Here is a 57,671-nt window from a genome sequence, read left to right on the forward strand (position 1 = left end):
ATGCCAGATGCCCCACCAAGCCGTAATAATAGCCATTCCGCCAAGGCCATCAAAATATGTAAATATCAAAACTAGTCCCAAACCTGAATTTTGAATGCCAGTTTCTATGGTCATCGTTTTTATATCTGGCAGTGGCAATCTGAAAATTTTGCCAGTAAAAAAGCCTGAGCCTAACGCTACAATATTATGAGCCAGCACCCAAAGGAAAATCTGGGAAATGTACTCGGTGAAGAGATCGAAATTTCCTGCAAAAGCAATGACCACAAAAGCTGCAAAAATCAGAATGCTGAGGGGCTTAAGGATTTTGGAGGCTTTCTCGGCAAAATTAGAAGCGTATTTGTGAGTGAAAATTCCTAAAATTAAAGGGACACCCAGGATCAAGGCTACTGTGATGAAAGTATCGGAATAGTCTAAGCTGATTTCCTTTAGTAATAGCTTGGTGGGAGCATAAAAACTTGCCCACAACGCGAAATTCAATGGCGTGCTGATGATAGAAAGCATGCTGGAAAAGCCTGTCAAACTTACTGAAAGAGCCGTGTTTCCTTTAGCAAGGCTGGTAAGGAAATTGGAGACATTCCCCCCGGGGCAAGCTGCCACGAGGAACATTCCTAAAGCAACTGATGGCGGCGGTTTCATGATCAGGACTAGGCACCAGGTGAGAAATGGCAAGAGAATAAATTGTGAGAATACGCCCAAAAAGAATCCCTTTGGGTTTTTAGCCAAGTATTTAAAATCCTCAAATCTCAGGTCCAACGCTACGCCGTACATGATCAGTGCGAGAGCTAAATTCAGTAATAGTAAATCACTGGGTGAAAAATTCAGCTGGATCGAGTCCAGTTCCGTGTTTGGGTTCATTTAATTGGAAATAGCTTTGCTGAGTTTCTTTCTGAATAATTTCTCCATAGCGAGGATATCTTCTCCGTTTGCAGCCTTGTATCGTTTGCTCACGGAGTTTTGGTTGATGTGAAGGATTTCTCCAATCTGCGCCTGTGTGCGATCTGGATTCGATAGCATTTCTGACATTAATTCACCCGATGATATGGACCAGCTATCCATTTGAATTCCAGCTAGTTTCAGGTAAAGGTTCATCTCGTCATTCCATTCTGCCCAAGGAGAGTTGATTGCAAGGGTGATCATTTCGCCTTTCAGTTGCTCAAATTTTTCTCCTGATCTTACGAACACCTCTCCGTTGCTTTCTGAAATTCTCTCTGCGTCGTGCGTTTTTGCACCTATTCCTATTGCCATACGCACGTCTACAGGAGAGCTTCTTTTATTTTCCTCAGGATAGGGAAGACTTTTTATAAGCGCTTTGATTTGAAGTGCTGCGAGTAAACTTTCGACAGGATCTGAGATTTCCAATTGAAAACTATCACCTCTAAAAATTTCCCATTGCTTTGGAGTCTGTCCCAGTTTTTTAGCAATTCTTTAAAAGGCTTGAGCCAGATATCCTGACTTTTGAGCTCTCGGGAATTGATTATATCACCTGTAATAATTGCTATCATAATTTCAAATATCACCATTTACGGTGATAATCTAAAATATCACCATAAGCAGTGATACTACTACCGTAAATTACATGCGAATGCAAAAGAAAGGAATAGCCAATCCAGTCTAAAACACCTGTCTATCATCTGGCTATCATTAGAATTTAAAATTTTAAAAGTAACTTAAACTAAACCGGAAGTAATAAAGCAATCGTTTGCACAAGTAATTCAGGTGTACAAATAATTACTATTGATTGCTAGAAAGAGAATGTTTAGATTAAAAATTCATAGCTGAAATACTGTATTCTTTTGGAATTAAGGAATAATCAGTCAGGATTCTAAGAAAAAACAATAACCCTATAACCATAACTTGAAATGGAAAAACGAAGAGAGTTCATTAAGAAAAGTCTCTTGGGCACTGCCGGCATAGCCATGGCTGGAATGAGTATGAGTGCCAAATCCTATGCTTCTATCATTGGAGCAAATGAGCGAATCAACATCGCCGTGGTCGGAATCCGCGGACAAGGAAGCAATCACATCAACCAGTGGTGCGCATTAAAAGACAACCGAAATGTAAGGCTGAAGACTCTTTGTGATGCTGACGAACAATATTTCTCAGAGAAATCGAGGGTTGTCATAGACAAAACAGGCATTACCCCGACGACAGAATGGGATGTAAGGAAGGTCTTAGAAGATAAGGAATTAGATGCCCTTTCTATGGCTATTCCTAATCACTGGCATGCGCTGGCTACCATATGGGCTTGCCAAGCTGGAAAACATGTTTACATAGAAAAGCCCGCCAGTCACAACGTCTGGGAAGGTAGAAAAATGGTAGAGGCTGCCCGCAAATATGATCGCAGAGTGCAGGTAGGTTTCCAAAACAGATCAATTGCCAATGTGATGGAAGCGATGGAATTCCTCCACGGAGGAGGAATAGGAGATGTATATATGGCTCGGGGAACTTGCTTCAAGCCACGGGATTCTTTTGGTAAAGTGCCAGATAGTGCTCCTCCAGCATCCTTACACTACGATTATTGGAGAGGTCCGGCAGAGATGATTCCATACAATGAAAAGAAAGTACACTACAACTGGCATTGGCACTGGGCAACTGGAAATGGCGATACCGGTAATCAGGGGCCGCATCAATTTGACGTAGCTCGCTGGGGGATGAACAAGAATGAACATCCTGTTTCTGTATATTCAGCAGGTGGAATTTACGGGATTGATCCAACCGAATGCTCTCAGGAAACTCCAAATACGCAAACTTCAACATTCAAATATGCAGACGGAACTATGCTCGAATTTGAAACGAGAGGAAGATATACTAATGGTGAATCTAGTTTAGACATACATATTGGAAATATTTTTTATGGCACCAAAGGATATTTAGAACTGGATGGTGGGACTTGGAAAGCATTTCGTGAGAAAGAAGCAGAGCCTTTTGCCCAGTCCAAAAAAGAAGCTGCGCCAGCTCCAAGCAATCAAGTCTTGGCAGCACCGGGAGGAGCCGAGCATTATGCCAACTTCCTTGATGCAATCAGAGCTGGGAACAACGAGACGCTACATTGCGACATAGAGGAAGGTTTTAAGTCCTCAGTACTTCCATTGATTGCTAATGTGTCTTATCTAACTGGCCGAGAATTACGATTTGACGGAGCTACTGAAAAATTTGTCAAGGATAAAGAGGCAGATAAAATGCTCACCCGCGATTATCGTGATCCTTACACTGTTCCCAGCAAGGTATAATCTCAACTTTCTACAACTATAATCCTTACAAACACATAAGAGTCAATGAGTAATTCTAGAAGAGATTTTATACAGAAAAGTGCAGCCGCAACTTTGAGCTTGGCTGCTTTGCAAATTCCTTTTGATGCATTTTCCATGGCAAAATCAGGCATGAAATTCGGCATGGTAACTTACCAATGGGGTAGGGATTGGGATTTGCCAACACTAATAGCAAACTGTGAAAAAGCTGGAGTGCTAGGAGTGGAGCTTCGTACCGAGCATGCTCATGGAGTGGAAACAAGCTTGACTGCAGCCGAGCGCGCTGATGTCAAAAAGCGGTTTGAAGATAGTAAAGTGACTTGTTTGGGATACGGAAGCAATTTCGAATACCATAGTCCTGATCCAGCAGTGGTTCGCAAAAACATTGAGGGTACCAAGGAGTACATCAAACTTTGCAAAGACATTGGAGCTACTGGAATTAAGGTAAAGCCGAATAATCTTCCTGCTGATGTTCCTAAGGAAAAAACAATTGCTCAGATCGCTGACTCCTTCAATGAAATTGGGAATTTTGCGGCTGAGCATGGACAGCTGGTTCGAGTAGAAGTTCATGGAAATTTGACACAAGAGCTTCCGAATATGAAAGCAATCTTTGATCAAGTAACAGAACCTGCGGTTAAGATTTGCTGGAATTGCAACGCCGAGGATCTTCTTCCCCCTGGCCTTGAAGCTAATTTCAATTCTGTCAAAAAGTGGTTTGGGGACACCGTTCATGTCCGGGAGTTCAACGAAGGAGATTATCCCTATCCTGAGCTTTTCAAACTGTTCAACGACATCAAGTACGATGGTTGGATCCTATTGGAAGCCCGTACTGAGCCAGCTGATAGAGTAGCTGCTCTTAAAGAACAATTGGCATTATTTAATAAATTAAAAAAATCTAAATGATCAGATAAATTGCTTTTATATGCTCATAAATTATAGTCTAAAACTTTAAATCTAGAATTTACAAACAATGTGCAATCAAAATAAACTCTTTAAATACTCTGCTGTAATTGCCTTATCAGCACTATCTTTTGCATGTGGCGGTGCCGAGGAAAAAGCCGAAGAATCAGACTCCGAACCAATGGAAGACAGAATACAACTGGTTCAAGATGAAGCAGCTAAGAAAGTAGATGTCATCATTGATGGGAAGTTTTTTACTTCTTATATGTACCCAGATTCTCTGGAGAAGCCGGTTTTGTATCCAATCAATACAGCAAACGGTACCGCTATCACCAGAGGCTGGCCAATCACTCCAAGACCAGGAGAACGAGTGGATCATCCGCACCACTTAGGCTTATGGTTTAATTATGGGGATGTGAATGGATTGGATTTCTGGAATAATTCTGCGGCCATAACTGACAAAACTAAGTATGGTCATATTGTTCATAAGTCCATCAATTCAGTCAAAAGTGGAAATGAAGAAGGCGTTCTGGAAGTGAGCCTAGATTGGATGAATGATCAAGGAGAAGTTCTTTTGACTGAGAATACCACATTTATTTTCAGAGGTAAAGACGATCAGAGAACCATTGATCGAATTGCCACACTTACAGCTCCAAATGGAGAAGTGAAGCTGACTGATAATAAGGAAGGAATGCTTGGTCTTCGTACAGCTAGACAACTAGAGCATCCATCCAATAAGCCAGAGATTTTTACCGATGCTTCCGGAAAAGCTACCGATGTCCCTACTATGAATAATGAAGGGATCACGGGCATGTACCTTAGTAGCGAAGGCATCACAGGTGATGACGTATGGGGCACCCGTGGCGATTGGGTAAGCCTAAGCGGTAAGATTGGAGATGAAAATATTTCTGTTGCTATCTTAGATTTTCCGTCTAACCCAGGGTATCCAACCTATTGGCATGCAAGAGGATATGGTTTGTTTGCCGCCAATCCATTAGGGCAAAAAGCTTTAAGTGACGGCAAGGATGAACTGAACTTCAAACTAGCTCAAGGAGAATCCGCTACTTTCAAATATAGAATCATCATCTATTCCAATGAGAACGTAATGGATGGGCAAGTCAACCGAGACTACATCGAATGGGCTAAGTAATTAGACCAGTTCTTTTTCAAAAAAATAGGCTGATCCATAATTTGGGTCAGCCTTTCTTTTTATAAGGAAACCTTTTGATCTAGTCTAATATGGTGATTTCATAGCTTTTAGAGTCACTTTGATGAGGTTCCAATTTTAAGATCCCATCTTTCTCTTCGATTTTTTGGTTGGAGTTGATGCTATCTCCTATACCGAGCCAAGGTTCAATACACACGAAAGGAGCTCCGGGTTTCGCCCAGATTCCTAAGTAGTTGAAATCATCGAATTTAACAGACAGTATTGATCCTCTGCTTTTGTGGCTAAGACTAACTTTTCGAGATTTGAGATTTTTGAAAATCAAGGCATCATTATCGAATAGATTCTTGTTCAGTGGAAGTTTGTCTGTGTTATTCAACACTAATTTTTGATCCAGTCCAATCAATCCGTTTTCTTCAACCAACCAAGTTGAATCTGTTTCTTTCTGATCAAATTCCACAAAATAGTCTTCATATTCTTCTCCATCCTTCAGAGGACAGTTAAAACCTGGATGAGCTCCAATAGAGTAAAACATGGCCTCTTCTCCCAGATTTGAGATGATATGCTCAACTTTTAGAGTCTTGTTTTCTAGTGTGAAAAGTATGTCTAATTGGAATTTGAAGGGATAATTCCGCATCGTTTCTTGATTCCAAGAAAAGCGAAACCGAAGGGTTGTATCCGTTTTCCCAATTAGTTTGGGTTTTGTGGAATTGCGAACCAAGCCATGCTTTGGCATTTCATATTTCTTGCCAAGGATCATAGTATTCCCATCTTTTAGCGCTCCAATTATTGGAAAAAGCACTGGTGCTTGGCCTTTCCAAATGTTGGGGTTTCCCTGCCAGATGTACTCAGCATTTGTATGATTTGATTTGATAGAGCTGAGCTCTATTCCTATCTCATTTACCTCTATGGATAATTCCGAGGATACTAATTTGTGGCGCATAAAATGAAATAACACTGTGCGATTTAGTTTTCCAAATCAATTTTTTAAAAGTCCATGAACTCTGGTTTAAAAATAACAGCTGCATGATCTCTCATGTAATACAGTAATAGAAGCCAGTCTTTTCAATTTCAGAACTGTTTATTCCATGGCATGGCTTGTGAGCTCTGTATATGAAATAGCTTGCTGACGTACGCAAACAAGCTGTTTAATGGAATTTAATTCTGTACGAATCGAAATTTATGTGTATTTATTCCTCAGAACGTGAAGAATGCGTACAATTTTAGTTTTCTAGTGTCTAAACCTTCCACTGCTAATTGCTCTCAAATTATGTCAGATAAAACCCATAAACTCATTTTATTTCTAGGCCTATTTTCTTTTGGATTATGTAGTTGCGATGCATTAGAGGAAATCATACCCGATAAAACAAATGCTGGTGTAATCAGTGCTATGTTGAATGGAGAGGCTTTTAAAGTAGAAGGAGGCAAGGGCATACTGGCTTCTGAATTTCTGAAAGCAGAATTGGATTCCTCCAGTACTGATTTTTTACTGACCATCTATGGAATTCAGATAGAAGATGACAAGAAAGCCTTAGCAATGGGTATTCAACTGGCTGGTGAAGCTATAGTGGATGTTCAGCCAGGAGATGTCTTCACTGATTGGATTTTGGTTGATGATGTGTCCAGCACCTTTAAAGGAGCCAAAGGAGCTGTAGAAAAAAGAATTTCTGCGAATTCCGATGAAAACGTATTCAAAGCCAGCTCTTACAATACGGATGAAATGACTTTGACCATTTCAGAAATTGATCTTGAAGCGCAAGAAATCTCAGGAACCTTCAACTTTTCAGCTTTGGATACCGAAAATGATACCCTGATCCATGTGACCGAAGGCATATTTGAGCAGGTAAAATGGAAAGCATTATAACTATAAAACACTACCCTTTAATCTATTTATGAACTTAATCACAACTATTATGAACAGAAAAAACAGTTTTAAAACCATCCTATTAGCTGCTTCTGCAGGGATATTAGCGGTTGCTTGTACAGAAAAAGATGAAATGCCTAATTATCCGAAGAGCGAAGTAAAGATATTGGCAACTATTGATACCGGGGAAGGAGACACAGGTGCACGTACCAATAACTTAATTTATGGAAACTTTGAGATTTCGGATATTAAGGTTTCTATCGATAATCTCAAATTGATTCTTCGCGGAACCAATGATAACAGCAAGAAACCAAGCATTGTACAGGTAAGGGAGAATTCTCCACAAGTAATTACTTTACTCGAAGATGGAAATATTTATGAGCCATTAATTGCTACGGCAATGGCTTATGACGGGGTGTACGGCAAACTAAACTTTGACCTAGTTCAAGCCGAAAATGTACCTGAAGATGATGATATCCACGGGCTGTCTCTTTTTGTAAGAGCCCAGTGGTTTGACACGCCTGCTCAACTTTATATTGATTTAGAGGATGAGGTCAGTATTCAGTTCAACAAGGGTATTGAAGTAGCTGGATCGATTTACTTGTATTTGACTTTGTACCTAGACACACTTCTTGAAGGTATAGATCCTAATCTTGTATCTGATGGAAATGGTGATGGATTGGTAGAAGTAGGGCCAAATGACGAAGATGGAAACGGTGAAGCGTATGATGCCATTATCGCCAATTTGGAAAATTCGCTTTATTTGAAAAATGGGGAATTCAAGGAAGATAAGGCAAAGAATTGAAAGCTAATCGCCCTATAATTTTAAATTTCTAGCAATTGTACCATCAGCTGATTTTGGATTTTAGTCCAGAATTAGCTGATGTTTTTTGTTAGATTAAGAGCTAAACTATGGAAGTTTTTTAAAGTTGATTTTTGGTTCAAGACCAGTTAGTTTTCTACGGTGTATACTATTTAATTTCTCATTTTTATCGAAAAAACCTCCATTTTTTAGATAAAACTGTCCCGATTTTTCTCCTCCCGCATAGTCCATTCTATAGCCTCGCTTAGCGATATCATCACCTGTAAATTTTGCTTCAGTTAATTCTATCCAATTCCCATTCTCATCAGCAGCCCATTGGTTTCCATAATTGGCTGTGCGTTCAAGGTGACCAGATTCTGGCACAAAATTCTCCAGAAATGAATGAGGTCTCTTATTCCAAGTATCTGTTTTAGGCCTTAAAAAACAAGCAATTAGCATCCATTTTCCTTCTTCAGGATCCATGAAATAGGCAGTGTAAATCGTGTTTCCTTTACCATCAGGCTCCACAGAGTTAAGAAAGCGATAAGTTTTTCCCGCCTTCCAGTTATACCTGAGAAAGCTCTGACCACCGGAACCTTCATTTCCAAATTCACCAGTATAGACATCTTCCCCTTTTTTCAGAAGAATGATTTTTTCCTCATCAGGAATTTCGCCTGGATTATCAGTTTTGAAAGGACTCCAAACCGAAAACAGAATTCTTCGCTCAGTCTCAGAGTTGACTTGAATTCCAAAATATCCCTCAGCAAAGCCATTGGCCATAAAGTAGGAGCCAATCGGATCGGAACCTACAGGAACTGTTACTTCATTGTAGAACCATTTGAAGTCTTTATTCTCAGGTAAAGTATAGGACAGGTGAACAGAAGGTCCTCTTCGTCCCCAATAAAAGCGATTGGAATCATTGTCTTTGACAAACGCTAATTCAAGTTCTCCTTCGTAGGAGATTAGGAGACTTTTAAGTTGAGCAAAGTGATTCCCTGATTTTTTGATACCTTTTAGTTTGATCTCGTTATAACCCTCAGTTAGTTTAAATTCACCTACTTCTATGCTTCCGGATTGTCCTTTTTTTATAGAGATATCTTGAGTATTATTCAGTGATATACTTATTTCAGAATCAGCTTCCTGTGTAGCTATATCTAAGGAAATTAGCACTGCTTTCTCTTCAGAAGATTTCACATAAACGCTGAATTCACTCGCTGCATTTGACCAAGTCAATATTCCAGCTTCTCCAATTTTTTCTTGGTCACTTCCAGCTGTTTGAAAGGTGTTTCCACCTAGAGGGACAGTTATTGAATTTTTATTTTCCTGTATTGGGGATTTTGCTGCAGATGAAATTACAAGGCATAGAGTTAAAGCAAAATATAGGACAGTCCGCAAGGTGTATTTCATTGAAGTTTGAGAGGATTTTTATAAAGATATATTTCCAAAATGAAATAGGGTAATTAGCAATAACTTTATGCCGAAGTTCTTAAAATTACATTCGAGTAAATAATATGAAATGAGCGTTTCATTTACCCAAGACGGAGTGAAATTAACTGATGAAGTGATCAATGCACTTTATCCTATCAAAATGCAGAACCTTTCCAGTACACATTGGACTCCAGTTGAAATAGCTAAAAAAGCCATAAAGTTTTTAACTGAAGGTGTGCGGGATGTAGTCCTGGACTTGGGGTCTGGGTCTGGAAAATTTTGCCTAGTAGCTGCGTTATCGTCCAGTGCGGATATAGTGGGAGTGGAGCAAAGGGAAAATTTGGTTCTGCTTTCTAGAAAAATCTCGAAAAACCTAGGGCTGCAAAACCTAAATTTCCTTCATGATGATTTAATTGATGTTGATTTTAAAGACTATGATTCCTTCTATTTTTTCAATGCTTTTGAAGAGTTTATTAATCCCAAAGATAAACTAGACACACAGCAGGGTTTGGATGAATTAGCTCATCAAAAGTATATTCAATTGCTACGGGAAAAGTTTGATCAGACTCCAGCCGAAACTAGAATTGTGACTTATTGTGGAGCCTGTGAGGAGATTCCGGAGAGCTACAGGTTAGTAAAATCCGAGAATAAAGGGAAATTAAAATATTGGGAGAAGAGAACTTACAAGAAACTGTTTTAAGTAGTCTCCTGTTTACAAGACGTAACTCTTTTTTTAAGCACAAAATAACAACATTATGAAGTACAATTCTGTCGGGAATACCGGCTTATTGGTATCCGAACTTTGCTTTGGAACCATGACTTTTGGAGGTCAGCAAGAGGATATGTGGGCTAAAATCGGTAAACTACAGCAAAAGGAAGTAAATGAAATGCTTACTGCCGTAGTCGAATCCGGAATCAATTTTATCGATACTGCAAACGTGTATTCCTTTGGTCAGTCTGAACAACTTTTGGGTCAGGGATTATTGGATATTGATGTGCCTAGAGATGAAGTGGTAGTCGCTACTAAACTTCTGGCAAAGATGAAGGACAAACCAAATAGTGCCGGACTCTCTAGATACAACATTTTCAATTCAGTAGAAGCTAGCTTAAAAAGGCTTCAAATGGATTACGTCGATATTCTATATGTTCACGGAGTTGATCCGCTGACCTCACTAGAAGAAATCGTTCGCTCTCTCAATGACATTGTGGAATCCGGCAAAGTTCGATACATCGCAATTTGCAACTGGCCAGCTTGGATGGTTGCCAAAGCTCAGGCGATTGCACATTACCAGGGATTGCACAAATTCATGGGTCTTCAGTATTATTACTCTGCTGTGAGCCGGGATATTGAGCATGAATTAGTTCCGATGGCAGTCGACCATAACATCGCTATTTTCCCATGGAGCCCATTAGCAGGAGGGTTTTTGACAGGCAAGTTTACCAGGGAAGGTGCTGATGCTGATTCTAGAAGGGCGAGTTTTGATTTCCCTCCAATAGACAAAGAAAAAGCGTATGATTTGGTGGATATAATGTCAGATTTAGCCAAAATTCATGATGCAAGTATCGCTCAAGTTGCCTTAGCTTGGGTTAGACAGCAGCAGGGAGTTACCAGCACAATCATCGGAGCAAAAACGCTGGCTCAGTTAAAGGATAATGTAGATTCCACGCAACTGCTTTTGACTGAAGATGATCTGAGGAAAATTGATAAAATCAGTCCACTTCCAATGCAGTATCCTGGCTGGATGGTGGAAAGACAGTCTAATTATAGAAAGTAAGTATTCGACTAGTCGAGAATAATTTTTTTCAAAAACTGAAATAATCTAGAGACAGAAGAGTGGATTGGTAGTCCATTTTTCTGTCTCTTTTTTTCTGATTATAGGATATTTCCAGCGTGAAATATTGATAGCATCAGTATAGTATAAAACTTTAAAATTTCTTGCTATCTTATTGAGGCTAAATCCTATGTAAGTTTTTATAGCTAGGAAAGCGTTGATTCAATCAACCATTTTTAAAATAGTACATGATGAAGAAATACCTTTTAAAAAGTAGGCTAACACTCATTCTTTTTGCCTTGTCATTAGCTAGCTGCGTCAACCTCAAGTCTGTTGGTGATTTTACAGCTTCCTCTATAGAAAGCATCAAGAATTTTGAACAAATAGACTATTCCTTTTTGCAGCATTGCCTGGATAGGTGTGCTGAAGAAGCTATTAGATTGTACGAAATAAAAAGAGCCCAAGAGTGTACCTGTGCTCTCTATGAAGAAGCTGACAGTGTCGCTCAGGTGTTTTACAATACAATAGGGGGGTATTTCGAAGGGCTTGGGCAGCTTTCACAAAATGAACTCACAACCTACAGTAGCGAAGCTTTAATAGGAGCTCTCACTTCCCAAGAAGTAGGTCCTCTTCAAATCGATGCGCGAACTGCTTCCGCTTTTTCAAGTCTTTCGAATACACTTCTGAGAGCCTCTACTGATTTTTACCGGAGAAAGAAGCTGGCAAAATATATAGAAGAAGCAAATGAGCCCATTCAGATTTTGCTGGAAAAGTTTGAAGTGATCGTCAGTACCAATCTCAAAGGTGAATTGAGATTCAAGCGAGAGCGATTGTATGCCTATTACATGGATATGAAAATGAGTAGAACTGTGATTTCAGAATACGAAAAAGGGCAAGCAACAGCAGATTATTATCAAGCTTTAGGGGAAATTAAGCGGAAAGAAATGGAGCTTGAGGTATTTGGAAAAAGTCTGAAGGAAATAGCAAAAGGGCACCAGGTATTATATGACAATAGAAATGAACTATCAGTCAAAAGTCTCCAAAACTTAGCAAAAGGATACTCTAGTAACATTAAAGTTCTAATCTCCGAATTCAATAAACTTAACCACTGATACTATGGCCAATTTGACTTCCGATCAAGCAACCCAATTGTCTGATAATTTTTACAATTTGGCAAAGGCAATTGGTGACTTCAGGTATGAAAACTGGGATAAGCTTTCCTTTGAAGAAAATAAGGAGCTAAGCGAAACTCAAAATATGTTGCTTCAGACAGGTGAGGATATTTTGGCTTTTTCTACCACTCTGATTATGGATGAAACCATTGATTCTTTAGCCAAAATAAATTCAATTGCTGGTGAGATTCAGGATTCAATCAAGAAGCTCAACAATATTCAAAAGGGCCTGAATGTAGCTGCAGCAATTCTGCTTCTGGGGGTTGCAATTGTTAATCGTGATACCAAAGGAATTGGTGACTCAATCAAAGGAGTATATGAAACTTGGCAAGCTCCAATCCTTTAGCTGAAAGATTACTTTTTAGGAGAAATTAATTGCTCTTCATTTTCGATCACTTCTTCGTTATAGACAAGTGTCCATTCCAATGATTTGGTGAGGATGAAAATGTTGAGCAGTTCGCTCATCAAGCGATCTTGGGCATCAGACTTAAGAGTGGATTCATCGATTTTCTTGCGAAACTGAGCCGTTATGCTGGTTTTGATCTTGTTGTAATCCTTGCCTTCAAATTGATTAAGGTAATCCTGGGTTACATCGTAGTATTCGAACTCAGGATACACATTGACCACTGGCTCGGGGATTCTAACTATGGTAACGGTTTTGTTTTCTATATCAATTTCAGTTTCCATCTGACGCAAATCATATTCTACCGTAGCCTTCGCCTTAGCGATGATCAATGCCTTTTTATCTGCGCTGACTAGGTTTAGAAAAAGTTTCTGGGAGTTTTTGTAAGTGAAAACCTGAGAATAATAGGCTTCTGTTACGATTAATTTACCCACTTGTTGTATCTGCTGCTGTATCATGGAAGAATTAGCTTGCAGTTCGGCTTCTTCGTTTTTATTGTTAACAAAAAGCCAGATACCACCAAGGAGTAACAGTGCCGCTAAAAATCCAATTACAAATTTGATCATAAGAATTTATCTGAAGGATTGGCTTAAAAGTACGGGAATTGATTAGAAAGGATATACTTAAGTAGTATTAACTCTAATTCCAATATGAAAAACCAGAGTAGTCAAAAAAAAGCGATGAGATCGTCCCATCGCTTAATTTTCTAACTCTTATAGATCTTTTAATTTCCATCTAATAGTTCACCTTGCATAAAGTGTCAATGACTTCATCGCCCATGGTGACTCACCTTTTTCCATGCTTTCAATTTTCAGGAACCTTGAAGTTCCATCTGCTTTCCACTGAACCGTATTTTCTCCCTGATTTCCTTTTGCCTCTGCTACTTTCGTCCAAGCTTTACCATCAGGCGAAGTAGATACCGAATATGCAATTGGAAACTCTTTATTTCCAGCGTCAAACTGAACTTCAGTAATATGCTTTGCGGAAGGAAGTTCAACCTGGAACCACATGCCAGGTTCTTGGCCACCATCTGTTTTCCAACCTTTGTAAGTGAATGCATAAGAGGGATCTTTCGTTGAGCCAACTCCCTGCAAGGCAGTGCTGCTCGCCGATATTTTCCAGTTATCCTGTAGCGGAAGTGCTTTAGGGATTTCTGAGACAAGTTCATCAAACTCGTAGGTTCCCTCTTTTTCAGCTGTTTCTTTTCTTAGTTGAGCTACATATTCAGGACTTACGAAGCTTCCTGAATTTCCAAAGTCGTTTCGGATATATGAAACTACAGAAGCAATATATTCATCGTCATTGCTATCCATCGCGATCATTACTCCCTCGTATTCCTTTCCATCAAGTGCTCCGTTCAATCCATGCAGCAAGGTTTTAACTGCATATTCTGGATGCCCCATTAGTCTTTGAGAACCGGAGAAAGCTGGAGCAATCAGCTCACCGCCACCAGTAGGAGTACCCAAGCCTTTTGCACCGTGGCAAGTGGAGCAATAGCTATCGAAGATGGTTTTTCCTTTGGTGAAAAGCGCTAGTTGTTGAGGTTCAAACTGCGTGGCAGCCAGCTCCTTTTCCTTTGCCAAACGCTCCAATAACTGAGTCCCAACAAGCTGCATTCCCTGAGATTGATTTTCTGCCAAAGTGGATTTAATCAATTCTTCATTCTGATCAATTTTAAGAACATAGGCACTTAACAAAGCTTGCAAAGCAACATCCTGTGAGGAGTCTTTGATCATTTCCTGGTAATCGGCTGCCAAACTCTTCTCGCCATATTTGTAAAGACTTTCGCTTGCACGAAGCGCCTGAATTCTAATTTGAGGACTTTCATCCTTCATCAGCTTTTTAATCATTGGAAGTTTAAGAGCATTCAATCCTTCAAGAGTCCATAGAGCGTGAATTCTAGCCAACTCATTGTCAGAGGTATTTACTAGTTTTTCCAATTCAGCCACCACTGATTTATCCTGATTCAGGATGATGAGCTGCTGAGCTTTATCTCTCCACCATCCATTTGGATTGCTGAGGTGACGCACAAGTTCTGCTGAAGTCTCATCCAGCATCTTTGGCTTCTCCTTATTTCTTTCCATTCCCTCGTATGTCAGTCTCCAGATTCGCCCATTTCCAGCAATGTCATCCATTTGATATTGTTGGATTTTGGTTCGTAGGTAGCTTCCTTCTTGAGTCCAGTTTCCCTGCTGAATAATACCGCGATACATATCCACGATATACATAGTTCCGTCAGGAGCTGTGGCGATATCTACAGGCCTAAACAGAGGGTCTGTAGATTGTATAAACTCAGATTGAGCTTCTCGGTAGGGATTTTGGATGTACGACAATCCATCTGTTTTCTCTGTATTTACTTGGCGAACTATACGGCCCACTGGCTCACCATAGAAATATTTGTTTTGAATATCTGCCGGAAGTCTGTCTCCGCGGAATACGTCATTTCCAGCAGCACCGGTGACATTATTTAGTGATCCGTCAGCTTTAGCTTCCCGCATTCCAGGTTGGAAATCAGCTAATTTCACCAAGCTAAATGGCTCTCTGAAACCGTCTTTGTACTGGCCTTTGACTCCAAAATTACCATAGACTAGCGGGAACTGAAATCCTTGTGGCACTCCACCAGCGCCATCCTGGAACCAAGTCTGTCCATAATTATCCTGAGTTACTCCCCATTGGCCCCATGGGTTTCCTGCAGGTTCTTGAATGACTCCGTCAGGTGTCCAGCGGATTCTTCTGGAATTATAGGTGCTATACATCCAGTTGTCCAAGGTCCAAGTCAGGAAGCTAGTCTGATGCTCTACATTACCGGATCTTCCCAACCCAGAAGCAAAAAGCTCCTTTTTGTCCGCCTTTCCGTCACCATCAGTATCGGTGTATTTATAGACATTGTCCTCATTTGACTCCATGGATAGAATGGTGTTTTTGCCAAAAGGAACCACATATCGAGGAAATACAAGGCTATCCAAGAAGATGACACTTGTTTCATAAACGCCATCATTGTCTTTGTCTTCCCATCTGGAAATCCTTGAAGTAGGCATGAGTTCGCCTGTGGCGTCGATATCCTGCATGTAAGTTCTAAGCTCGAGGACATACATACGCCCATTTCCGTCAAACTGAATTGCCGCAGGTTCACGGATCTGAGGTTCAGAAAGAATTGGCTCTAGCTTGTATCCTGGCTGAAGAATAAATGATTTCAATTCTTCATTCGCCGAAACGGGTATCAAAGGTGCCTGAGGACTGAGGTCTATGCCTTTCCAAACGGGCGATTCCATATCCGCATCTTCAGGGATGCTTATGGCAGGGTAGGGCTGTTCCAATCTCTTAGGATCCATGGAATCCGCCGGTGATACATCAAAAGGTGATTTTTCCGGTGTACAACTGGAGAAAATAGCCAGAGTTACAGTACAGGAAAGTATGAGTTTATTTGAAATTCTCATTAAGAAATGTGACTAGGTTTATCATTGATTTCCTTCATTTTATGGAGGAATTGCAAAATATGAGATTCTATGCGAAAAGGGGATACCAAAGAAATAATTGTGTTAAAAATTATCTTTTGAGTACTTAATATACCAAGCAAGCAACTGGCTCATACTAGATTTTAGCAGTTGATTTTTTAAAGAAAATAGAAGTAATAGCTAGTCTAAATTCAAGATTTATAGGAGGATATGTTTCATCTAGATTTTATTGTAGCTGTTAAAAGTTGTATATTCTAATCTTAGTTAACTTCTATAAACCTAAAATAACGACCATGGATAAGTTAGAAAAACTAGAAATGATGGATAAGATCCTGAGAGAATTTGATGATTTGAAGAATAGTCAGACCTCTGTTTTGAAGAAAATATCGAAGATTGAAGCCGATAACATCAATCTCGGTGTTAGCCTCCTGGAGAAAAAATTACCAGATATGTGGTCAAATGTAGATAGCAACCTTGCTTTGGTCACTTCACTAGAAGAAGAATTCCAAGAGCTTCGGGATAAATTTTACACTGACAATAATATCAAGGCTTTACAAGATGAAGCAAACAAAGCTTGAGTCCAACTTATTGTAAAGTTAGAATCCTTGCATAAAGCAGGGATTTTTCATTTTTATCCAGATAGGTTAAAGTAAGGATAATTATTCTGGCTATTCCAATTTGCAAACCCTATAAATCCTAGTTCTGTAAAACCTTCACAGTGACGAGCAATTGCCCGAAATGCCGCTGTGTATGTTCTGCAGCATGAAAAAGTAATCCTCCAACAGTAGAAGGGAGTTGAGCTCTTCCTACACCACGGAATTCAGTCAAGGTATCGGCATTGATTTTTGCTACAAATTCTAAAAATGACCGAATCTGCAAATCAAAAAAACTCAAGAGTTCCTCAGTTGTCAGGTTGTGGTCCAGTTCACCTTCCTTTTTCAAGTAATCAAATTGATTCTTGCTAAGAGATTCCTCTTTAACATAAGTTACCATGCGATCTAAAACTCCAGCAATATGCTGCAAATGAAAAGCTGGACTCGCCATTCCTGCAGGTCTTTCCCAAAGTAAATCTGATGGAAAATCTTTCATCAAGTCATGCATTTCCTCCTGAGCTTGCAGGACTGCATGCACTACAGGTTGCAAAAGGAGTGGGTAGCCATCAATTGGTCCTCTAAGCCATACTTCGGGTTTCTGCGTCATGGAAGTAAGTTAATAGTGAAGGGTAAGTGCTTACAAAGTTAATTTTTTGGTAGCGATGATTTAGAAGTAGAATCAAAAAACCATAGAATAGTCTTAAATTTTGCCATTTATCAAATTTTTATATAAAAATAGTGAGCATATAATCTTATTGTATCTGCTATACGTATTAAATTCCGAAGAATATTTCACTAACCTCTATGACTATGAAAAAATTCGCTTTACTCCCAGTTGCCGCTATTGTAGGCTTATTATTTTTCCAGGCTGCACAAAAGCCAGAACCTGAAAAGCATCCTGATCTCAATTTATTTGACGCAAAAATGCCTGCCAATGTGAAAGCTGTGGTAGAGCAGAAGTGTTATGGATGTCACAATGCTGAATCTAAAAATGAGAAAGGCAAGAAGAAATTGGATTGGGATTTTTTCGAAGCAGAAAAGAAATCCAAGCAACTGGCCACCATGTCCAAAATCAATGAAGTACTGACTGAAGGCGATATGCCCCCAGCTAAGTTTTTGGAGAATAAGCCTGAAGGAAAACTCTCGGACGAAGAGATGGCAATCTTGAAAGAATGGAGTGCAGGAAAAAAGAAAAAAGCAGAGTAAATGAAGGCTTGGCAATACACAGGGCTAGCAATAGCCCTGATTTTTCTTGGAATTCAATTCGTTCCCATCGATCTTCCGGAAGTGTCCCAGGATAATCCTGGTGATTTACTGGGTTCGGGTATTGTAGATGGAGAGGTGGCAGATTTACTACAAACTGCCTGTTACAATTGCCATAGCAATGAAACTCAATACCCTTGGTATTCTCAGGTTGCACCTGTTTCTTGGTTGGTAGCTAAGGATGTAAAGATGGCTAGGGAAGAGGTTAACTTTTCTACTTGGGATAAATACGAGCTGATGGATCAGCTGGCAATTTTGGATGATATTTATTCGAATGTGGAAGAGAAGCACATGCCTTTGCCGATTTACATCACCATGCATGCTGAGGCAGATTTGAATGATGCACAGCGACAAAAAATAGTCGAATGGGCGGAGGCTGCCATGGATATCATTGCAGAGGAATATTGAAGTTTTATTCTTTATCGCAGAAATAAGGGATAATGCTAAATGCTAAAGTCAGAATTCTGAACTTGCTGAAATTGGATTTTGAAAACAAGTCCAATTTGAGATAGGAATGGAATTTAAGCTATTCCTATTAGAAATTATACCTCGCAGTTAACAGCATAATGCGTGTTTCCTGCTTGGAATAGTAATCCTGAGAAAAGCTATTTGTCAGGGAATTCCCCGAATACCTTCTGGAGTCAAACACATCCCTCACAGCCAAGGTCACACTTCCCTTATTATTCAAAAATGATTTTTGGAGACTAGTATCCAAGTAATAGACTGCCAGGCTTTTTCCCTGAGCCTGTATCTCAGGAGATTCGTAACTGGCGGCTAGCTGGAAGTTAAATCCAAATGGAAGTTTAAAATCCTGATTCAATTTAGCATTCCAAGTAAAGCCCTTATTTGTGAATTCCTCGCTGATATTGGAAGCATCTACCACGATTCTTGTAAAAGTCAAACCACCATTCAATGAATACCAGTCAGTCAGCTCTGCCGTACCGATAAACTCCACTCCATAAAGCTGGGCAAAGTTTAAATTGTCAGGCTGAGAATAGGAGATACCATCCTCTATGATCGTGATAAAGTCAATTTGATTGTTAATTTTTCTGTAAAATAGATTTGTGGTCAAACTCGTTTTCTCAAAGTTAGCCAAGTGACCAAACTCAAATGAATTAATCATTTCTGGGATCAAATTGGGATTTCCCCTTCTCACATTCAAGCTATCTGTGATATTAGGAAAAGGATTCAATCTCCAAGCTCTTGGTCTATCAATTCTCCTGCTATAGGTGAATTTTATGCCGTGGATGTCATTTAATTTATACAATCCCTGTACGCTGGGAAAGAGATTGAAATACCGCTGTTGATTCTCTTCCTCAGAGTTATATAAGTAGGTATCTACTTGAGTATATTCTCCACGAAGGCCAAGGCCATATTCAAACTTTGGTTTGACACCAGAATAAATCAGGTATCCCGCATGAATTTGATCCTGATATAAAAAGCGATTGCTCACCGCCGGATCTCTCACAAAATCCTGACTGCCCTCATCAAAGCGTTGATAGATGAAATCATTGTCAAACTCCCGTATGTTGGATTTTAATCCTGTTTCGAACTTCCCATTTTCCAAGGGTTGTATGTAGTCAGCCTGCAGAACCGTGATATTTCTCACTTCATCGGTAAAAGCCCGCTCTCTTCCTGTTAGATTCTCCGAATCCAGAATCAAGGTATTATTGAAGATTTCAATATTCTGAGTCTTAAACTGGTTTCTAAACGAATGACTGGCAGTTGCTCTGAAGAGATGTCCTTTTTCTTTGAAGTTGTGTTCAAAAATCAAGGCATTGTCCAAGCCATCATCACTTTCACTTTCATTATTTCTCCGGATATAGTCGAAATCTTGCCCTAAACGTCTCTGCTGAGCATAAAGCGTATTGATATTTAAAGTCTCATTGGCTTGAAAAACTCCCTCATAACTCAGGGTGTTATTTCCAAAATAGAAGTCCGCCCCAAAGTTCAGATTATTGCCAATATCTGAGTCAGAACTTTTAGTGGTTTGATCCAGCATTTCATTGTCTTCGAAAATTAGACGGGAAGAATTTCGTTCTCCGATAGATTTCCAATTTCTATAATTGTAGCCAGCGTAGACGTTGAATTTTAGATTTCTGTGATTGATTCTACCTCCTAAATTGGTTCTACCTCTTGTTCCATAAGTAGCTTCTGCACCGCCATGAGTTCCTAGTTCTATGCCTTTTTTCAAAACGATATCGATCACACCTCCTTCTGCCTCGGCGTCGTAGCGTGCATTGGGATTGTTGATGATTTTGATCTCTTCCACCACCGAAGCTGGCAATTGATCTAAATTCTGAGTAAGGGAAGAATTACGTCCATTGATCAGAATATTGGTGTTTGAACTTCCCCGAAGTGATATGCCTCCATCATCGCCTACAGAAACTGAAGGTGTATTTCGAAGGATATCCAGGAGGGTTCCTCCAGCATTTGCCAGGTTGTTTTCAGGAGTGATGATCAGACCTTCCAGGGTGGATCGAACTGGGAGCTTGGAAGTTTCTACTACCACTTCGTCCAGGTTTTTGCTATCACTTTCAAAAGTCAATGGACCCAGATTAGTAGCTCCATTCACAGCTATATCAGAAACAATCAGGTCTTTATAGCCTATGAAAAAGGCTTTGAGTAAATAATTGCCTTCAGGGATTGATATATTGAATTCACCGGACTCATTGGTATCAGAATAGGCTTCAGGGGTTTTGTCTTGCGCTGTAGCAAACAACGCCACTTGGGCATAACCCACAGGTTCCTTGGTTTTAGAATCAATCAATTTTCCAGACACCTGAGCCTGCTGCGCAACTGAGATTAGGGGAATAAAAAATAATGGAATTAAAACAAGGAAAAGCGTTCTAAAGTATCGCTTTTCAAGAAAGTTACTATTCATCGAAATTGGCTTCAAAAATTAGGTTGAGACTTTATACTATCATAACAGACTTTAGCTCAAGATGTTTCTGTCAATTGATAATTGCTATTTATCTTAAAAGGACGTATACAAAATCCCACAGGTTAAATTGAATTTGGAGCCTGTTTTTTTAATATAGATCTCAGCTTTTATGCTACCTGACCTTGGGTACTTTTTGCACCCTTAGGCAGTATCTCCCCATTTTTGGCAAATTCTTTCTGGTGAAAATGATGCAATCTGAAATGGTTGCGCAGCTTAAGTTCACAGGTTTTATATAAAAATTAGCTTGAAAAGGCCTTCTGAGTAGGCAAAAGGAATCTGAATAGATTCTAATTAGCCTTTTTAAACCATTATCGGATTGAATTTTGTGACTTAAATGGTATCAATATGAAACACTAATCCAATTTTATGGTTGAAGTGATTTCTGATATATAAGTAACCCAAAAGCACTCATGATGAATAACTTATTATTAAAATATATTTCTACAGTATACAGTTTACTTTTAGTATTACTTCTAATTCCAAGCCTTTCATATTCTCAAGTGCCAAAAGGTGTTCCCAAACCTACCGGTCCAATTGACTTATCCGAGACCAGCAACGTTGTCATATTTATTGCTATTCCTGCTCTTATTCTTATCATATTCCTAATTTTTAGAAAAAGAATAAAGAAAGTAAAAGAGGATAAAAAAGAGAGACTTAGAAAAGGCGAATAAGCTTTAACACCGTCTAAAGTTGTAGTAAAACCTCCATCTAAAGCTGGAGGTAATTGATTGGTATCGAAATCCTACGATAGTTTGAATTCCCTATCACTAGGAATGCGGCTTTAGCCCATTCCTGTTGATGATTAATCCCAGATCCCCGGCTTTAGCCAATATCAACGAGATGGAATTATTCGGCTAAAGCCGGAAAACAATTTTAGGTATTTGTTTGAAACCTCCAGCTAAAGCAGGAGGTAATTGATTGGTATCGAAATTCTACAATGGTTTGAATTCCCTATCACTAGGAATGTGGCTTCAGCCCATTCCTGTTGATGATTAATCCCTGAACCCCAGCTTTAGCCAGAACAGTACGAATTTGCCTTCAGCTCATTCTATTGCTTATTTTTCAATAATTTTAAAGCAAACTCTGCCAGAATGAAAAAAATAGCGATACCCATTTTCTTATTTATCACCGGGATCCAACTTGGATTTGCCCAGCAGGAACTTATCCATGCCACCCCGTCCAAATTAGGATTTGATGAAGATTTCATCAACCGCAACGTGGATTCAATCATGAAAATGGGTATGGACAGTTTGGCCTTTCCCGGTGCACAACTCTTGATAGCAAAAAACGATACGATCATTTTTCACAAAACATACGGCTATCATACCTACGACAATCAGACGCCAGTCGCATTGAACGATTTATACGATTTGGCATCGGTGACCAAAATTGCCGGGCCTTTACCCGCATTAATGAAGTTGGTCGATGAGGGAAAGCTTGATCTGGACAAACCTTTCAGTACCTATTGGGAACCTTGGAGAAAGCAAAAAGACAAAAAAGACATTACGCTTCGGGAGATACTGGCACATCAGGCAGGTTTAGTACCTTACATTGTATTTTTGAATGAGGTGGTACGGAAAAATGGCAAGATCAAAAAACGATTTGTGCGTCAGTCGCCTGATAAGCGATTTCTGGGTCGGGTAGATGATAGTCTATACATCAACAATCGTTTTGAGCGGAAAATGAACCGAATCATCAACCGATCCGAAGTCTCTTATGAAAAGAAATACCTGTATTCAGGACTTACATTTTTGATTTTCCCCAGGTTGATCGAGCAGCTCACAGGAACGGACTATCAAACCTATTTGGATGAGAATTTCTACAAGCCCATAGGTGCACATACCTTGGGATATTTACCTACAGGCAAAAACTTCATAAATGCCATTGTTCCTACCGAAGTGGATTCACTTTTTAGGAAAAGCTTGGTAAAAGGATGGGTTCATGACGAAAATGCAGCACTCAAAGGAGGGGTTTCCGGCAATGCAGGCTTGTTTGCCACAGCCGATGACCTAGCCAAACTGATGCTCTTGTATCAGAATTATGGTAGGGTAGAGGGGCAGCAGCTCATTTCTGCCGAAATCGTAAAAGAGTTTACCGAAGTACAATATCCAGAAAACGATAACCGCCGTGGGCTAGGTTTTGATAAACCTCTTCTGAACAATGCCGAGCTTGCCTTGGGCGAAGCTTATCCTTCCCCGTTGGTAAGTCCAGAAAGTTTCGGACACTCTGGTTTTACAGGAACATTTGTCTGGGCTGACCCTGTGAAAAAGATCACGTATATCTTTCTATCCAACCGGGTATATCCATCCAGAGCGCATCAAAACCTATACAGGTTACATATTCGGGAAGCTTTACAGGATGTTTTTTACAGGGCGGAGGGGAGGAATTGATAGTTATCGAAATTCTACGATGCTACTAATTCTCAATCAATAGGAATGTGGCTTTAGCCCATTCCTATTGAGTAATATTCCCCAACCCGGCTTTAGCCAAAATCAAGGGTAACCAATTATTCGGCTAAAGCCATAAAACGATTGCAGATTTTTTAACTCCATCTGAAGCTGGAGGGAATTGTTAGATATCGAAATTTTACGAGGATAGAAATTTCCTATCAATAGGAATGTGGCTTTAGCCCATTCCTAATTGTAGATAACATTCCCAAGCGGGGCTTTAGCCGAATCCTTTAAAAATATGTTTTTCTAGTCTGCTGTCTAAAAGAATTCAACAGCAATTCCCCAGCGGTCATTTCCCCGCCTTCATTTTCTAGCATTACATGGATGTTCAAAGTTTGGAGGGGTGCCTTGGTATTTTCCTCTTCCAGAATACGGACTATTTCTCCTGACACACTCAATCCTTCTTCTGTAAGTACAGTGGCAGGATGCCCAATTAGCTCAGAAGTATTCCAGTTCACAATTTCCAGATCCTCCAGTTTCACCATATTGATAGGAGGAAAAGAAAATCCTGTACCCAAGGCCAAAATATCTGCCCAGGGCGTATCAAAATAATCATAATCCTTTACCTCTAATAGTAAATACAACTGCCTTGGATCCTCATCTGGATATGGAGTGTGAAACTTGACCAAATGACCTCGCTTTGGCATGATAGGGTTTTCTTCAATTGCTTTCATGATGTTTATGTTTTACTTTTCAAAAAGGACGTTGTTTTATTTGATCCAATACTGCAGGCCTTAGGTCTTCTATTAACTGAAACTTTTCATTGGTTAAATACCCCACCACCAAGTTCTCTGTATCGAATCTTTGGGTTGGGTAAAACAAGGAAATAGCTTTCAAAGCTGCTTCAGAGTGAGTAGTGGCACCCCATGTCAACTTCACTTCCCTGAATACAAGTTTTTGGTTTTGAAATTCATGGACTGTTACGGGATCATGAAAGTGATTTAAAACAGAGTTAATCCTATCCTCAGTCCCTAAAGACACCATCACGTACTGCGTTACCGGAGCAAAATCCGCATAGTTCTGATTAATCCATTCCATTAGCTTCAATGCAGAATCCATCGCCTCTTTTGGTTTTTCAAACCATTCCGGCCAATCCAGGCTGTCAAAATCATATCGACCCAGTATTCCATTCATCTGGTTAAGACATAAAAAGTAGGGATCGGATGGGTATTCATCGAGGTGTTTCATGATAGAAATCAAAAACTCGTCGTCAAACCCTAAGAACTCCACATAGCCATTGGCTTCATCCAGATCACTGAGCTTCCAGTTTTCTGGCAACAATTCAGGTAAATGTTTTTTGTACATGATATCTTTAGTAAAATGCTGCTGTGATTAGTATAACTAAATATACTAAAAAATTTAAATGTTTACAATAGTAAACAAAATATATGGACATAAAAGAGATATTTGGAGAAAAAGTAAAGCTACTAAGAAAAGGTAAAGAGCTGTCACAAGAGGAGTTAGCTCTTAAATCTGGCCTCAACCGCCCTTACATCTCGGGCATCGAGCAAGGTAAACGCAATGTATCGCTCGAGGTAATGGAGAAGCTCGCTGAAGCATTGGAAATTCACATTAAAGAACTGTTTGAATAACGCCCCTACATAAGACCCAAAACAGCAGTCCCCCAGTTCTCTGAGGAAAATGGCTTCTACACCACCAAAGCCCGATCCTTCAACATGTCCAAAATCAGAGGCAAAAACACCAAACCCGAAAAACTCCTAAAGAAAGCCCTGTGGCATGCAGGCATACGATACAAATCACCCAAGATACCACTCCCCGGAAAACCCGACATCAGCCTGAAGAAATACAAACTCGTCATCTTCGTGGACGGCACCTTCTGGCATGGGTACAACTGGGAACACAGAAAGGAAACCATCAAGTCCAACCGGGAATTCTGGATCGCCAAGATCGAGCGCAATATGGAGAGAGACAGAGAAATCAATGCCTACTACAAATCAAAAGGCTGGACGGTGTTGAGGTTTTGGGATTTTGAAGTGAAAGGAGAGTTGGGCGTTAGTATCAAGAAGGTAGTGGATGTCATTGATCAAGAGAGTTTCTGAAACCTCAGAAACAGATTAAATCTTATCAGGCAACCCTTACTTCCTCCATAAAAGAATCTAAAAACTCTTGCGATACCCCAGCAATCTTCCTCCGTTGGCAAAGACTGTAAAGTTCCTCGACAGCCGAATAGGGGAAAAACTTCACATTAAGCTCGTGAAACTGTGGCTTGTTGGCTTCCTGAACCACCTTCTTCCGGTCATCATCTGAAGCTACTATCACATATCTTGTGGGGAAGGGAGGAAAGTGGTTTTTAAAGTTCAGCATTCGCGTAAGACCACTTGTCACTCCCGTGGAATGTTCCACTTCCATGACAGCAGGCATTAACTTTCCATTCTTAAACCAAATACAATCAATCAGCAGAGCGGCTTTTATCGCATCTACATGAGCCTTGATTAATAGCTCATCCTCTAATTTGGCAATTACCCCTTCATATTCTCCCAACCTCTTATTCTGATACATGATGCCTTTATCATTCTGGGCGATCCATGTCCTGAAACCTAGTTGTAAACCAATATAATATAAAGCTATCTGGATTTGAGCATGCCTTCTTTGCATATCTATATCCAGCTCCAGATTCTGGTTTGAATCAGGGAGAACCAATGAATCATAAAAGACCTCCATCGCCGGGATTTCCGATATTACCATGTCTGTCGATGTTTTTGTAGCAACTCCATTTATATGGGGTGACTCAGGTTTCCATATCAGGTGTTTATGACCTTCCTTGATTTTAGTCTTTGAATTGATACTCTCTATTCTTCCCGGATAGCAATAATAAAATTGTGGGGTGTGCACCAACAGTGCCTCCAGTACAGATCTGGTATTATAGCTAGCCCCTAAAATACGATCCACATTAATGGGCTGATTTGGCTGAATTGCATTTGCAAGCCTCCAAAGCATTTGTTGTGAAATACTTACCAGAGGCTTTCCTTCTATTGACTCCCCCTTGCTAGGGTCCCAACGTCGTATTCGAATAGGACCCTCCGGCAATTCCACATGATCAATTTTTATTAGCCCCTTGTTCTTCGGGTTCAAGTACTGATAACTGTGTTGCTTCGGCAATTGATTTATAAAGGCTGCCAGATTCTGAGCTGTCAATTTCTCCATCAAGGTATGGTTTATAGGTTGGGTCTATGGTTCCCAAAAAGTTTAATATCGTCAAAGCTAATCCTTTGGCTGCCAGAAATGGAACTCCATTGCCTATAGCCTTAAAGGAATTACTTAATGTGATATGATCCGGGATGACAAATTCTTTAGGAAGTGACTGAAGTGAGAGTGCTTCTGCTACTGAGATTCTTCTAGGCAAAAATGGGTGTAAATGCACTTCATTGTTACCGTATGCTGCAGTAGGAGAGTATCTCCAACGATGAAGTCGCTTATAAGATTTCTTTTTATCGTCACCCTCTGAGATTGTCTGAAATTTCACTAAGCCGGCACGAGGTTGAAAGTATTTGGAACTATTGGGATGATTCTCTACATCATTTTTTTTAAACCAGTGATTTACTGAAAGTTCCTTTAGAAGTCCATAAGGAGCTGGTCTAAGACCATTTGACAGAAACGGTTCAATTTGTGGCCATTCTAAATTGAATATTGTTTTAGCATCATATTTTCTTGCGATGTCCCAATCAAAGTTCCATAGAAATTGGGTCTGATTATGTGCGTAGTCTTTTCTTTTTAGGAAATCCTTATGAAAACCAATCAGGATTATTCTATCCCTGTCTTGCGGGGCACCATACTCAATAGCATTGATCAACCGCTCAGTAAGGGAATATCCGTTTTTTTGAAGTTTGGATTTCAGGGATTCATAAAACGCGCGGTGTTTCTTCGTTCTCCAAAGTCCTTTGACATTTTCAAACAGAAAGAAATCAGGCTTGGTTTTACAGATAAGTTCAATATAGGTACCTGAAAGTTTACCATTTTCTCCTTCCTTACCTTTGTTTTTACCACCTACAGAGAAATCAGGGCAAGGAGGTCCTCCGATAAATCCAGTTACATCAAAGGATTGCTTGGTTTTATCCAGATCTTTGGATAGCACCCTTAGCCTAGAGTCTTCTAGAAAACCCGATATGTCTTGTACATGGTGTCCAAGAATAGGTTTCTTTATTCCCAAGTTCTCTCTGCTACCTTTATAGATTTCCATAAAGGGTGCATGGTATTCATTTACAAATACTGTTTCAAAACCTGAAGTTTTTTCAAAGCCAAGATCCAAGAAACCTGCACCAGCAAAAAATGAAAATATCCCAATTTTCTCCTCTATATTCTTTTTCATATTCACTTTATAAAACTACCATTTTTCATCTTACACAAAAACCCTTCACTAAACTATTCATAGCTCCTAGTTTGATTTCTGTATACTTTTTCTAAATATCTTGATATAGCTCTTTCAGACTTTTACACGCCTCATGCAATTCCCTAATTTGATCACGGAGCTGATTACTGCTAAAAGTTTCTGTATAACGCTCAATTCCAGTCTTTGAAGATCTAAACCGATGCCTGATATAACAGTCATCATCTGACATACTCCTCAAAATGATAGAATGTGCTAAGGAATTTCTTACCTCACGAAACCAATCGATTCTATCTATTAAATTAAGGAGCAGTTTAGAGTTTTCGTATCCAGATTCTGCGACTTTTTGTCGATATTCTACCAACTTATTTCCTGTTCTGATATTACCCATAAATTCAAACTTGGCTTGAGTCAACCCAAGTTTATGGAGTACATCATCAAGTAAGAATTCAGCTTGGCTAAAACCCAGAATTGCTTCACCAATGAGATGTTCGATTACCCCCATACCTTATTTGGTTTATTGAATTGGATGAATATCGAATATCATTTTTAAAGCTTTGCAAATATTCAGGATTTCTGACAACAAATGTCGGAGATAAGGATGGGGGAGTCTGTCCCCAACTAAGGATATTCTAATTTTGATAATTCATGAATCCCACAAGCTACAACAACCAATTCCTTTCCTCCGACCAACCCACCACCTGTCCACAATGCGGACTCAGGACAGAGATAATCGCTGACCTAAGCCATACCAGTAGCCAAACTCAAATTCATCAATGCCCGAATGCAACCTGTAGTTTTGAATTTGTGGTGACAGATGATGTTGAATAGAAGGTTTAATTTTCTTTATCTCTGATGATTATAATTTTTCCTTCTAAGACTAGATAGCTTTTCATTTATAACTAATGCTTGTTTCTAGGGCGGGGAGGTGGTCGTGGCAGCGGGCCAGGCGGTGGGTTTGTGCGGCGGAAGCTTTGCCACGACTAGGCTTTTTAGTCCTTTTGGGCCAAGCCAAAAGGACAGAAGAAATTCTGATCACTTTCACGATTTCACAGCGACACAAATTCTAAATACCCATCCAAAGCCACTTCAGTATCAAAATGAATACTCGTATCCTCACCAGTTTCAAAAAATAAGATCAGCGCTAGAATATCCACAAATACCCTGAAAGAATACCCTTCATAGTTATAAATGTAAAATGGCTTTGTTGTGGAGCCATCTGACATGTAGACGGTTTCAATCGTTCTAGACGATCTTAAATATTCGGTGTGGCAATAAATAAAAATATTCATGTTCTTAAAAACTACACTTCATAGCCCTTCACCAAAAACTTCAAAAACTCCCCGATCTCTCTTTCATCCGTAACCTCCTCATTCGTCTCTTCAAATCCCTCAAACTCATGCCACTCGTGATCAACTGCTGGGTTATATGGAGATCCGTGCAGTCTGGGCAATCCCCAATCATCATGGAGGACCGAGCGTTAAGAAATGATCCCTTTGGATCATTTTAGAGAGGGGCCAGGTTGTGGGTGGCTGCCAAGCAACCAAGCGTTAAGTAAAAATCCTGTGGACTTTTATGGCGAGTGGCCTCTTCCATAGTCAAGCCTCTTGGATTAGAAAATACAACCGAGCCAAACTCTTTATAATTATCAGCATCCCGGTAGCGGTAGTTCATTCTGAGATTATTCATAGTTTAAAGAAAATCAGAACTTTCATCTTATTGAAATCACTGTCAGAGGTTGTCAGGGTAATCCTTATTAAGTCCATTTTTACCTAACCTCTCTTCCCAAATCTCCTTAATCACTGCCCCAACCTTCATAAACTCCTCTTCCGTAAAAGTATCCGTCTTGGCATTATTACACCAATAGCAGGAAAAGACCAAGTTCCCAAGGTTGCTATATTTCTCATTAGGAGCCAGACGCTCCAATTCTAACTTCCTGCCTCTGCCACGCTTGGTAAGTTTGGGCTTCATTTCCCATAGCTGCTGGATCTGTTCAGTAGTAATTCCACAGTAGTGACAATGAGGGGTATTATTCAAGTAAGCAGCTTCAAATTCATCATAGGATATATCCCCACACTTCTTGATCCAAAGATCACGCATGGGCTTCAGTCTTTAGCTCCTCCTACCAACTTTTAAACTCATTTCTAGGCAAGTGTAAGAGTACGGCTACCTCATCGTAGCTTTTTCTCTCTATAAATACATAGCGAAGAAAGAGTTGCTCTTTTTTTTGTTTAGTAGTAAGCTCCCTCACCAGTCTAAGTACCTGTACTTTACTAAACTGCCCGGGAAAGCATCGATTTTCACCTGTTTTTAGTAAAAAATGCAAATAAATATCTGATTATTAAGTGAATATACCCTGTATAGGGTATGGATTTTCTTAAATATTTGCTTTTTCTTACAGGTGTCTATTACTAGATAGGACAAGCAAACTTTTTAAGCATTCTTCTGGGCTTAAACCTAGAAACCTAAATATTATAAAAATTAAAGAATGATGAGAAAATCGGTACTTTTTTTAATCGCAGTCGGATTGGTATTAGTTTCCTGCAAAACCATTAAACCTAATGATGATAATTTTGCGTGGAAATCATTTGACAATTCGGAAAAAGATCAATCAGTTGATTTTTCCATTTACGAATCACCTAATAATCGTTTAGGTCAAAATGAGAAAAAAATTGTAATTGTATCTTCAAGTGGAGGTGGTTCTAGAGCAGCTGCATTTACAACGGGTATATTGTTAGAGTTGGAGAAAATAATTCTCCCCAATGACTCTACTTTATCTAGTAATGTATTACATGAAGTCGATTATTTTTCTACAACATCTGGTGGGGGATGGGGAGCCTCTTCCTACATAGCCTATTTATATCAAAAGCAAAAATATTCTCAGCCTGATTATAAAAAGGCGATAAGTGATTTTAATAAATCTCTCTCAGAGGAAAAGTATGAAAAGGAATCAATCGAACCTTTTCCTACTTTTAACAGCTATGAAAAATATTTAGCTAATAGATCTGACTATAGATACTTTAAATATCAAATTCCACTCATATTTACTTTTAGATTTGGCGCTGCTAAATCAGATATGATCATGACTAATCGTCTAAATGCAGGATATTTGGGCTGGAGTTATAGAGATTATATAGAAAGTAAAACCTGGGGAATCTTAAATCCGGGAGTAAAATATTTGAAAAATTCAGCTGATGAAATTACTCTTGGAGATGTGTTTAAAAGCAAAGGGGAGAAATCATATTTGCCAATGTTAATTGCCAATACTACAAATATAGACAACTTTAAATTGATTCCTTTTACTCCGGATAGATTAAATTATTGGGGAGTAACTGAATATAGGCACTACCTTAACGGATTTGAGAAAATTTCTACTACAGAGGATTTAAATAATATCCCATTGGCCTCTGCAACTAAAGCAAGTAGTGGAATTCCTTTTGCCATGAGTTCCTCTACGTTCCCAGCTCTTAAAAAAGATATTTATTCAAATAGAAATATTAATTACTATTTACATTTGCAAGATGGAGGTTTTGTTGATCGACAGGGTTTGCACTCAACAAAAGCAATATTACTTGACAGTTCTAATTCCACATTGAAAAAGGAGAATAGAATTGTAATAATAATTGATTCTTCCAGCTCTGGTGTAGTCAATAATAAAAAATTTAAAAAGAAAAATGCTGGTCGATTTTATAATTTAAAAAGAGTGGCATCACCATTTTCTATTCCAGACGCACAGTATACTTTAACGCGTGAAAATGTAAAGCTGTTTGAAGATGAGTACAATTGTACAGTGGTTTATTTGGGAATGGAAGTTCTTTTAGATAAGAGTATTAAGTCAATCAGTGATAGTAGGGCTGATATGCCGACAAATAAGAAAAAAGTAGAAGAATATTTTTATACTCGTTATCCTAGGGTTCAGAAAACTACAGATGAGTTTTTGAATTTTAATTTGAATGAAAGAAAAATGCTGTTTTCATATGTTAGTCAATATGTTCCTACTTGGTTTACTTCAAAAGGATCTAAATTTAAAGGTAGAGTATTAACTGATGATAATAGTTCAGCAAAAATCCTTTTTTTAGCAGGAAGAGGGGTTGTTCAGCTAAAAAGAGCGACAATAGAATCAATATTTAAACAATGATAAGAAATTTTAGTTGGTTAAGAATTATCTTCGCTCCTAATACTTAGTTTCTATCTAAAAAATGCAATGGATTTATTTGCAAAAGTGTTTCTATTTATATTGGCACTTTTAAGCCAGAAGTAGGAAAAGTCCCTTTGCCTTAGATAGCTGTACTTTTCTTTAGGAGCCAGGTGGTCCTATTCAAGGATCTTGTTGCTGTCACTTTTAAAAGGCTTGGTGTTTCTTCAATACGATTTTTGAAATCCCAACTGTTCTAAGTGCTAGTATTTATGGTTCTCATCTTTAGAACATCGATACTTTTCCTTTTTTAATAGAAAATTGAAATAATTCTTTGATTGTTAACTAATTATACCCAGTGTAGGGTGTAGATTCTCTTTTAGATTTGTTTTTATTTGTACTTATCTTTAAGCAGAAAACGATTGGTCAACTTTTATGATATTCTTCTGGTATTAAATCCGGATCCCTATCTAAAGAATTCTAAATTAAAACTAATGGAGCTAACTAGTCCATTGCAAGCTTTGGGTTCAAAGCAAAATTGAAACATGTATGGAATAGCTTCTAGAAGCTGATTTTTAATAATTATTCTACGACTTGAAATTATTTAAGAAAAACATGAAAAATGTAATCCTAATAACAGCAGTATTTATTTTGATGTTTGATGTTGGGTTTTCACAGGATTTGAAAACTATCCAAAAAAGTGAGGTAGAAATAAGCGGAAGTTTTGAATTTGAAAAGGCCCTACCCAGCAGGTTAAAACAATTAAAGGATGAAAATGGAAACTTTAAAAATATTCCTATTGGTAAAAGGGTAACTGTTTTATACACCCAAGGTGATTATGTTTATTTTTCTTACTGGTATCAGCCAGATGATGAAGAAATAAATAAAGAATTGAATGGGGAAGGATCAATCAGGACTGTTTATTACATGCCAGTGAATACTTTCATCCAAATTTCTGTTCCGCTTTATTCTAGATTTAAGGGGTTTAAAACTGGGGCCTACACTGTTCCGGTTAGACTTAGAGGAGTTTCTGGGGATTTTGATTTTGATCCAACAATTTCATTGACAGCTAATTTTATAGCCGGGTTTGGTTCAGTTTATGAGGAGCGTTCGTGGTTTGACATGTCATTTGGCATTGGGTTATCTAGCATAGAATTGAATCAAGATAACAGTTCTTTAGTCGAAGAAAACAGAACAGCTGCAGCTTTTACTCTTTCATTAGGAGCCTTATTCAAACCAAAAGATTACATGAACTTTGGATTATTTCTTGGTTGGGATTCTTTAGGCAGGGATGACCGTGGAGTGAATTGGGTTTATGACAATAAACCATGGCTCGGCATTGGAATAAACATTTCCTTTAATGAGATTGTAACTGATGTTGCCGCTAAGGATAAAAATAAATAAATCTAGTGTCTATGATTTGTCTTTAAATTCGTGTTTTAAGGCTTTTCACTCCCAAGTTCTTTAATCACGCTAACTCATATGTCACTACTTTAGGTGGAAGGTGTTCACTAGTTTGAATTACTGGGTTTCTTGTCCAAAACTCGAGTTTCATGAAGTATTTAATCATTCGCCGCCAGTAAATGATTTGCTTCCATTGAAAAGCTAATTTATCATGATACCTAAGAGGCTACCTTGTAAACATGTTAAATGGGATCTCTAATTAGGTCACTTATGGATTGACAACAATTCTTTCAAGAAGGACTGGCTCATGACCTGATCATGGCAGAGAGGCACTATTTCGTTTATCGTACAATAGGCGAACATGCACATTTAATTAACTCAGCCACAAAAAGTACAGAAAGGAGCGCTCTGAATTACATGCAGGAACCTGCTATGTATATGGCTTTGATCAGTCTATCAAAAATTTATGACAGCAAAAGTAGAAATAAGAGCTATCTGGTAAGATCGCTGGATTCTCTTGTTGATATGGGGGATCAAATAGATGCTAGCTTCCCATATAGCTTAGAATACTTTGAAGCTTTTGAGAAGCTTGAAAAACTTGTGCAAATCCCCTTTGGGAGTAAGGTGATATCGACCAAGGATGAATTAATCGACTACTTTAAAACTATTTTAAAGTCTCAGATAGTGAAAACCAAAGTGGATCATCTAAAAATCGTGAGGGATAAATACATAGTGCACAATGAGCACTTGAATGAAGTACCGAATATCCCGACTTTCTGGGAGGAGGTAGCTTTCCTTCTTGATTTAGGAAAATTAATTGCTTCAATTGTTGGAAAAATTTTCTTGCATACAGAATATATCAATATAAATGAAGTTGGTCCAAATCGGATTCACTATATGACACCCATTGACTTCTTTTGGTTGATTGAAATGGTCAAGTTAGTTGTAGGAAAAGAGAAATTTGTTCAATGGTGGGAGTCATGATTTAGAGCAATGAAATAAATGTAGATAGGATTTTCGAAAATCAAACCGAGCACACTATTAGTGAGCATAATTGAATTAGTAAAATAACCAGAATGCCTATTTTGGTTTTTTAGGCAAGTTTTTAGGAGTTTCTATTGTTACAAATCTTCCCGTAAGGAATACGTAAAGCGAAATTACTGTGACGATAACTTCGATAGTAGTGGGATCATTTAACATAATTAAGATTGGTTTAAACGCAAAAAGGCCACATTGGACGAATCCATGTGGCCTTTTTCGGCTGATATATAGTGCTAATATAAACCTAATTTTTAAAAAGGAAAGAACATTGGTTTTAATTTTTTCACCAACGGCCTACGTTTAAATACAGTCAACTTGTGTCCAATTAATTTGAATAAAAAACCCTTGTTTGAAGCCGTTGAAGCTGGTTTTTGCCATGCTTCCCTGATTTATTATGTCATTGTACGAACAACATTTTTTGAGAGAAACCCTTTTAGAGCCCTTCAATAGAAATATCATTTTTATCTTTATGAAAGAAAAACAACAATGTTAACACACTCTTAATTAAAACCGCTGTAGGTTAGCAGGGTCAGATATTTGAGGTGGCCAAAATGTTGATAACTCTGGCAAAACTTGCTTAAAACTTTTGCCTTAACTAAAGTAAATTTGTGAATAGTAAAAGTTGATTGATCACCAAAAATATGGAAAGTGTAATGCTAACCATCGCCTTGCTTCAGCTAGTGGCTGAATTTGCGCGAACCTGGAGAGAGATCATGCAGCCTGACCTTATGGTAAGGCCAAACTGCATGTAAATCTTAAAAGGAGTCTCAGGATTACTAGAATCCTAAAGGATGTCGATCCAAACTTCTAGTGTTTGGAACTGTTAAATCCTCCCGTTGCACCGGGAGGATTTTTTTTCGACATCCAAAAATGAAAATATTTTTCTGAGAAGTAAAGGAAAATCTGAAGTATTAAGAAATCCTGATTCACTAAGCAATTCTTTGGCAAGGTGCTTTTTTAGAAATAATCTATCTTCCATCACACTTAAATCATGGGTTTTGGTCTTTGTTTTTGCAAAATAGCCCAGAATATACCCTGTACAGGGTATGTTATTCTTAGTTTTTTTTTCCTTTCTTTAAGAAGAATTTGTCAAACTGAGGTAAAATTTTTAAATGTCGGCTCTAACTGGCACATTTTCAAAGATTAAGTTTCTTTCGCCTCATTTTTGAGAAATTTCTTGCATTAGTGAAATTTTATTTTCCAGACTATTCCATTGAAGAGTAACCTAAATTACATTGATTTATTTGCCGGAGCTGGCGGACTTTCCGAAGGATTTATTCGGGCGGGTTTTAATCCGATTGCCCACGTCGAGATGGATAGTGCTGCATGTTTTACATTGAAAACGAGAATAGCATATCATCATCTGTCAGAAAACGGTAAGGAAGATATATATAATTCGTATCTACTAGGCGAAATTTCCCGGGAGGATCTCTATTCGAAGATTCCTGAGCAACTAATGAAAAGCGTCATTAATGCAGAAATAGGAATTGAAAACAGAGAAACATTTAAAGTTATTGATTCCGCTTTAGATGGACGTTCTGTGGATTTAATTATTGGCGGCCCTCCATGTCAGGCGTATTCTGTAGTGGGCAGGGCCCCATTAAAGCATAAGTCGGATGACGAACGGACGATGCTTTATGTCCATTATGGTAGGTTTCTTAAAAAATATCAACCAAAAGTATTTGTATTTGAGAATGTACCTGGGATACTTAGTGCTGCCAATGGGAAATACTTTAAAAATCTACAGAAATATTATAGGAGATTAGGGTATGTTGTAGAGCAGAAATTGCTAAATGCACTTGATTTTGGAGTCGTCCAAAGCAGAGAGCGTGTAATAGTGATAGGCTGGAAGAAGGAGATTGATTTTTCCTACCCTGAATTTTGTCTTGAGGAGCTTAGGGGATACAGAGATGATATTTTTTCTGATTTACCAAAAATATTTCCAGGAGAAGTATCGAGGACTCAACAATACAGCAGCGCCATAAATACTTATCTAAAACAGACTGAGATACGGAATGGGGTAAATTATGTGACTCAACATATTACAAGACCCCATAATGATAAGGATCTGGCCATCTACAGATTGGCTATTGAGAGGATGAATGCTGGAGAACGGCTCAAAAATAATCTCATTCCTGAGGAGATGAGAACACAAAAAAATACCAAAGACTTTCTAGATAGGTTCAAAGTTGTGGATAAGACTCCACATACTATGATTGCTCATATTGCTAAAGATGGACACCATTTTATTCACCCTGATGTAAACCAGCTTCGTTCTATCTCAGTGAGAGAAGCCGCTAGAATTCAGTCTTTTCCAGATAGCTATTATTTTGAAGGAATTAAGGAGAAATCTCCTAGATCAGCTGCATTTAGGCAAATTGGAAATGCAGTTCCTCCATTGATGGCAGAGAAAATTGCTGAACAAATTAAAAATTTATTAGATAATGCCTGATAATAGTGCAATTAAGAGACATTCTTTTCAGCCAGGTGCAAGGTCAATCATTCAAATGGGTGAGCAACTTATTGGTCATCCAAGTACGGCAATAAATGAGTTGGTTAAAAATGGTTATGATGCTGATGCACTTTACTGTAAAGTGTATTTCTCATATTCATCCGATCCATCAGAATCCTTTATAGTTGTATTTGATGATGGGTCTGGTATGAGTGCTAGGACGCTTTTCGGCGATTGGTTAAAGCCATCTGTAAGTTCTAAGAGGCAAGCCGGTAGCAAAAGTATCAAATTTGGAAGAAACCATCTTGGAAGTAAAGGAATTGGTCGATTAGCTGCTATGGCATTGGGTGAGAAGGTTACTGTTGTTTCAAGGAAAGCTAAAACAACAAAATATAACTGGATTACAATAAATAGGGAAGCATTTAAAGAAGAGGTCCTTTTATCGGAAATAGATTTTCCAGGAGATAAAATTTCAGATTTTTTAAGTTTGTTTACAGAAAAAGATTTAATCAAAGAAAGGAATGCAAAGGTTAATGATCCATTGCAGCATTTTCTGGAGGTAACAAAATTGGATTCGTTCGAAAATGGGACTCTTATTATAGTTGAATCTCTAGATAGTTCCGTTTTAAAAATTCTAATGGAGGATTATAATCAATTAGAATTACCCGATCATTCTAGATCTTTCGAAAGTACAAGGTTTTATAAAGCACTTGCTACACTAATTACTCCTTTGAGTTTAAATGCTGAAATCCAAAAAGAATTACAGCAAAAGAAACTTATTGACGTCCAAAATGTCATTGAAGTCTCTGAAAGTATATTTTCTATAGAATATGGTACTAATCTTTTACCAGATCAAAAGAGCGATGAAGTCGATTGGCTACCAGTTGAGCCAGTTCCTATCCAATCTGTTTATGATTATAGGGTTTATGGTAAGGTTTCAAATCAGGGAGATGTACAGGGTTTCTTGTCTTATAAAAGATTGATAGATGATCATAAAGAAGAAAGGTTTGAGATTTTAAATCAAGAATATATAAATAAAAGTGATGTACAAATCGGTCTGTTTGGAAATGGCGAGGAAGTCAATGAAACAGGTGAATATTACTTTGATATTAGGATTTACGATATTGGTGAAAAAGATAATCTTGAAAAATTAGCTAAAGAAGCAAGGTTAAAAAGTGCCTCCGAATTTAGATCAGTTTTTAAGAACTTTCAAGGTATGCGCATATCTAAAAATGGTTTTGGAGTAAAACCGTATGGTGATGAGGTTGAAGATTGGATAAATCTCTCTAAAGCTAGAGTTCAAAATCCAGGAAAAAATGTCAATACGAACCAGATTCTTGGTTATGTGTTTCTCTATTCTCCTGAGAATGACAATCTGGAAGAGAAAACAAATAGAGAAGGGTTTCTTGAAAACAGAGCCTTTCAGCAAGTGAGAGCAACAATGGTGGAGATCTTTTCCTTACTAGGAAAGCGACGCTATAACTACAGGTTGTTACATGGAATAGGCAGAACCCCAACTAGTAAGCATCAGCGGCCAGATTTTGATGAATATTTGGGCAACCTTCTTAATCTAAATGCTACATCACAAATTTTAAGCTATTCGCAAAAATTCATGAAGGAAGTTACCACTTCAATGGACAACATAGAGGAATCACTATCCTTTTCAGAAAGGCTTGCCTCCTTAGGTAGTGGAATTGAGCTTGTTTACCACGAAATGGCTCAACCTATTTCTGGCTTACGGACTACCAAATCTTCTTTGGATCTAAAAATATCTAAAATAGATCCTAATGTTTTAGATAATTATGTTAAGGACATTACTGCTTTGCAACATGCGACAGATGTTTTGACTCAATTAAGAAGCTCATTGCAACCAGCTATAGGAAGGTCAAGGAGTAAGAAATTTAATCCATACATCACATTTTTAAAAGTATGCAACCTTTATAAGTCTGATATAGAAGAAAACGGAATTTCTATAATTGCCGAAAACAGGCTTGCAAACTTTGAAATTATAGATCTTGAATATGCTTTTTGGATTGCGTTTTTAAATATCATAAATAATGCTATATACTGGCTTAAGAAATCTGAGAAATCTGGCGAAATAAGGTTTTATATTGAGCAGGAAGCTTTTGTTATTAGTAACTCCGGTCCTTATATTAACGATGAATTAATTGATCAAATATTTAACTATGGAGTTACTACGAGACCTGAAAAGAATGCTACAGGCCTCGGTCTTTCATTTACACAGAGCATACTTAGTAGGAATAATTGGAGTATTTCTGCAGAAAATAGAATAGATGGGCCAGCATTTATTATAAAAAAGGATAGCAATGGTTAAGGGTGTTATTTTACATTTGGAGAATGACAAAAGTCTCCTTGAACAATATGATTCTTTCTATAAGCAGCTGGGAATGGAGCTTGATTATATTGGGTGTTCAACTTCTGAAGAATTTAATCTAGCACTCGAAAATAATGAGAAGCAAATTAAGGCTATTATTTTTGATTTAATTGGTCACAAAGCAACACAAGATGAGCTTTCTGGTAATCCTGAATTTCTAGCAGTGATAGAGGAGAAATTTATTAGGTATAATTTGCCTATTTTCATTTATAGTGGGCAGCTTGAAAGTATAAGTGATAGATATAATCAAAATGGAACCGTCTTTAAAGTTTCTAAAGATGAAAGTATAAGTGAGATTTTTACGAAAATTAAATTTCTTTCCGATTCTGGATTTATTGAAGTATTTTGTCCTGGTGGAATATTAGAAAGACAAATTCATCGAGAGCTACATCATGCATTCACAAAGCAATTTTTACATAGTGATGAGATTGAAAAAATAATACTTAATATTAAAGGGGCTCAGGGATTTGAATTAAGTAGGGATCGAATTAAGAAGGTATTTAAGCGGATTGCAGTTAGGACTTTGCATTTTGAATTATTACTTCCTGAGGTTAATGAAAAGGGTCAAATTATTGAGGAGACCGTCAGTACATCTGAGCACTATATCAGGAGAATTGGATCTATACCCGTATGGACAGGAGATATTTTTAAGAAAAAAGGTCTGGATGAGTTTGTTTTTATACTAACTCCTAGATGTAATGTTATAAGGAATAACGAAATTCTGGTTTGCCCTTTTAATTACAAAGATATTATTAAAAAGAAGGATAAAATTTCTAAAATGTTGCAAGGAGATCCTACTGTTTCGGGATATGACAGGCATATACCTCCTTCTCCAATATTTGAAGGTGGTAAATTAGCACTTTCAAAATATTTCATGCTCAAAAAGGAAATACTTGTAAATGAATATAGTCTTGCAATTACTTTAAGTGATGAGCTTACAAATGAGATATTGGGGAAATTTGGATCCCATTTCTTTAGAACAGGAATTACCCCATGGGATTCAACCGAAGCCACTGACGAAATTTCAGCTAATAATGTCTAATATCTGGACATATGAAGAGCATATACTTGCGTACAACTTGTACTGCAAAATACCATTTTCAAAAATCAACAGTACTAATCCACCTATAAAGGAACTAGCTAGAATAATAGGTAGGACAAATGGGTCTGTTGCAATGAAACTTGCTAATTTCGCTAGACTTGATCCTTTTCAGCAGGCTAGAAATGTATCAGGTTTGTCACAAGGCGCAAAAGGAGAAGAGGTAGTATGGAATGAGTTTAATGGTAACTGGGAAGAACTGGCCTTTAAAAGTGAGCAAATACTAGCCAGATATATAAGCAAATCTCTTGAGGAATCTTCTGGAATCGAGACTGCAGATTTACCTACTGTAGGAAAGGAAAGAGAGTCTTTAGTAAAGATTCGTGTTAATCAATCATTTTTTAGGAAGTCAGTTATAGCATCTTATAACTTTAAGTGTTGCATTACTGGTTTAGCGATTCCGGAGTTATTAGTTGCTGGTCACATTATACCCTGGTCATTAGGGGTTGAACACCGGACTAATCCTGCTAACGGGCTTTGCTTAAATTCACTTCATGATAAAGCATTTGACAGAGGGTTAATGACTATTACTCCTGATTATAAAATCAAGTTTTCAGATAAGTTACTTGATAAGATTAAGAAAAGTGAATTTAATGATTTCTTTACTCCATATATAAATAGAAAAATTATGCTTCCCCAGAAATTCCATCCGCTTAAGGAGTTTTTGGAATATCATAATCATAATGTTTTTCTTTTTTAGAAAACTGACTTTTTAATTAAAAATATTGATATTTGAAATACCACCAATTGATTAAAACTATTCGTAATAACCTGAATGTGGATTCATAACTCGCTCAATACCTTCATTTTTCAATCCTATTTGAATTGCATTGTGAATTCGAAGAAAGCTAGGAATTTTAAGTAAGCCTTTTCTTCCTGTTACTAAAGTAACTCTACATTCTTCTAAAAGAAGATCTGTAGGGCGGTTAAATGGAAATTGTCTATTGTTCCAACCAGGATTAATTATTTTTAATTGTTTTTGACGTCTATTTAAAGTACTCGAAATCATACAAAGTAACCATTTATCAAGATTTTGAAGTTGTTCAATGTTATTTATTAATGGATAGAAGCTCATAATTCCTTTAAATCTAAGTACTTTGTATGTGCCATTGATGTATTTCTTTAAAGATGACTCAGTTAAATTTCCATATAAATATCTTCTAATTTCCATTATAGCGCTTAAGAAATTTTTATCCATTCCATCTACGGGGAAATTACGAGGATGTACTTTAATAGCCTTAAGTGGTTGAAGGAGATTTTTATATAAAAGGTAAGTGATTTGCTTTTTTATTTTAGTGATTGATCTGTCCTTAATGCTTATCTTATCTGTTGAGATTTTATAGCCTAAGAATTCCACATATTCTTTTGTGTTTAAAAATTCAGAACGGATATTTTTACTTTGAAGTAAAGAAATGCCATCTGACTTCTTATAGTTAATAGCAATTCCTGCTTCAATAGAAAAATTATTTATGATTTCGAATGCAGTAGATATTTTCGAATAGTCTTTTGACCAAATTATAGTGTCATCAGCATATCTTGCAAATCGCACCCCTAAATCTTCCAATGCACGATCCAGTTTCCAGCATACTACATTTGCTAAAAAAAGGGAGATTGAAGTCCCTAATGGGATTCCTTTATCACGGTCGGACAAAAATGCTTTTATTATTTTCATGTCCATTTCACTCCATAAAAATGCATTCTCATTTAACTGAGCATATAAGTAATTGTGATTTATTGAACCAAAAAAATCACTAAAATCAAACTCTGCAACAAAAATTCGTGGTACTTGCTTTAATTCATTCGCAATATCCTGTATGGCATAATGTATATTTCGATCATTTCTGTAGGCATATGTCAATGAACTGAATCGGTGCTTATTTTTACTTAATAAGTTATGGTAAAATCGATCTGATACAGCAGAATCTTGAATTTGGTATACACTTATTAATCTTTTTCCTCCATTAGGTTTCGGTATTTCCTTAGTTATAGGCTTATTTGGTATGTACGTACCTTTTAAAATTCTTTGACTTACCGCTTTAGCTATCTGTTTTTTTCTTTTATATACATAAAATGGATTGTACTTTTTGTCTTTTTTCCACTCTAGAGGGATTCTCACATCTTTAGAAGTAGGGATTATGTAATTTTTGTTTTTTCTCGCAATTGACAAATGAAGAAAGTTATGGTAAGAATTATACTTTTCACATAGTTCTTTTGCTTGTTTTTCTATGTCCCTAAGAAGAAATTTTTCCATAAAGCAGGTAACAAAATTGCCCTGCCGAAGCAAGGCAAATCCACGGAATACACAATTAAAAGTATTACCTTAATTAATAATTGTTTTTTAGGCAGAACAACTACACCTTGCTCAAATGATTTACATATGAGCTGTAGTGCAATCCGTTAGCTCCATGAGAGCAGATTACTGAGTTCAATATAATAAGGAATATTTAGTATCTCTCAAGTTTCCCGAAATTTCATAGTTGATGAGGGAGCTTTAATGGATATTACTTGATGTGCTATGTCCCGTTCAATTTATTTTGGTGGTTAATTATCTGTCATTATTCTTATAAGTTCCAATATACCCGCTGTTGCTATTGCTTCTTTCTCCAATATTATTGTGATTGACTAATGCACTTTCAGTAAAGAAAAATTCGGCAGGAATTTCAAAGAATTTACTAAGCTTGACTGCATTCTCGATTGTTAATCTCTTTTTACCATCTATTGTTGCTAGCAGATCTTCTTTAGGAATTTCAGATCCCCTTGCTACTTCAGAAAGTTCTAAATTTTTATCTAATAGAAGAGTGTTAATTATAATTCCAGCGCTTGTCATTTTATTTTGTTATAAGTTTTTCAATTTTACTTTTTAGGATTTCAATCATTTCTTTCAACAAAGAGATTTGAGATTCCTTTTCTTTTAATTGTAAATCTTTTTCCAAAAGGAGTCTTTCGTAAAAGGCATCAGCACTCTTTTCATTCACATAAGTATGAATATATCCACTATTGCTGTTACTCTTTGGCCCAGTATTGTTGAAGTTTATTACTGGCAGTTCTTCTGAAAGAAAATAATCTGGTTTCACATGATAAAGATCCGCCAGTTGTTGGATTCGATCTACAGTTAATTTGGACTTTCCTGATTCCAGATTTGAATAAGTCTTCTGATTTATATTAAGTACATCAGCCACATATTCCTGAGAATAATCCTGTGATTCTCTGAGTATCCGCATAATTTTTTGAGTATGTTTCATGCTAGAAGTTTTTTGACTGAATTAGAACTCAGAATACTAATAAATGTCCTTTTTTACTGGTTTTAAGTAAGTTGGAATATCAATATTTGCTTGTAATCAAATCTTAGTTCAATATAGCGAAGATTCTGCTTACTGAGAGCATAAAGCAATATTTTCATCGAGAAAAGTTAGACATAAAATGTCCAGAACCTATCACTTATTTCAATTTAGGTCTATTTCCATTCTTGAGAAATCTACTGGTGTGATTGGTTTTCAGGATGATAATACTTGCTCTTTACTCATCTACCTATTACCAGAGGAACTCGGCATCGCCGCGGTTGATCGCCTGTATCCCCTGAAGCCCAAGAATCCGATTTAAGGGATTTGTTTTTTCGCCGATTAAAGGGTGGTGCACAGCCCTGAGCAGATCGGTTACCACACACTCAAGTCAGCAAGCTCACAGTAGCTGGTAGCGCTGACACCATTTCTTAGTATTTATTTATTGCTGGACTATCGGAAATCGATGGGGTAGGAGACTTGTGTCTTGTTTAGAGACGAGAGATAAGAGAATAAGAGATTAGGGACTAGAGTCAAGAGCTGTAGCGAGACTTCATCATACTGAATTCATCATACATTATTAAAATGAAGGATTTATTGATATCGATGAAGTTTCTTCCGCCACAGCGGACAAGCCTCTTCGCTAGCTCCTTTCGAAATGACTCGGAAACGAGACTGAGATTGAAAACTAGGACTGTCTACCTCCTAAATTGGTATACGCTTCGACTTCGCTCAGCCTGACACACTTCCGTCTCCCGTCTTCGGTCTCCCGTCTTCCAGCTTAAAATTCAAAAGCATGAAAAAAACACTACTCATCTGCTTAATGGGACTGCTATGTCTTCCCATAAGCACATTAAATGCACAAAGTAAAGTTGTGGAGTCACCCCCAGGTACAGATTTGGTTTATCAGCCTGGCATCCCAGGGCAGGAGGGCGAAAGCTCTTCTGCTCGCAGGGACGGAACTGAAGCATATTTCACCTTACGTACGGAGATCTATTCTTCCTCAGCTATTTCGTCCCTATTACACTGGGAACTTCGGGAACTTGAACTGGATACCCGCTATGATTATTCTTTTCTCCAGCAAGATACGCTACAGTCAAGTCCTGGGACTTTCTTTTCCGGTACGCAGGGAAAACAGGTTTCCGAATCCCGTATTCCTATGGGCGAGTCCATAGGCAGATTCCATCTCTGGGATGGTCAGCATGTCCTTCTGGAGAATATATGGATTCAGGCAGGAGACTCACTCGCAGTACTGTGGGATCAGACTACCAGCAAACTAATGCTCTCTGGTCCTGATGCAGATAAGATTAGGCTGCAGGTGCATCTACAGGAGCTGGATATGACAGCGAAAGCAAATCTCAATCCAGCTATGATTCTATCTGATGTAAAGAGGATTCTGGACTCACCGGAAAAACAGGAAGAATATAACCGAATATCGGAGCAATACCGGACCGGATGGACCCGCAAGATGCTTTGGCTGGACTCTGAAGAGGAGAGGATTAATCGGGCATCCCAACTTTTGAAGCTTTCCGGTACAGAGGGAAGCCTACTCTCCGAACTCAAAAGGTATAGAAATGAAATTGACACTGACCTCTATGCTTGGCTCCATGCTTACTGGACTGGTAAGTTGAGGAAGGAGGCTATGGAGTTTATTGGTATAGCCAGGCCTCAAAGTCGGGACTGGGCAGAACTTTTACTCAGGTACGGGATGCAATCGGAAGATATTTCTGTAGCGAATGACTGGAAAGTGGCTCCTTCAGAATGGACAGAATCGGTTTATTTGGAGAATAAACTACTGGAAAAAGTATCGCCTGTTTCGTTCTTTTACCTAAGCGCCACACTTCCAGAATCTTTGCGCGATCAGGTGGATGCCCTCTACCTGATTCGGGAATACAGAAACCACACTCAGTCAGACTCCCTTTTCTCTGCTGTCTTGGACAGGATGCATACCCCCTGGGTAGAAGATTACCTTCAAAATATCTATGACTCAAATATCGCCGGGAGAGAGATACTGAACTACCCGCTCCTTGACTCAGACGGCTCCGAAGTATTTCCCCACTCTTGGAAAGGGAAACTTGTATTCCTGGATTTCTGGCTGAGTGGCTGTGGCTCCTGCCTGAAGTTTGCGAAAAACAACTTCCTGCCACTAATCCAGTCCTATGCAGCTCATCCTGAAATCCTATTTGTGACCATTTCTGGAGATTCGGATGCCGAACGTTGGCGTAAAAGTCTCGAAAGTGGACTTTATACCGCAGATTCATCTCTGGACCTTTTTTCAGGAGGGATATCCCATCCCTTGCTAAAGCAATACCAGATTCAGGCTTTCCCCACTCAGCTGCTCTTGGATAAAGAAGGTAAAATCCTCCGTACTGGGGATTTTCCCTCCACGCTGGACGGCTGGTCACAGCTAATTGATTCCTACTTGGCAAGCCCCAAATCTGTTTCCACTTCACATCCCATCACACCATGAAAAAGAAATTTATAAACCTAACCCGAATCATTTTGATTCTCATTGGAATATGCACCTCTATCTGTGTACATGGGGTTCAGATCAACAAGGATAGTTTGCTTACTGGCAAAGTCCTGGAAGCCGACACCAAACAGCCTCTTCCCGGTGCTATGGTTTTGGTGGAAGGGATTAAAATATCTGCTGTAGCCGATAAAAAAGGGGACTTTAGCCTGATGCTTCCCCAAGGTAGCTATAGACTCACCATCAGTTATGTAGGTTACCATACTGAGATAGTTGAGGTGACAATTCCTGGGCAAAATAGGTTGGAGATCCTACTCAGAACTGAGGAGATAGGGTTGGATCATGTGGAAGTAGTTTCTACAGGCTATCAGAAGATTCCCAAGGAAAGAGTTACAGGTTCTTTTTCCTATTTGGATCAGGATTTAGTGGACAGGCGTGTAAGCACTGGTATTCTGGACAGGATGGAGGATGTGACTCCGGGTCTGATCTTCAATAGAGCTGCAGCAGGTGATGATCCGATCAGTATACGTGGTAGAAGTACCTTATTTGGAAATACCCAACCGCTGATAGTGATTGATAATTTACCCTATGAAGGAAATATCGATAATCTCAATCCAAACGATGTTGCTTCCATTACAGTGTTGAAAGATGCGGCGGCAGCTTCCATATGGGGTGCCCAGGCAGGTAATGGTGTCATAGTAATCACTACTAAATCTGGGATGTATGGAAAGGAAATGCAGGTAGCCGTTCAGTCAAATGTGACCTTCACCAATCAGCCAGATCTATTCTTTCAGCCTCTGATGCAAATGAAGGATTTCATTGCTCAGGAGCGGAGACTATTTGATTCCGGTTATTATGATTCACGTATCAGTAGTTCTGCACACAGCCCCTTATCTCCCGTGGTTGAAACCTTGCTTGCTGCCAGAGAAGGCAGATTGAATCAGCAGGAGGCGTATGCCAAACTTGCACAATACGAATCGCAGGATTCCCGCAGAGAGCTGAGCAAGTATTACTATAAGCCTGCCATACTACAGCAACATGCTTTTCAGGTATCTGGGGGTGGTAAAGCGCATAGATTTAACTTTTCCGGTGGGTATGATCAAAATAAAAGTGAGCAGGTAGGATCTGAGACGGACAGGATTACACTGAATGCACGTCAGGACTGGAAGCTTTTACACGACAAACTGGAAATTTCCACAGGAGTTTACTTGTCCAGAGGATCTTCCTTCAACGATACCGGAGTTCCTAGCCTATATCCATATGAAGCTTTAGCAGATGCACAGGGTAATCCACTTGCTGTTGTTTCACAGATAAATACCCGCTTTCTGGGAGAAAGTCAGGGAAAAGGTTTACTTGACTGGCGTTCAACGCCCTTAGCTGAGATAGGTAAAAGAAATGAGCGTATTCTATCGATGGATATCCGTGCAAACCTTGGATTGAATTACAACATCCTTCCTGGATTGAATGCTCAGGTTTACTATCAATATTGGAATAACAGCACTGAATTACGGAAAATTGAGTCGGAAGATCTCTTTGCAGTCCGTCACCAGATCAATAGCTTCACCCAAACTGGAGAAGAAGGTGCTTTATCACTTCCTATGCCTAGAGGAAGCAGGTTTTCTCATTCCAATGGGGATTCTTTCAGCCATAATCTCCGTGCAAACCTTACCTATAACTTCACTAAAAATTCTCACGAGGTCAATGCATTAGCAGGTTGGGAGCTTCGGGATATGGAAAGCTATACGGATAGGATGATCTACTACGGCTACGATGATGCTACAGGTCTCAGTACTCCTGTAGACTATATCAGTCAATTTCCTCAATATCAGAATCTGGGTAGTTATCAAAGCATTCCTTATGGAGGTACTCATTCCGGAAATCTGGACAGGTACGTATCCTATTTTGCCAATGTGGGCTATTCCTATAGTAAAAAGTACCTACTTACTTTAAGTGCCAGAAAAGACATGTCAAATCTCTTTGGTGTAGAGACCAACCAACGTGGTATTCCACTTTGGAGTGCAGGAGCAGGTTGGATACTCAGTGAGGAAGATTTCTATGGATGGCAGGGAGTGCCCTACTTGAAATTGAGGATGAGCTATGGATACAATGGGAATGTGGACAAAGCAACTACCGCTTTCACTACACTCATGTATTATAATAACCATCCATTCGTCTCTGGGCTTAGGTATGCCTTTATAAGCAATCCGCCCAATCCAGAGCTTCGCTGGGAAAAGATAAGAATAGTGAATCTGGCTATTGACTTCGAATCTAAAAGTGGAAGAATTGGAGGTACCTTGGAGTTTTATTCCAAAGTAGGAGAGGATCTGATAGGAGAGACAGAGGTCCCTGACTCTAATGGTATCTATCAGTACCGTGGAAACTTCTCAGGAACCCTCACGCAGGGATTCGATTTGATGTTGAATTCCCTGAATTTGGACAGGTCTCTCAAGTGGAATACCCAATTTCTTATGAGTGGTTTGAAAGACAAGGTCACCTACTTTGACGGGGCAAGAGCCACGGCTCAATATTTAGCTGCCACCTCTAATATGATTCCACTGGAAGGTCGTCCCCTTTTTTCTGTGTTATCCTATCCTTGGGGAGGTTTGGATCCAAATAATGGAAATCCTTTAGGGTACTTGGATGGAGAGTTGTCAGATGATTATTCGGCTATTATGGCCTCATCTACCACTGAGACACTCAAGTTTCACGGATCAGCACGTCCAACACTGTTTGGATCACTACGAAACACCCTGGATTGGAAAGGCTGGAATCTTTCGGTTAATATTTCTTATAGGCTAGGATATTACTATCGTCGTCGTTCGGTGGATTATGCTGCATTGTCCCGAGGAGAGATCAGTCATGCGGATTATGGACTGCGCTGGGAGAAACCTGGCGATGAACTGATTACCAATGTGCCTTCACAGCCAGATGGGCTTGATAATCAGAGGGCCAGCTTTTATCAGTTTTCATCAGTTCTCGTAGAGAAAGGAGACAATATCCGATTGCAGGATATACGACTTGGTTATTCCTGGAATCGAAGCAGCTTTCCGTCATTGCCTATTCGGGGTATTGAGGTTTTTACTTACCTGAATAATCTGGGTATTCTCTGGAAGGCATCAGACGATACAGTGGATCCGGACTTTCCTGGATCCAGACCTTTGCGGAGTGCGGCATTGGGTCTACGAATAGATCTATAACCTTAATCATTCTTATCATGAAAAAACTATTTCTATGGATCACTTTCTGCCTTTGTTTAGGTGGTTGTGAGCAATATTTGGATGAAAAGCCAACTAAAGCTATTGACACCCCTGACTCCTTGGGAGCGATTGAAGCCCTTTTGGATAACTCAGGTTCTCTGAATACCTACCCAACCATACCTGTAGTTATGGGGGATGAATTCTACTCAAGTGAAACAGCAATATCCTCTATGGAGCTTTTGGAGCGGAATTTTTATCTCTGGATGCCCGTGCGGTTTCAACCGGACGATTTGGTGTACGACTGGAGAGATTGCTATAACCAGATCCAAAATGCCAACGTGGCTTTAGAATCACTGGAAAAGCTATCTGATAGAGGTGGCAAGTGGGAGGAGCTCAAAGGAGCAGCCTTATTTTATAGAGCACATGCTTACTATAATTTATCTACGATCTTTTTGGATGGCCCAAATCTCCAAGATAAAAATCTTGCCTTAAAAATTCCTGTCCGTGAAACTTCTAAAATTGTATTGAAGCCTGAACTGGGAGATAAGGAATCTATTCAGGAAATTATTCAGGATGATTTACTACTAGCAGCCCAATTACTTCCTTTGAATAGTGCTTATGCGACACGTCCAAACAAGCAGGCAGCGAAGGCTCTCTTGGCGCGTATATTTCTAGCTTGGGAGGAATATGAGTTGGCTTTAAGTGCATCAGAACAGGCTCTTCAAATGGGAGATGAACTCATGGATTACAAAGAGCTTTCTTCCTCATCAAACTACCCATTCACTCGATTTAACCAAGAAGTGATCTGGCACAGTAGGATAGGGGGGACTAGTTACTTTTCTTCCCAATCTGGATTTCAGGTTTCAGGAGACTTACTTGATCTTTACAGAGAAGGGGATTTGAGAAGGTCATTGTTTTTTATAAAGCGATCCAGTGGGTATATCAATTTCAGAGGTAGTTATTATGGCAGCAGGCCTCTATTTGCTGGTTTAGCTATAGACGAATTGTACCTGATCTTGTCGGAAAGTCTTGTAAGAAAAGGAAGACTTGATGAAGGAGCTGCGATACTTAATGCATTGCTGATCAATAGATATTCCGAGGCGTTTATTCCTGTGAGTTTTACTGATGAGACTCAGGCTTTGCAGGTGATTCTGGAAGAAAGGAGAAAAGAGTTGGCCTTCCGTGGTCTTAGGTGGAGTGATTTGAGGCGTTTAAATAATGATGAAAGATTTAAAACGACCCTTACAAGAAATTATGAAGGCCAAGAGTATAATTTACTTCCGAATTCTGAAAAGTATGTATTGCCAATTCCAGCCAGGGAATTAAGTTTTTATTAGTAAAAAATCAGGGCAGGAGGAATCCTCTTGCCCTGAAAAATTAATTAAGGTGTGATCAACCGGAATTTTTTGTTGGTTGGACCGATTGGATTAGCCATAGACTGGGAACTATAGGTACAGGCTTGTGAGCCAGGCACGCATTCATAGTCCTCATTGATCTCAAGTTCATCCACCAGAACCCACGTAGCTCCATTATCTGGAGTTCCATATTCTGGAGCATCACCTCTAGGTGTGGTAAACGCAAAAGCGGCTACCATCGCGAGTGAAAATACACCTCCACGTAGGAGGTTTAAAACGTTAATTTTCATAAGTTGTATTGTTATAGTTTACTAATAACTCCGGTCGCTTTGGATAAACTGCCCGACCACGAATCAGGCAGTTTGGCCTTCCGAGAGGGGCGATCGGATTTTTTGTCCCCCTGCTGTTGTCCGGCAACCACCTGCTGGCTTCACGGACTGTGTTGTCTTTTTCTTCTTCAATAAAAAGCTGCTCCCATCGCATTCGTTGGGCTGCATTTGCCTTGGCGTTTTAGTCGTAACCTTTGAGGTTTGCCAAACCTCGAAGGTTTTATGGTTTGAAATGATTTTTCGTTTCCATCCGTATCTAGCGCAAGTCTCATGACTTGTGCTTTTGATAATGTATTCTCCTGACTGCTTCGGTTCGAAGGTCTGTCACCAGACTCTTCTTCTGTCTTTAATATCACATCCACTGTTCTCGCCCAAATAACTTATCGTTTCCATCCTCCTGCATTAATTCTCGTTTCCAAATGTTGATCGTGGGCAGGAGGCAATGGCCATTTTGTCTTTTTACACCGGGTTGAAACCCGGTGCTATATAATCTTCCATGCCTACGGCATTGCTCCGTTTCCATAGGACTTAGATGTTCCATCGTTTCTGTCTCCCCGTGGTCTTTGTACACAGACCATTTTCACCTATGGATTTGTTTTCATCTTGCTGGCACTAAGTTTCCGTCTCCGAATGATGCTTGTGGGCCAGCGCTGGATAAATTAATACATTCTTTAAACCCAGGGTTGAAACCCTGGGCTATTACATTTGACCCCTTCAGGGTCATTTTAATTTCTAATCCCTCCACCGTGGTCTGTGCCTGCCCGTCCGAAGGCGGGTCTCACAGACCATTTACGCCTATGATTCGTTTTCATCTTGCTGGCACTAAGTTTCCGTCTCCGAATGATGCTTGTGGGCCAGCGCTACTGAACAATTATATCCTTCATACCCACGGTTAAAACCCTGGGCTACAAATCTGCCATGCCTACGGCATTGCTCCGTTTCTACAGATATGAGGAATATTTTTTTTTAAATCCTCTCTCACTAAAGAAATACCTTAGATCTCCAATCCGTTAGTTCTTTGCTAGGCTTCGACTCCAGTCACACTGAGCAAAGTCGAAGTGTCAGTCTGAAAAAGACAATATCTCCCAATCACCATTCTCGATTATCTAATTCCCGATCTCCAAACCATTTTAAATTCTCAATTCCTTTATTTTAAATTTCAGATATCCAACTTCCAACCTCCAACCTCCATCTTGCCAATTCAGCCTTCGGTCATTGACATTTCAGCTTTCTGACTTCATAATTTTGACTTTCCATTTCTAACTTTCCGATGACTCCAATAGCCAATTACAGCTAAGACCAAAAACATAAGATTAACTACCAAATGCTCTCCCCAACCCAGATTTTCCAACACCCCACCGCAGGAGCAGGGAACCCGCCCCGAAAATCCCAGCCATACCCAGGCTACATATCCTGTGAATAGTACCATCAATAATACACTCATTAACAAGCCTATCTTTCGCCAACCGGGAACTAGTAGTAGTACCGCAACACCTAGTTCTACCAAAGGCAACAAGTAGAGCAGTACATCTGCCATTGCTATCGGGAATACCTGATTGTACATAGCCCTCTGTGTTCCCTGCCAATCATACACCTTACTCACCGCCGTATAGGCGAAAAGAGCGGCTAGAAGCCAAGCGATAGCTTCGGCCAGTACTGTAGTAAGTGGTTTACGAGATGACTCCATTTTTATCTGATTTAATACCGGGTCCAGTAGATTACTTCCGACTTTTTTTGATGTTCATTTATCCAAATCTCATTGACATATATCAAAAAGTCTCAGGATAATTTTCCTATACCTAAAAATAATTGCTTTGAAAGCGGAAATTTTTCCGATAAATGAGTAGGTTTTTTGTTGATACTAAAAATTACCTATTGTAATTTAGGTTTAGTTAACATTATCTTAACATTACTAAAGCAATAGTATTGCAGACTTTTCAATGGTTTTCAAAGGGGAAATCATCTTATCATCAGTGATTTTTACAGGGATGGGATATGGACTATTTAGCAAAAATGAAAGAAGATTACGATCCGCTGGTACCGGATCTTAAACTTGACTACACCAAGGTGGAGCTCTACCTGGATCTCCGAAAAAGAAAAAAAGATGAGGTATTAAAAGATGCTTCAAGTATAGAAATCTGCAGCCGATATATCTGTGAGGGATTTATAGGCTTGTTCTACGATTCAGAAAAGGGACCTGTGCTTTCAGAGATTTTTCAGGCCACCGATGTGGCATTCGATTTCCAATCCTACCTAAAAGGCGAAAAAACTCAAAATTATATCAAGTGCCTTTCAGACGTGGTGTATTATGAACTCAGCAAAAAGTCTGAAATGACTCTGATTCAAAATTATCCCGAATTTGCCAAGTTGGGATTGAAGATAAACCACAGACTCCTTCAGAGACTGCAACTGCGAAGCCGAATCAAAGTCATGGGAATCACAAAGGGATACCGAGAGTTTGTGGAGTTTATGCCTGGGGTAGAAATCCACTTGTCCCAGTCCAAAATAGCCTCCTATTTTTCCTGTTCAGAGCGAACTGTAAGAGAGATCCAACATGCCTTAAAATTGGGTAAGATATGAACAATAATTTTTTTCCTTCGGCTCTAAACACTGCTACCAGAGTTTTGGATGGTAAAGTCCTTCGATGGGCCTGGGATGCAGGGCTATTTGAAAGTCCCGCAGAGCTGGAGCGTTGCAGAGTACAGAAGATCAACTGGTTTGCCAGTTACCTTTTTCCTGAGGAGGAAGCGGAAAGACTGGAACAGATCATGAAATTTTTCCTTGGCCTGTTCCTGCTGGACGATCTATTGGACATAGGTATTGATAACACCATGATTAAGTTTCTGGAAGGCCTGAAGGTTGGTGACTCAATACACCCAAACAGCAGGTTACAAAGTCTTGGAATCGAGATCTACCTTCTACAAAAATCAATTGAAGAGGAAAATAAGAATTCTTTTGCTAGAGAGGAATGGCATAAAGCCTGGCTCGAATACATAGATGCCTTGCAATGGGAAATCCAGATCAAAATTGACGGCAGGGCACCTCTTCTTGGTGAATACAGAGTAATGAGACCAAAAACTTCCGGCGTACACTTAGCAATGCTCCTAATCAGGCCGGAAAAAGATATACGGGGTTGTATATCTGAATTGCTTGAATTTTCGCTGGCTAGGTATATCTGCTTATCCAATGACCTGGCTTCCTCTAAAAAAGAGTTGGCTATTGGTGATCCACATAATGAGATAATCATCCTGATGGAATCGATGGGGGATGCCGCAGTATCCTGGGTTATGCAGGAGGTCAAACAGCTAAGTAAGAAAATAGTACTTCTTGCAAAGCAAGTAGGTGACGATTTTGGTACCTGTCAAGAATGGGTTGGTAGGCTTTTACTCTTGGCAGGAGGCTGTGAAGCATGGACAGCTGAGACCTCTAGGTATCAGAATTCTATCAATGGAAATTTTGGGAAACACTAAATGGAAGGAGGAGTATCATGTTCAAAAAACGTGTGGTTATTTATCCAAAGGATGTTGTTTACCTGACTGGAAGGAGCGAACGCTATGCCCAGATACTGTTGCATAAGGTTCGCGTCTATGTCAACAAAGAGCCTCACCAGTTTGTGACCATTTCCGACTTCGCTCTCTTTTCAGGCATCCCCGAAGAGATGATCCGTAACTACATGATTTAGCCAGTATTGGGCAGTAGTTCAGGCAAGATTCATTAGTCCATCAAAGCCAAACAAAGCAACTATGAATAGTATTAAAAACGATCTTTCTACGATCCTCCTACGATGCTGCTACGATGCTCATTCGATAGTTGATCGTAGATGTACTGTAGCGGAGTCGTCTGTAGTTCGGATTTACCATAGGACTGAGTTTGGTTTAAGGAGTACCAAATCCTTTTATGCAGTAGAATATTTATGAACATTTAATCATTAACCAGTATGGGAAAAGTAACAGACGGTTTGCTTGGAGGGATTTCCGGAAAGGTTGGAAATCTGGTTTTTTATCAGGTCAATGGGGAGACATTGATCAGGACAAAACCAGGGGTAGGTGCAGGAAGCAATTCTTCCCTTCAGACTTATCATCAGAAAGCCTTTGCTGTGGCTCAGGATTTTTTATCCCCTCTGAAAAAGGAAATAGCTATTGGATTTGGTGCATTTAAAATCGGTACAAAAAGGGGGATAGATAGAGCGAAGAGCCTTTTGCTGAAAAATGCTATTTATCCCATAGATGGCATTCCTGTTTTACAGCCAGAGAAAGTGCTGGTTTCTTCCGGAGATCTTACTGGTGTGAGAAATGCAATCCTAACAAGGACAGATGGACCATTCAGAGTAGAGTGGACAGTGAACAGTTGGGATGGCTCCGCCCGTGATGCTGACAAAACCTTTATGGTCGTGTACGACACGGTGGAACCACGGGTTTTCAGTATTCAGGGAGCTAACTATAGAAAAGACGGATATCAGGAGTTGGAATTACCCTGGGGTTCAATAGGTGAGAATGCAGAAGTGTATGTTTATTTCTCCTTTTATTCAGAGCGATCAGGGAAAATGGAATTTTCGGATTCTGTTTGTCTAGGGAGAATTTAGTAAGAAGTATCAAGATGTTAGTATCAAGTATCAAGATGCTAGAATCAAGAATCGGTGTTGTAAACTAAATGGCTTGCCAGTCCTTAATGCTTTCCTGGTTCCGCTCGTGGCTTCAGAAATGGCTGTCCTGCCTATAGATTGTTGTCCTGCTTCTCCAGAAGCTGGACTGATGCCGCCGTTCGTGTCTCACGAACGGCTATTAACATCCTAAAAATCAACCTCTAAATACTTCACCACCGCTATCTCTAAAGACCAATACCAAAATAATTCTCGTATTCATCTTGCTGGCACTGGGCTTCACCTCCGAACGATGAACGTGGGCCAGCGCTGGTGAACAATTATACTATTATACCCAGGATTGAAACCCTGTGCTACTAATGTGCCATGCCTACGGCATTGATTCATTTCCTTCACCGCGATCTGTGTCTTGACAGACCACTGATGCCGCCGTTCGTGTCATCACGAACGGCTATTAACATCCTAAAAATCATCCTCTAAATACTTCTCCACCGCTATCTCTAAAGACCAATACCAAAATATTTCTCGTTTTCATCTTGCTGGCACTTGGTCATCGTCTCCGAATGAGGATATTGGGCCAGCGCTGTTGATCGAATTTGTCTTTTATACCTAGGGTTGAAACCCTAGGCTACTAATGTGCCATGCCTACGGCATTGATTAATTTCCTTCACCGCGATCTGTGTCTTGACAGACCACTGATGCCGCCGTTCGTGTCTTTTCGAACGATTATTAACATCCTGAAAATCAGCCTCTAAATACTTCTCCACCGCTATCTCTAAAGACCAATACCAAAATAATTCTCGTTTTCATCTTGCTGGCACTTGGTCATCGTCTCTTAATGAGGATATTGGGCCAGCGCTGTTGATCGAAAATATCCTTTAAACCCAGGGTTGAAACCCTGGGCTAATAAATGACATGCCTACAGCATGCATCCCCGTCCGTGGTCTGTGGCTCAGAGACCATTTCCTTTCGTCGCTTCACGAATGACTGAAAAGCCAAAGCAACGCTGCACTACCAATAGATTGAGTCCGCCAGGATTTATCCAATTGGAAGTGGCTGCAGGACATTTTTCAATTCCTATTTCTAATATTCAATTCTTGTTTCTGCATTAATCCCATTGAAAAAAAATTACATTTTTAAGCTCTCTAAGTAGAACATCTATACCTATTCCGAAGCTTGCGAACAAACCGCACATTCAATTGATAGCCAATGTGATAAACCTGAATTTCCCTGCATGTTTAACCTAAAACCCATATACATATGGCAAAACAAGCAGGAGTAATTACACTGAACGGTAAGGTAGGAAGACTCTCTTTCTACAAAACCAAGGACGGGTATCTGGCCCGTGAAAAAGGAGGGGTGAGCAAGAGCCGCATTATGAACGATGCACGCTTTGCACGTACCCGGGAGAACCTCAAAGAGTTCGCCGACAATGCATCCTCAGCCAAACTCTTCCGGGATGCGCTGCGCCCGGTAATCGCCAAGATTGGTGATAAAAGGCTGAACCTGAGAATTACGCAGGTGATGATGAAAGTTCTGCAGTCGGATCTGGTCAATAACCGTGGTGAGCGAATGGTAAGAGCCGGAGACTGGAGTCTGCTGAAGGATATGGAGTTGAATGCTGCAAGTTCCCTAGGAAGTACACTCTTTCTGGAGATTAATTACACAGATTCTCCAACTGCATGGGCGGTTGCTATCCCGGCATTTGTACCACAGGACTTTGTAGCCTTGCCTAAGGGGGCAACCCATCTTAGAATTACAGCCACTGGAGTGGGGTTGGATTTCGAAACGGGTGCAAGAACGGTGCAGACCAGCGTATCAGATCTGCTATCAGTGATTGATCCAGCAGCTGTAATCAGTCTTTCTATAGACAAATCCTTGATACCAGGTACACACAGAGCCTTTGTGCTGAGTGTAGAGTTCGTACAGATGGTCAACGGCAGCGAGTACTCCATTAACAATGGGGCACACAATGCCGCCAAGATGGTAGGAGTAGAGCAAGTCTAAGATGAGACTGGTACTTCACAGAAAGTACAAAGCATCAGTAACCCTTGGGAGATTATTTCTCGGTCAAAAGCAAATTTTCTTTACCCGTGAGCCTCCCAAGGCCTG

At 39.2% G+C, this 57,671-nt stretch carries 55 protein-coding genes (2 of these 55 cut by a window edge); 33 read left to right on the forward strand and 22 right to left on the reverse strand.

Annotated elements, in window-relative coordinates:
- Window positions 1-855, reverse strand: the 5' portion of a protein-coding gene (locus tag ACPUEN_RS04185; protein WP_425638756.1) for a bile acid:sodium symporter family protein. It extends 48 nt beyond the left edge of the window; only the first 855 of its 903 coding nucleotides appear in the window; the start codon lies at window positions 853-855; its stop codon lies beyond the left edge, outside the window.
- A complete protein-coding gene (locus ACPUEN_RS04190) occupies window positions 856-1,359 on the reverse strand; it encodes a hypothetical protein (protein WP_425638758.1) in 504 nt (167 codons plus the stop codon).
- Window positions 1,360-1,859: 500 nt separating this feature from the next.
- On the opposite strand from ACPUEN_RS04190, the gene ACPUEN_RS04195 reads away from it, so the two are divergent.
- The 3 genes from ACPUEN_RS04195 (at window position 1,860) to ACPUEN_RS04205 (ending at window position 5,298) form a co-directional block, all read left to right on the forward strand.
- Window positions 1,860-3,230 (forward strand): Gfo/Idh/MocA family protein, encoded by a 1,371-nt coding sequence (locus tag ACPUEN_RS04195; protein ID WP_425638760.1) that lies wholly within the window; start codon window positions 1,860-1,862, stop codon window positions 3,228-3,230.
- Window positions 3,231-3,275: 45 nt separating this feature from the next.
- Complete coding sequence (locus tag ACPUEN_RS04200) at window positions 3,276-4,151, forward strand: sugar phosphate isomerase/epimerase family protein (protein ID WP_425638762.1); 876 nt, start codon at window positions 3,276-3,278, stop codon at window positions 4,149-4,151.
- Window positions 4,152-4,218: 67 nt separating this feature from the next.
- A complete protein-coding gene (locus tag ACPUEN_RS04205; RefSeq protein WP_425638764.1) occupies window positions 4,219-5,298 on the forward strand; it encodes a PmoA family protein in 1,080 nt (359 codons plus the stop codon).
- 79 nt (window positions 5,299-5,377) lie between these two features.
- Here the strand turns inward: ACPUEN_RS04205 and ACPUEN_RS04210 are convergent, their stop codons facing one another.
- Entirely contained in the window at window positions 5,378-6,256 is an 879-nt protein-coding gene (locus ACPUEN_RS04210; protein WP_425638766.1) for an aldose 1-epimerase family protein, read from the reverse strand.
- Between the two features lie 327 nt (window positions 6,257-6,583).
- Between ACPUEN_RS04210 and ACPUEN_RS04215 the strand changes: the two genes are divergently transcribed.
- Both ACPUEN_RS04215 and ACPUEN_RS04220 read left to right on the forward strand, forming a co-directional pair.
- Window positions 6,584-7,177, forward strand: a complete 594-nt coding sequence (locus tag ACPUEN_RS04215; protein WP_425638767.1) for a DUF6252 family protein — start codon at window positions 6,584-6,586, stop codon at window positions 7,175-7,177.
- A gap of 49 nt (window positions 7,178-7,226) precedes the next feature.
- Entirely contained in the window at window positions 7,227-7,982 is a 756-nt protein-coding gene (locus tag ACPUEN_RS04220) for a hypothetical protein (RefSeq protein ID WP_425638769.1), read from the forward strand.
- Between the two features lie 105 nt (window positions 7,983-8,087).
- Here ACPUEN_RS04220 and ACPUEN_RS04225 read toward each other — a convergent pair whose 3' ends face one another.
- Window positions 8,088-9,386 carry a DUF3472 domain-containing protein gene (locus ACPUEN_RS04225; protein ID WP_425638771.1) on the reverse strand — a complete coding sequence of 433 codons (1,299 nt, stop codon included), beginning with the start codon at window positions 9,384-9,386 and terminating at the stop codon, window positions 8,088-8,090.
- A 109-nt stretch (window positions 9,387-9,495) separates the two neighbouring features.
- Between ACPUEN_RS04225 and ACPUEN_RS04230 the strand changes: the two genes are divergently transcribed.
- The 4 genes from ACPUEN_RS04230 (at window position 9,496) to ACPUEN_RS04245 (ending at window position 12,697) form a co-directional block, all read left to right on the forward strand.
- The gene (locus ACPUEN_RS04230; protein WP_425638772.1) at window positions 9,496-10,107 is read left to right on the forward strand and encodes a class I SAM-dependent methyltransferase; all 612 of its coding nucleotides are present in this window, start codon (window positions 9,496-9,498) and stop codon (window positions 10,105-10,107) included.
- A gap of 55 nt (window positions 10,108-10,162) precedes the next feature.
- Complete coding sequence (locus tag ACPUEN_RS04235) at window positions 10,163-11,182, forward strand: aldo/keto reductase (RefSeq protein WP_425638774.1); 1,020 nt, start codon at window positions 10,163-10,165, stop codon at window positions 11,180-11,182.
- Between the two features lie 245 nt (window positions 11,183-11,427).
- Window positions 11,428-12,291 (forward strand): hypothetical protein, encoded by an 864-nt coding sequence (locus ACPUEN_RS04240; RefSeq protein ID WP_425638775.1) that lies wholly within the window; start codon window positions 11,428-11,430, stop codon window positions 12,289-12,291.
- 4 nt (window positions 12,292-12,295) lie between these two features.
- Window positions 12,296-12,697: a hypothetical protein gene (locus ACPUEN_RS04245; RefSeq protein WP_425638777.1), complete on the forward strand. Its 402-nt coding sequence runs from the start codon at window positions 12,296-12,298 to the stop codon at window positions 12,695-12,697.
- Window positions 12,698-12,705: 8 nt separating this feature from the next.
- Here the strand turns inward: ACPUEN_RS04245 and ACPUEN_RS04250 are convergent, their stop codons facing one another.
- Together ACPUEN_RS04250 and ACPUEN_RS04255 are read right to left on the reverse strand one after the other, a co-directional pair.
- On the reverse strand, window positions 12,706-13,320 hold the full coding sequence (locus ACPUEN_RS04250) for a DUF4230 domain-containing protein (protein WP_425638779.1): 615 nt from the start codon (window positions 13,318-13,320) through the stop codon (window positions 12,706-12,708).
- Between the two features lie 177 nt (window positions 13,321-13,497).
- Window positions 13,498-16,191 (reverse strand): DUF7133 domain-containing protein, encoded by a 2,694-nt coding sequence (locus ACPUEN_RS04255; protein WP_425638780.1) that lies wholly within the window; start codon window positions 16,189-16,191, stop codon window positions 13,498-13,500.
- A 311-nt stretch (window positions 16,192-16,502) separates the two neighbouring features.
- On the opposite strand from ACPUEN_RS04255, the gene ACPUEN_RS04260 reads away from it, so the two are divergent.
- A complete protein-coding gene (locus ACPUEN_RS04260; protein ID WP_111610208.1) occupies window positions 16,503-16,787 on the forward strand; it encodes a hypothetical protein in 285 nt (94 codons plus the stop codon).
- 118 nt (window positions 16,788-16,905) lie between these two features.
- On the opposite strand, the gene ACPUEN_RS04265 is transcribed toward ACPUEN_RS04260, so the two are convergent.
- Window positions 16,906-17,409: a DinB family protein gene (locus ACPUEN_RS04265; protein WP_425638782.1), complete on the reverse strand. Its 504-nt coding sequence runs from the start codon at window positions 17,407-17,409 to the stop codon at window positions 16,906-16,908.
- 203 nt (window positions 17,410-17,612) lie between these two features.
- On the opposite strand from ACPUEN_RS04265, the gene ACPUEN_RS04270 reads away from it, so the two are divergent.
- Window positions 17,613-18,008 (forward strand): heme-binding domain-containing protein, encoded by a 396-nt coding sequence (locus ACPUEN_RS04270; RefSeq protein ID WP_425638784.1) that lies wholly within the window; start codon window positions 17,613-17,615, stop codon window positions 18,006-18,008.
- On the forward strand, window positions 18,009-18,473 hold the full coding sequence (locus ACPUEN_RS04275) for a heme-binding domain-containing protein (RefSeq protein WP_425638786.1): 465 nt from the start codon (window positions 18,009-18,011) through the stop codon (window positions 18,471-18,473).
- A gap of 127 nt (window positions 18,474-18,600) precedes the next feature.
- Here the strand turns inward: ACPUEN_RS04275 and ACPUEN_RS04280 are convergent, their stop codons facing one another.
- Entirely contained in the window at window positions 18,601-20,949 is a 2,349-nt protein-coding gene (locus ACPUEN_RS04280) for a TonB-dependent receptor domain-containing protein (protein WP_425638787.1), read from the reverse strand.
- 1,151 nt (window positions 20,950-22,100) lie between these two features.
- On the opposite strand from ACPUEN_RS04280, the gene ACPUEN_RS04285 reads away from it, so the two are divergent.
- Window positions 22,101-23,399, forward strand: a complete 1,299-nt coding sequence (locus tag ACPUEN_RS04285; RefSeq protein ID WP_425638789.1) for a serine hydrolase domain-containing protein — start codon at window positions 22,101-22,103, stop codon at window positions 23,397-23,399.
- 290 nt (window positions 23,400-23,689) lie between these two features.
- Here ACPUEN_RS04285 and ACPUEN_RS04290 read toward each other — a convergent pair whose 3' ends face one another.
- Window positions 23,690-24,133: a hypothetical protein gene (locus ACPUEN_RS04290; RefSeq protein WP_425638791.1), complete on the reverse strand. Its 444-nt coding sequence runs from the start codon at window positions 24,131-24,133 to the stop codon at window positions 23,690-23,692.
- A gap of 19 nt (window positions 24,134-24,152) precedes the next feature.
- Window positions 24,153-24,764, reverse strand: a complete 612-nt coding sequence (locus ACPUEN_RS04295; protein ID WP_425638793.1) for a hypothetical protein — start codon at window positions 24,762-24,764, stop codon at window positions 24,153-24,155.
- 83 nt (window positions 24,765-24,847) lie between these two features.
- Between ACPUEN_RS04295 and ACPUEN_RS04300 the strand changes: the two genes are divergently transcribed.
- Both ACPUEN_RS04300 and ACPUEN_RS04305 read left to right on the forward strand, forming a co-directional pair.
- Window positions 24,848-25,051 (forward strand): helix-turn-helix domain-containing protein, encoded by a 204-nt coding sequence (locus ACPUEN_RS04300; protein WP_425638795.1) that lies wholly within the window; start codon window positions 24,848-24,850, stop codon window positions 25,049-25,051.
- Window positions 25,052-25,060: 9 nt separating this feature from the next.
- Window positions 25,061-25,519 (forward strand): very short patch repair endonuclease, encoded by a 459-nt coding sequence (locus ACPUEN_RS04305; RefSeq protein WP_425640245.1) that lies wholly within the window; start codon window positions 25,061-25,063, stop codon window positions 25,517-25,519.
- Window positions 25,520-25,544: 25 nt separating this feature from the next.
- On the opposite strand, the gene ACPUEN_RS04310 is transcribed toward ACPUEN_RS04305, so the two are convergent.
- The 7 genes from ACPUEN_RS04310 to ACPUEN_RS04340 form a co-directional block, all read right to left on the reverse strand.
- Complete coding sequence (locus ACPUEN_RS04310) at window positions 25,545-26,624, reverse strand: restriction endonuclease (RefSeq protein ID WP_425638797.1); 1,080 nt, start codon at window positions 26,622-26,624, stop codon at window positions 25,545-25,547.
- A complete protein-coding gene (locus ACPUEN_RS04315; protein WP_425638799.1) occupies window positions 26,518-27,786 on the reverse strand; it encodes a DNA cytosine methyltransferase in 1,269 nt (422 codons plus the stop codon). Before ACPUEN_RS04315 ends, ACPUEN_RS04310 begins: the two co-directional genes overlap by 107 nt.
- A 91-nt stretch (window positions 27,787-27,877) precedes the next feature.
- Entirely contained in the window at window positions 27,878-28,309 is a 432-nt protein-coding gene (locus ACPUEN_RS04320) for a hypothetical protein (protein WP_425638801.1), read from the reverse strand.
- 544 nt (window positions 28,310-28,853) lie between these two features.
- A complete protein-coding gene (locus ACPUEN_RS04325) occupies window positions 28,854-29,096 on the reverse strand; it encodes a hypothetical protein (RefSeq protein WP_425638803.1) in 243 nt (80 codons plus the stop codon).
- An 11-nt stretch (window positions 29,097-29,107) separates the two neighbouring features.
- Window positions 29,108-29,257 (reverse strand): hypothetical protein, encoded by a 150-nt coding sequence (locus ACPUEN_RS04330; RefSeq protein WP_425638805.1) that lies wholly within the window; start codon window positions 29,255-29,257, stop codon window positions 29,108-29,110.
- Window positions 29,258-29,310: 53 nt separating this feature from the next.
- On the reverse strand, window positions 29,311-29,493 hold the full coding sequence (locus ACPUEN_RS04335; RefSeq protein WP_425638806.1) for a hypothetical protein: 183 nt from the start codon (window positions 29,491-29,493) through the stop codon (window positions 29,311-29,313).
- A 42-nt stretch (window positions 29,494-29,535) separates the two neighbouring features.
- On the reverse strand, window positions 29,536-29,904 hold the full coding sequence (locus ACPUEN_RS04340) for a hypothetical protein (protein WP_425638808.1): 369 nt from the start codon (window positions 29,902-29,904) through the stop codon (window positions 29,536-29,538).
- Between the two features lie 388 nt (window positions 29,905-30,292).
- Between ACPUEN_RS04340 and ACPUEN_RS04345 the strand changes: the two genes are divergently transcribed.
- From ACPUEN_RS04345 to ACPUEN_RS04375, 7 genes are all read left to right on the forward strand, one after another.
- The gene (locus ACPUEN_RS04345) at window positions 30,293-31,942 is read left to right on the forward strand and encodes a patatin-like phospholipase family protein (RefSeq protein WP_425638809.1); all 1,650 of its coding nucleotides are present in this window, start codon (window positions 30,293-30,295) and stop codon (window positions 31,940-31,942) included.
- Window positions 31,943-32,554: 612 nt separating this feature from the next.
- Complete coding sequence (locus ACPUEN_RS04350; RefSeq protein WP_425638810.1) at window positions 32,555-33,343, forward strand: hypothetical protein; 789 nt, start codon at window positions 32,555-32,557, stop codon at window positions 33,341-33,343.
- Between the two features lie 318 nt (window positions 33,344-33,661).
- Window positions 33,662-34,327 (forward strand): hypothetical protein, encoded by a 666-nt coding sequence (locus ACPUEN_RS04355; protein WP_425638812.1) that lies wholly within the window; start codon window positions 33,662-33,664, stop codon window positions 34,325-34,327.
- A gap of 1,270 nt (window positions 34,328-35,597) precedes the next feature.
- Window positions 35,598-36,836 carry a DNA cytosine methyltransferase gene (locus tag ACPUEN_RS04360; protein ID WP_425638814.1) on the forward strand — a complete coding sequence of 413 codons (1,239 nt, stop codon included), beginning with the start codon at window positions 35,598-35,600 and terminating at the stop codon, window positions 36,834-36,836.
- Window positions 36,829-39,171 (forward strand): ATP-binding protein, encoded by a 2,343-nt coding sequence (locus tag ACPUEN_RS04365; protein ID WP_425638816.1) that lies wholly within the window; start codon window positions 36,829-36,831, stop codon window positions 39,169-39,171. Before ACPUEN_RS04360 ends, ACPUEN_RS04365 begins: the two co-directional genes overlap by 8 nt.
- Window positions 39,164-40,273, forward strand: a complete 1,110-nt coding sequence (locus ACPUEN_RS04370; RefSeq protein WP_425638818.1) for a hypothetical protein — start codon at window positions 39,164-39,166, stop codon at window positions 40,271-40,273. Before ACPUEN_RS04365 ends, ACPUEN_RS04370 begins: the two co-directional genes overlap by 8 nt.
- Complete coding sequence (locus tag ACPUEN_RS04375; protein ID WP_425638819.1) at window positions 40,266-41,030, forward strand: HNH endonuclease; 765 nt, start codon at window positions 40,266-40,268, stop codon at window positions 41,028-41,030. The genes ACPUEN_RS04370 and ACPUEN_RS04375 overlap by 8 nt, the downstream gene beginning before the upstream one ends.
- Before the next feature lie 57 nt (window positions 41,031-41,087).
- Here the strand turns inward: ACPUEN_RS04375 and ACPUEN_RS04380 are convergent, their stop codons facing one another.
- The 3 genes from ACPUEN_RS04380 to ACPUEN_RS04390 all read right to left on the reverse strand — a co-directional run bounded on the left by ACPUEN_RS04380 (window position 41,088) and on the right by ACPUEN_RS04390 (window position 43,572).
- Window positions 41,088-42,581 carry a reverse transcriptase domain-containing protein gene (locus ACPUEN_RS04380; RefSeq protein WP_425638821.1) on the reverse strand — a complete coding sequence of 498 codons (1,494 nt, stop codon included), beginning with the start codon at window positions 42,579-42,581 and terminating at the stop codon, window positions 41,088-41,090.
- Window positions 42,582-42,875: 294 nt separating this feature from the next.
- The gene (locus tag ACPUEN_RS04385; protein ID WP_425638823.1) at window positions 42,876-43,157 is read right to left on the reverse strand and encodes a hypothetical protein; all 282 of its coding nucleotides are present in this window, start codon (window positions 43,155-43,157) and stop codon (window positions 42,876-42,878) included.
- Window position 43,158: 1 nt separating this feature from the next.
- Window positions 43,159-43,572 (reverse strand): helix-turn-helix domain-containing protein, encoded by a 414-nt coding sequence (locus tag ACPUEN_RS04390; protein WP_425638824.1) that lies wholly within the window; start codon window positions 43,570-43,572, stop codon window positions 43,159-43,161.
- 178 nt (window positions 43,573-43,750) lie between these two features.
- Here ACPUEN_RS04390 and ACPUEN_RS04395 point away from each other — a divergent pair, with 178 nt between their 5' ends.
- From ACPUEN_RS04395 to ACPUEN_RS04410, 4 genes are all read left to right on the forward strand, one after another.
- The gene (locus tag ACPUEN_RS04395; protein WP_425638826.1) at window positions 43,751-43,930 is read left to right on the forward strand and encodes a hypothetical protein; all 180 of its coding nucleotides are present in this window, start codon (window positions 43,751-43,753) and stop codon (window positions 43,928-43,930) included.
- A 474-nt stretch (window positions 43,931-44,404) separates the two neighbouring features.
- Window positions 44,405-46,078: a TlpA family protein disulfide reductase gene (locus ACPUEN_RS04400; protein ID WP_425638827.1), complete on the forward strand. Its 1,674-nt coding sequence runs from the start codon at window positions 44,405-44,407 to the stop codon at window positions 46,076-46,078.
- Complete coding sequence (locus ACPUEN_RS04405) at window positions 46,075-49,275, forward strand: SusC/RagA family TonB-linked outer membrane protein (protein WP_425638829.1); 3,201 nt, start codon at window positions 46,075-46,077, stop codon at window positions 49,273-49,275. The genes ACPUEN_RS04400 and ACPUEN_RS04405 overlap by 4 nt, the downstream gene beginning before the upstream one ends.
- Before the next feature lie 17 nt (window positions 49,276-49,292).
- Window positions 49,293-50,612, forward strand: a complete 1,320-nt coding sequence (locus ACPUEN_RS04410) for a RagB/SusD family nutrient uptake outer membrane protein (RefSeq protein WP_425638830.1) — start codon at window positions 49,293-49,295, stop codon at window positions 50,610-50,612.
- A gap of 44 nt (window positions 50,613-50,656) precedes the next feature.
- Here the strand turns inward: ACPUEN_RS04410 and ACPUEN_RS04415 are convergent, their stop codons facing one another.
- Both ACPUEN_RS04415 and ACPUEN_RS04420 read right to left on the reverse strand, forming a co-directional pair.
- The gene (locus ACPUEN_RS04415; RefSeq protein WP_425638832.1) at window positions 50,657-50,920 is read right to left on the reverse strand and encodes a hypothetical protein; all 264 of its coding nucleotides are present in this window, start codon (window positions 50,918-50,920) and stop codon (window positions 50,657-50,659) included.
- 1,276 nt (window positions 50,921-52,196) lie between these two features.
- The gene (locus tag ACPUEN_RS04420; RefSeq protein ID WP_425638833.1) at window positions 52,197-52,646 is read right to left on the reverse strand and encodes a MauE/DoxX family redox-associated membrane protein; all 450 of its coding nucleotides are present in this window, start codon (window positions 52,644-52,646) and stop codon (window positions 52,197-52,199) included.
- A gap of 308 nt (window positions 52,647-52,954) precedes the next feature.
- Between ACPUEN_RS04420 and ACPUEN_RS04425 the strand changes: the two genes are divergently transcribed.
- The 7 genes from ACPUEN_RS04425 to ACPUEN_RS04455 form a co-directional block, all read left to right on the forward strand.
- On the forward strand, window positions 52,955-53,539 hold the full coding sequence (locus ACPUEN_RS04425; RefSeq protein ID WP_425638835.1) for a hypothetical protein: 585 nt from the start codon (window positions 52,955-52,957) through the stop codon (window positions 53,537-53,539).
- Window positions 53,536-54,429 (forward strand): terpene synthase family protein, encoded by an 894-nt coding sequence (locus ACPUEN_RS04430; RefSeq protein ID WP_425638837.1) that lies wholly within the window; start codon window positions 53,536-53,538, stop codon window positions 54,427-54,429. The genes ACPUEN_RS04425 and ACPUEN_RS04430 overlap by 4 nt, the downstream gene beginning before the upstream one ends.
- A 273-nt stretch (window positions 54,430-54,702) precedes the next feature.
- Window positions 54,703-54,876, forward strand: coding sequence for a hypothetical protein (locus ACPUEN_RS04435; RefSeq protein WP_425638838.1), 174 nt, complete (start codon window positions 54,703-54,705; stop codon window positions 54,874-54,876).
- Between the two features lie 20 nt (window positions 54,877-54,896).
- The gene (locus tag ACPUEN_RS04440; protein WP_425638839.1) at window positions 54,897-55,541 is read left to right on the forward strand and encodes a DUF6266 family protein; all 645 of its coding nucleotides are present in this window, start codon (window positions 54,897-54,899) and stop codon (window positions 55,539-55,541) included.
- A gap of 944 nt (window positions 55,542-56,485) precedes the next feature.
- Window positions 56,486-56,671, forward strand: coding sequence for a hypothetical protein (locus ACPUEN_RS04445; RefSeq protein WP_425638841.1), 186 nt, complete (start codon window positions 56,486-56,488; stop codon window positions 56,669-56,671).
- Between the two features lie 148 nt (window positions 56,672-56,819).
- Complete coding sequence (locus ACPUEN_RS04450; protein ID WP_425638842.1) at window positions 56,820-57,566, forward strand: hypothetical protein; 747 nt, start codon at window positions 56,820-56,822, stop codon at window positions 57,564-57,566.
- A gap of 1 nt (window position 57,567) precedes the next feature.
- Window positions 57,568-57,671, forward strand: partial view of a DUF5675 family protein gene (locus ACPUEN_RS04455; protein ID WP_425638844.1) — the 5' portion only. Its footprint extends 325 nt past the window's final position; the window shows 104 of its 429 coding nt (coding positions 1-104); the start codon lies at window positions 57,568-57,570; its stop codon lies off the right edge, out of view.

The organism is Algoriphagus yeomjeoni (genome assembly GCF_049821175.1).
Taxonomy (GTDB): domain Bacteria; phylum Bacteroidota; class Bacteroidia; order Cytophagales; family Cyclobacteriaceae; genus Algoriphagus; species Algoriphagus yeomjeoni_A.

Excerpts from the sequence above, each read along its gene's own strand:
- ACPUEN_RS04295 (WP_425638793.1), bottom strand. The coding sequence starts at position 24,764 with ATGTACAAAAAACATTTACCTGAATTGTTGCCAGAAAACTGGAAGCTC.
- ACPUEN_RS04340 (WP_425638808.1), bottom strand. The coding sequence starts at position 29,904 with ATGCGTGATCTTTGGATCAAGAAGTGTGGGGATATATCCTATGATGAA.
- ACPUEN_RS04220 (WP_425638769.1), top strand. The coding sequence starts at position 7,227 with ATGAACAGAAAAAACAGTTTTAAAACCATCCTATTAGCTGCTTCTGCA.
- ACPUEN_RS04415 (WP_425638832.1), bottom strand. The coding sequence starts at position 50,920 with ATGAAAATTAACGTTTTAAACCTCCTACGTGGAGGTGTATTTTCACTC.
- ACPUEN_RS04270 (WP_425638784.1), top strand. The coding sequence starts at position 17,613 with ATGAAAAAATTCGCTTTACTCCCAGTTGCCGCTATTGTAGGCTTATTA.
- ACPUEN_RS04265 (WP_425638782.1), bottom strand. The coding sequence starts at position 17,409 with ATGACGCAGAAACCCGAAGTATGGCTTAGAGGACCAATTGATGGCTAC.
- ACPUEN_RS04365 (WP_425638816.1), top strand. The coding sequence starts at position 36,829 with ATGCCTGATAATAGTGCAATTAAGAGACATTCTTTTCAGCCAGGTGCA.
- ACPUEN_RS04320 (WP_425638801.1), bottom strand. The coding sequence starts at position 28,309 with ATGGGGGTAATCGAACATCTCATTGGTGAAGCAATTCTGGGTTTTAGC.
- ACPUEN_RS04375 (WP_425638819.1), top strand. The coding sequence starts at position 40,266 with ATGTCTAATATCTGGACATATGAAGAGCATATACTTGCGTACAACTTG.
- ACPUEN_RS04210 (WP_425638766.1), bottom strand. The coding sequence starts at position 6,256 with ATGCGCCACAAATTAGTATCCTCGGAATTATCCATAGAGGTAAATGAG.
- ACPUEN_RS04325 (WP_425638803.1), bottom strand. The coding sequence starts at position 29,096 with ATGAATATTTTTATTTATTGCCACACCGAATATTTAAGATCGTCTAGA.
- ACPUEN_RS04195 (WP_425638760.1), top strand. The coding sequence starts at position 1,860 with ATGGAAAAACGAAGAGAGTTCATTAAGAAAAGTCTCTTGGGCACTGCC.
- ACPUEN_RS04445 (WP_425638841.1), top strand. The coding sequence starts at position 56,486 with ATGCATCCCCGTCCGTGGTCTGTGGCTCAGAGACCATTTCCTTTCGTC.
- ACPUEN_RS04310 (WP_425638797.1), bottom strand. The coding sequence starts at position 26,624 with ATGGAGAAATTGACAGCTCAGAATCTGGCAGCCTTTATAAATCAATTG.
- ACPUEN_RS04235 (WP_425638774.1), top strand. The coding sequence starts at position 10,163 with ATGAAGTACAATTCTGTCGGGAATACCGGCTTATTGGTATCCGAACTT.
- ACPUEN_RS04255 (WP_425638780.1), bottom strand. The coding sequence starts at position 16,191 with ATGAGAATTTCAAATAAACTCATACTTTCCTGTACTGTAACTCTGGCT.
- ACPUEN_RS04280 (WP_425638787.1), bottom strand. The coding sequence starts at position 20,949 with ATGAATAGTAACTTTCTTGAAAAGCGATACTTTAGAACGCTTTTCCTT.
- ACPUEN_RS04200 (WP_425638762.1), top strand. The coding sequence starts at position 3,276 with ATGAGTAATTCTAGAAGAGATTTTATACAGAAAAGTGCAGCCGCAACT.
- ACPUEN_RS04215 (WP_425638767.1), top strand. The coding sequence starts at position 6,584 with ATGTCAGATAAAACCCATAAACTCATTTTATTTCTAGGCCTATTTTCT.
- ACPUEN_RS04205 (WP_425638764.1), top strand. The coding sequence starts at position 4,219 with ATGTGCAATCAAAATAAACTCTTTAAATACTCTGCTGTAATTGCCTTA.
- ACPUEN_RS04245 (WP_425638777.1), top strand. The coding sequence starts at position 12,296 with ATGGCCAATTTGACTTCCGATCAAGCAACCCAATTGTCTGATAATTTT.
- ACPUEN_RS04225 (WP_425638771.1), bottom strand. The coding sequence starts at position 9,386 with ATGAAATACACCTTGCGGACTGTCCTATATTTTGCTTTAACTCTATGC.
- ACPUEN_RS04350 (WP_425638810.1), top strand. The coding sequence starts at position 32,555 with ATGAAAAATGTAATCCTAATAACAGCAGTATTTATTTTGATGTTTGAT.
- ACPUEN_RS04450 (WP_425638842.1), top strand. The coding sequence starts at position 56,820 with ATGGCAAAACAAGCAGGAGTAATTACACTGAACGGTAAGGTAGGAAGA.
- ACPUEN_RS04370 (WP_425638818.1), top strand. The coding sequence starts at position 39,164 with ATGGTTAAGGGTGTTATTTTACATTTGGAGAATGACAAAAGTCTCCTT.
- ACPUEN_RS04430 (WP_425638837.1), top strand. The coding sequence starts at position 53,536 with ATGAACAATAATTTTTTTCCTTCGGCTCTAAACACTGCTACCAGAGTT.
- ACPUEN_RS04440 (WP_425638839.1), top strand. The coding sequence starts at position 54,897 with ATGGGAAAAGTAACAGACGGTTTGCTTGGAGGGATTTCCGGAAAGGTT.
- ACPUEN_RS04240 (WP_425638775.1), top strand. The coding sequence starts at position 11,428 with ATGATGAAGAAATACCTTTTAAAAAGTAGGCTAACACTCATTCTTTTT.
- ACPUEN_RS04300 (WP_425638795.1), top strand. The coding sequence starts at position 24,848 with ATGGACATAAAAGAGATATTTGGAGAAAAAGTAAAGCTACTAAGAAAA.
- ACPUEN_RS04315 (WP_425638799.1), bottom strand. The coding sequence starts at position 27,786 with ATGAAAAAGAATATAGAGGAGAAAATTGGGATATTTTCATTTTTTGCT.
- ACPUEN_RS04285 (WP_425638789.1), top strand. The coding sequence starts at position 22,101 with ATGAAAAAAATAGCGATACCCATTTTCTTATTTATCACCGGGATCCAA.
- ACPUEN_RS04435 (WP_425638838.1), top strand. The coding sequence starts at position 54,703 with ATGAATAGTATTAAAAACGATCTTTCTACGATCCTCCTACGATGCTGC.
- ACPUEN_RS04345 (WP_425638809.1), top strand. The coding sequence starts at position 30,293 with ATGATGAGAAAATCGGTACTTTTTTTAATCGCAGTCGGATTGGTATTA.
- ACPUEN_RS04290 (WP_425638791.1), bottom strand. The coding sequence starts at position 24,133 with ATGAAAGCAATTGAAGAAAACCCTATCATGCCAAAGCGAGGTCATTTG.
- ACPUEN_RS04355 (WP_425638812.1), top strand. The coding sequence starts at position 33,662 with ATGGCAGAGAGGCACTATTTCGTTTATCGTACAATAGGCGAACATGCA.
- ACPUEN_RS04250 (WP_425638779.1), bottom strand. The coding sequence starts at position 13,320 with ATGATCAAATTTGTAATTGGATTTTTAGCGGCACTGTTACTCCTTGGT.
- ACPUEN_RS04420 (WP_425638833.1), bottom strand. The coding sequence starts at position 52,646 with ATGGAGTCATCTCGTAAACCACTTACTACAGTACTGGCCGAAGCTATC.
- ACPUEN_RS04385 (WP_425638823.1), bottom strand. The coding sequence starts at position 43,157 with ATGACAAGCGCTGGAATTATAATTAACACTCTTCTATTAGATAAAAAT.
- ACPUEN_RS04275 (WP_425638786.1), top strand. The coding sequence starts at position 18,009 with ATGAAGGCTTGGCAATACACAGGGCTAGCAATAGCCCTGATTTTTCTT.
- ACPUEN_RS04260 (WP_111610208.1), top strand. The coding sequence starts at position 16,503 with ATGGATAAGTTAGAAAAACTAGAAATGATGGATAAGATCCTGAGAGAA.
- ACPUEN_RS04230 (WP_425638772.1), top strand. The coding sequence starts at position 9,496 with ATGAGCGTTTCATTTACCCAAGACGGAGTGAAATTAACTGATGAAGTG.
- ACPUEN_RS04405 (WP_425638829.1), top strand. The coding sequence starts at position 46,075 with ATGAAAAAGAAATTTATAAACCTAACCCGAATCATTTTGATTCTCATT.
- ACPUEN_RS04390 (WP_425638824.1), bottom strand. The coding sequence starts at position 43,572 with ATGAAACATACTCAAAAAATTATGCGGATACTCAGAGAATCACAGGAT.
- ACPUEN_RS04335 (WP_425638806.1), bottom strand. The coding sequence starts at position 29,493 with ATGAATAATCTCAGAATGAACTACCGCTACCGGGATGCTGATAATTAT.
- ACPUEN_RS04410 (WP_425638830.1), top strand. The coding sequence starts at position 49,293 with ATGAAAAAACTATTTCTATGGATCACTTTCTGCCTTTGTTTAGGTGGT.
- ACPUEN_RS04400 (WP_425638827.1), top strand. The coding sequence starts at position 44,405 with ATGAAAAAAACACTACTCATCTGCTTAATGGGACTGCTATGTCTTCCC.
- ACPUEN_RS04395 (WP_425638826.1), top strand. The coding sequence starts at position 43,751 with ATGTCCAGAACCTATCACTTATTTCAATTTAGGTCTATTTCCATTCTT.
- ACPUEN_RS04425 (WP_425638835.1), top strand. The coding sequence starts at position 52,955 with ATGGACTATTTAGCAAAAATGAAAGAAGATTACGATCCGCTGGTACCG.
- ACPUEN_RS04380 (WP_425638821.1), bottom strand. The coding sequence starts at position 42,581 with ATGGAAAAATTTCTTCTTAGGGACATAGAAAAACAAGCAAAAGAACTA.